We start from the raw sequence: 57,671 nt of genomic DNA, 5'->3' as shown, positions 1-57,671 counted from the left end.
ATAGTTCAGCATCAAGTGCTGCATCAAGTGCCGCAAGTTCTGCTAATAGTGGTTCTGCAAGTGCTGCTTCATTCAACTCCGCTGCTAATGCTGATGCTTCTACCGCTCAGAGTTATGCTTCTGAAGCATCTAGTGCTGATAATGCTGTAACTAGTTACTCCAACGATGTTGATGCTCAAAGTGCTAACATGAATAGCATCGTTGCTGATAATCCAACTAACTCAATCGTTGCTTCTATCGCTTCTGATTTGAAGAGTACTCAAGCTTCAATGACAAGTGTTAAGGCAGATGCTGATAGTCAAAACGTAATTGCCAGTGCTGCTGCAAGTGCTGCTAAGAATGATGCAAGTGTAACAGCAAGTGCTGCTCAAACTGCTAGTTCTGCTGCTAACATGGCTAACTTTGTTGCTAGTCAAGCTGCCAGTGCCGCTAGTGCAGGTAACACTGCTGCTGCTAGTTCATTAAATAGCCAAGCAATAAGTTATGCTAGTGCTGCTCATGCTGTAATTGATGCGGCTAGTGCTGCTGCTTCCGATGCTGCTGCACAAACTACTAAGGCATCCAATGCTGCAAGTCAAGCTATCATCGATCAAGCTAAAGCTTCTGCTCTTGATAGCCAAGCCAAGGTTGATGTTCAAAACGCTTCTAAGGCTGCTAGTGCCGCAAGTTCCGCTGCTAGTGGTGCCAGTGGTAATAGTAGTACAGCAAATTCTGCTAAGTCGATTGCTAATAGTGCAGTTAGTGCTGGTAGTACTAATGCTCAATCAGCAAGATCTTATGCTAATACTGCTGATAAAGATGCTAAGGCTGCTTCTTCCAATGCTGCAAGTGCTGCTAAAGCAAATGCTAGTGTTGCTAGTCTTGCTGCTGCTAATTCTGCTAACCAATCACTTGTAAGTTATGCTAACGTTGCTAATGCCGCTAATGCATCAGCTACTAGTTATGCTACCGATGCTGCTTCTCAAGCAAGCATTGCTAATAGTGCTGCTAGTGCTGCTGAAGCTACTAACAACTCAAATACTAGTTTGAACAATGTTGTTTCATCAGCTGCTAATGCAGTTGCTCAAAACGATAGTTTAGCTAACAAGGCATACTTAGCTGGAAACAATGTAATTGGTGACAGGTATGCTGCCTTAGCTACCAACGCCGTTGCTGCTGCTGAAAATGCTGCTCAAAGTATCTTAACGAATGCTTCTGCAATTAGTTCTGATACTTCTGTTGCCAGTGTTGCTGCAAGTCAAGCTGCTAATGATCTTGCTAACACAGTCATTGCTGCAAGCATCGTTAATAGTGCCAGTTCTGCAGCCAGTTCTGCTGCTTCTGGTGCTAAGAGTGGTGCTAGTTCTGCTAGTTCTGCATCCAGTGCCTTCAGCTCTGCTGCAAGTGCAATTATTGTTGATTACAGTGTTGCTAGTGCTAACCAAAATGCAGCATCCAGTGCTAACTCAATTGCTAGTTCTGCTGCTTCAGTTGTTAGTTCTAATGCTGTAAACAATGCTCAAACTGCAAGTGCTATCAATAGTTACTACAATGTTGATCGTTCGAATGCAGCTATCAAGTCTGCTAATGAAGTTGCATCTAGTGCAATGACAGTTATCAACAGTGCAAATAGTGATGCACAAATTCAAAAACTTGCTGCGGCTACTGCTTACAGTAACGTGGTATATCAAACGAGTGTTGTTGCTTCCCTCAGTGCTGCAATTGCTGCTCAAGCCGGTAATGTTAATAATAATTATGCATTAGCTCAATCAGCTATCAATGCTGGGAATGTTTCTGCTGGTGCTACCTTTACTAGTCTTGCAGAATCATTAGCAAGTGTGGCTGTATCGAATGAAGCAATTGCAAAGAATGCTGCTAATGAAACTACTAGTTTAACGAAGGTTGCTCAAAGTGCTGCTTCTCAAGCTCTTTCTGATGAAAAGACAGCAAATGTCGCTGCTGCTTCATTAGACAGTGCTTCAAGTGCTGCTAGTTCTGCTGCTTCTGGTGCTAATAGTGGAGCTTCCAGTTCTGCTAGTTCTGCAAGCTCTGCTGCTTCGAATGCTAGTTTCGTAACTTCTAGCTTTGCTTCCGCTGCTAATGCCGACGACAAGGCAGCAAGTATTGCTGCTAGTCAAGCATCGAGTGCCGCTACAATTGTAACTAGTTATGCTAATAACGTTGCTTCTCAATCAGCAACAATGAGTAGTTACGTTGCCGGTAATCCTTCTAACGCTACCATTTCAAGTGTTGCTAAGAACTTACAAAGTGCTTCAGCAGCCTTGAATAACGTTAAGAGCGATGCGGATATTCAAAATAGAATGGCTAGTTCGGCTTACGATGTAGCAAGTTCTGCTGCTAGTGTTGCTAACAGTGCCTCCAGTGCTGCTAGTTCAAATGCTAACATGGCTAGCGTATTCGTTAGTCAAGCCAATGCTGCAATTAGTGATGGAAACACTGGATCTGCCAATGCATTTGCCAAACAAGCTTCTAGCTACGCTAATGCTGCTAATCAAGTAATTAATGCTGCTAGTGATGCTAAGAATGCTGCTTCTGTTGCTACTTCAACTGCTCAAAGTGCTGCTAAAGCAGCAATCGATGATCAAGCTAAGGCAAAAGATCTAGACAGTCAAGCCAATGCTGATATTAATTCTGCTGCTGCTGCCAGTGCTGCTGCTAGTGACGCATCTAAGGCCTCAAGCGCTGCATCGAGTGCTGCATCTAACAATTCCAGTGCTGCTTCAAACAGTAGTAGTGCTTCAAGTGCTCATTCTGCAGCAAGTTCCGCTTCAAGTGCAGCAAGTTCCGCAGCATCAAGTGCTAAGTCTGATGCTTCTGGTGCTAGTTCTGCAGCAAGTCAAGCTTCAAGTACAGCTTCTAATGCTTCTGGAAACAGTGCAGCCAGTTCTGCAGCTAGTCAAGCATCCAGTGCTGCTTCTACTGCAAGTTCCGCAGCTAGTCAAGCTTCAAATGATTCATCTGCAGCTAGTTCCGCAGCTAGTCAAGCATCTAATGATTCATCTGCAGCTAGTTCTGCAAGTAAGGCTGCAAGTTCTGCAGCTAGTCAAGCTTCAAGTGATGCAAGTAAAGCTAGTTCCGCTGCTCAAAGTGGTGATAGTTCTGCTGCATCCAGTGCTGCTAGTGATGCAAGCAAGCATGCCAGTGAAGCCAGCTCTGCTGCCAGTCAAGCATCCAGTGCTGCTAGCGCTGCAAGTAAACATGCTAGTGAAGCAAGTTCTGCTGCTTCTGCTGCATCGAGTGCTGCATCAATTGCATCGAGTGCTAGTTCAACTGCTAGTTCTGCTAATAGTGCCGCTAGTGAAGCAAGTTCTGCTGCTAAGTCAGCCAGTTCAGCTTCCAGTGATGCTAGTTCTGCTGCTTCTAATAATTCTAGTGCTAGTTCTGCATCGAGTGCTGCTAGTTCCGCTGCTTCTGGTGCTTCTAGTAATTCGAGTGCCGCATCGAGTGCCGCCAGTCGAGCTAGTTCTGCTGCATCGAGTGCTGCAAGTGATGCAAGTAAAGCCAGTTCAGCTGCTTCAAAGGCATCTGGAAATAGTGCAGCATCGAGTGCTGCTAGCCAAGCCAGTTCCGCTGCCAGTCAAGCATCCAGTGCGGCAAGCAAAGCTGCCAGTGATAGTAGTGCTGCTAGTTCTGCTGCATCTGCCGCATCCAGTGACAGTAGTGCAGCATCGAGTGCTGCTAGTCAAGCAAGCTCAGCTGCATCTACTGCATCGAGTGCTGCTAGTGCGGCAAGCAAGGCTGCTCAAAGTGGTGACAGTTCAGCTGCTTCAAGTGAAGCTTCGATTGCATCAAGTGCTTCATCCGCAGCATCGAGTGCTGCTAGTGCCGCTAAATCTCATGCTTCAAAGGCATCTGATGAAAGCAAGGCTGCTAGTTCCGCTGCTAGTGCTGCTAGTGATGATAACAGTATTGCTAGTTCCGCTGCTAGTCAAGCATCGAGTGCGGCAAGCAATGCATCGAGTGCTGCTAATGTAACACCAAGTAGCTCAAGTGCAACACCATCGAGCAGCTCAGCAACGCCAAGCAGTTCAAGTGCAACACCATCGAACAGCTCAGCAACGCCAAGCAGTTCAAGTGCAACACCATCGAGCAGTTCGGCAACGCCAAGCAGCTCAAGTGCAACACCATCGAGTAGCTCGGTAACGCCAAGTAGCTCGAGTGCAAAGCCATCAAGCAGTTCTGTTGCACCAAGCAGTAATGCTAGTTCAGCTAATAATGGTAGTGTTACCCCTGCATCTAGTTCATCAAGTAGTAATGCTGGTTCTGGTGAATACACTCCTGGAATTCAACATCTTTACAGTACTAAGGATGTTCAAGTTTACACCGAACCAGATGTAAACAGTCCACGAGCTGAATACTATGATGCCGAAAAGGTTAAATATGCCAAGGTATTTAGAATTATTGGTCAAGTAACTAAGAATGGTAGAACATTCTACAAGTTGGCTAATGGTAAATACATTCTTAAGACAGCATATCTTCACAGTATTTACTATCAAAAGGCTGATAACGTAAGAAGAATTAAAGTTACTAAACGTGGTGGTATTCAAATTCACAGAAGTAAGGACTTTAGCGATAAGGGTAAATGGATTGCTAAAGGTCGGACACTTAATATTGTTAAGACGGTAACACAAGGATCAATTACTCGTTTCTACCTTAGCAATGGTGGTTACATCACAAGTAACAAGAAGTTTGTTAAATCTATTTAATGAATTTTAAAAATTAAAAAATCTTCATCTGTTGGACAGAAATGTTCAGTAGGTGAGGATTTTTTTTAGGTAATTTACAGAAATTATAATTTTTAATATTTCTTAAACAAATTTGCTATTATTGTCATTCCATAATAAAATAAGAATTATATGTAATGTAGTTATAAGGAATTAATCAATGAGGGCTAAATAGAAATGATATATAATAAATTTGAATTTAAAAAAGTAAATGATAAAAAAATAATGAAAAAGGTTAAGAAACAATGGGTTGTTGTTTCCGCTTCTTTATTTACGGTTATTGGTGGATACGGATTTACGCAGATAATGCACTCCAATGATACAACAGTTCATGCCGACACGAATGATGCTAATCATAGTAGTGACTATGGTAGTTCATCTGATAGCAACGGGGATATTGGTTCATCTACGAATGAGTCTGTGGTGAGCGCAGAATCCAGTAGTACAGAATCTGCTAGTGTGGAGAAATCTTCGAGTTATGAATCTGCTTCTGTATCTGATCATTCTGTAGAAACAGCTGATACTAATTCATCTAATGTGGTTGAAAGTAGTAGCAGCTCCATTAACGATACTTCTGTTGCTAATGTTGAATCTAGTAGCGCAATTGTACAATCAAGTAATTCTGTTGTATCGAGTAGTGTAACCAAAGATTATAGCAGTAACGCTACGACAAGTGGATCTTACTCTTTAAAGAGTAGTGCTAACACAAGTGTAAATACTTCAACTACAGCAAGTATTGAAATGCAGAACAACACACAATCTCAAGAATCACAATCCAGTAGTGAGCTTGCTTTGGATCAAAAAACAATGAATCAGGCTAATGCTAACGTTTCGACTACTCGAACTAGTCTTGGTGCAGTTAATTCATTCACAAGTGCGACATCTTCTTCATCACCTGTTGTTACTAACGGTTCTAGTTCCAATAATATTTTTGTTTCTTCGGCTACGAGCCTAATGGCTGAAAATCAAAATAATAGTGCTGTTGATATTGCTAATAGTGCTTTATCTAAAGCAGTTCAATCTTCTGGTGCGATTAGTAACGTGAATGTCAGTATTAGTGTGGTTGCTGATACAACAACCAATACCCTGAAAAACTTGAAATTAACAGATTCAAATATTCAATCATTAGCATCTAGTGCTGTTAATGCGTTAGGAAGTACTGTCCAAAATGCGCAAAAGCTTTCTTTAACAGCTTCATCGAATGCCAATCAAGTTCTTGAAGCAAACCTACAAACACATCAATATGTTAGTATGGATGCTAAACAACCAAATAGTAACGTTGAATATGCTAAATCAGCAATGTCAACTGCTAATATGGCTGTGAGTTATGCTAATCAAGTTGATATTAATTCTCAACAAATGAATTCTTTGAACGCTCGTGCTAATCAACTTCAATATATTATCGAAATCAATCCTGATATTAATGACGCATTGGTTAGTTCTATGGCTGCTAATAATAGTACCGTCAATGATAAAGAATTAACTTATCGTGATTTAGAAGATTCTCAAGCTGATTTTTCAACGATTACAGGAATTCAATCAGCATTAAATAGTTTCAATACAGCTGCGACATTAAGTAGTGCTGCAACAACTGTTAACAACGCTAAAGCATTAGTTAGTGGATTATCACAACCACTTAATGAGGCACGGATTTTAGCAATTCGTTATCCAAACGTAGATGCTAGTAACGCATATAAATCAGCTGTTTCAGAATATGCTGACCAGAAATCTAACTATAATCAAGCAATGGTTGATAGTGTTTATGTTAGTTATACTGCTTCAGCAGTTGGTTCATTGGCAACGGCTCTTAACACGTTGTCTAATGCTAATGATCAAAATCAAGATAGCATCTACAGTATTGGTGCTCAAGTAAGTGCTGCCATTTCGAATGCCAGTGCTTATTCAGCAAACGCTAGTAATATTTTAAACAGTTTAAACGTTGGTAGTACAGCTATTAGTAGTTATGCTCAAGCTGCATCTAACGCCACAAGTGCCATCGCATCAAATGCTGATGCTTTTGCTGGTAACATGTCTGCTGCTTCTGGAGTTGTAAATGTTTATAATGCTACTGATTTTGATGCCGCAATGCAAAATAGTTCAGTAACTCAAATTAATGTTGATTCAAATTTTGCTCTTACCAGTGCCTCAGCTAGCTATACTTCTTCTGACTCTTCAGTTTCATGTGGATCGAATGATATTGTTATTAATGGTCTTCAAGCAAATGGGGATAGTAATGCAATTGACTTTGCAGGAGCTTCATATCAGTTTGCTAATAACAATGTTACAATGGAAAATTTAATTACATTTGGGACTAATGAAAATGGACCAGTAACAACTACTAATGCAAACGCTAACTTCTACTTTGATAATTTTGCATATGAAGGGGCAGCACTAGTAAATGCACCTTCTGCTAATGTTTATTTTGGTAATAAAAATAATCCAGCAGATACTGCTAATCCAAATTACAGTACTGGTGATGATCCAACCCTAAGTAATATTCACATTCATACTGGACAAAACTTTACAGTTGGTGATTTGGATTTTGGAAAAAACACTACTAATACTGGAACGAACGGAATTCAATATAATGTGAATGGGTACCAAGCAAATTATAATAGTAGTACTACTTACAACAGTGGAAACGCTTCTTTATCTGGAAATGGTAATGGTAACGATACTGTTAATGCCAAAACTGTTGAATTCTTGCCTGGAGTTACTTTCAATGGATATACCTACAATGGTAATACTGTTAATGTTGCTGATAATGGTAAAGTTACTGTTGATCATGGCACCACTGTAAATATGAACATCACTGGTTTAGGAACTGGACAAAATAGTAATAAAGGAATTGGTTCAGCTATTATGTTGCAGGATGGGACTGTAAATGTTGACGCGGGAGCTACTCTTAACATTAATCCGCAAATGCTTACAGGATTACCAATTGTTCAAACTGGAAATAGTTGGAAACCTTCTTTTAATCCTGCCCAATTACCAGCAGCGATTATGTCAACCGGACAAGGAAATGTAAATATTACTGATGGGGCATCGGTTAATGTTATTGCACAAGGTAGCAATGGAGATACCAATCCTCATGGGAATATCTATGCTTATTACAACCAATCTGGTGGGGCAACATATGGTGATGTTAAACAAGGAACTGGTTTAATTGATTTAGCACCAAATTCTAATGTTAAATTAGATAATCAAGGAAAATTAAAAGTTAATTTATCAAATACAGGGACACAAACTCAAATTTCTTTGGTCCATTTACAACAAGGAAGTTTAGTTAATTTTGCTAAAACGTCAATTATGCAATTAGCAATGGATGGAGATTCAACTTGTAATTCAACTGTGTTTGATTGTGCGGCAACATTTAATGTTAATGATCCACAAGAAATTATTCTTGATTTAAGCAAAAATCAAGCATCTGGTAGTAAGTTAATGAGTGGGACTGTTCATTTCTATGCTCAATATGCTACTGCAACAAATAATCCTAATAATCCTACTGCATTTGGCCCATTTAAAGAAGCAGACTTTGGATTTGATAATGATAGCTTTAATGTAACTGCTAGTGCCCCTGATGGTACGATTACAGGTGGAACGGGGATGCCATCTGGTTCGACATTCAATCGTTATCTTCAATTTGATCATATTCCTGATACATTAACTGGTGGACTTAAATATGATTCCACTACTGGGGTCATGAGTGGGTATGCCACTCCTGGATCATATATTCGGGTTAATTATCAATACCAAGATGCACTTCACAATCAAACGCAAAATACAAACATTCAACTCCCAACGATGTTAAAGGATAATACTGATCCTGATCCATCTACAAATAATCAATACGTAGCTAAAACTGATAGTAATGGGAATTGGTCATTTATTGTGCCTGATGACTTACGTCAAAAGGTTAATTCATCCAATCAAAATTACACTACAATCGTATATTCACATAGAAATTCGGTTAAGGACACTACTTCCCAGACTAATTTACAAGCTTATTTAGATGGAGAAGCTAATACGCCGAATGCTAATGGAAAAGACAATAGTGGTGATGATGCAACTTCATTTAATGATGGCCAACAATATAATAGTGGTTATAATGCTGGGAAAGCTGCATTAGCTTTTGATAATGGAATCTATCAAAAGAGTATTCATTATCAATTAGGGTATGAAAACGGATATACTGATAAGCCTGACGTAACGGCTCCTGGTAGTAAAGCTGCTATTATAACAAATGCCACTAATGCTAATAATAACTATTCTTTAGCAAGTAGTGCTACTAGTTCAGCAGCTGAATCTGCTAATAGCCTTGCCATTGATTTCTATTCTAATAATTCTAGTGAAAACAATAACTTTGCTAGTGAAGAAGCTGGTCAATCAGGATATAGTAGTGCTGATTCAGTTTATGCTAGTAAAATGAATAGTTTAGCTGCTAAAGCTTCTGCAAGTGGACAATCAGCAGCTTATAATTCTTACTCAACAGCTGAAAGTCTTTATATCAAAGCTGGTTCAATTGCATCAGAAAATGCTTCTAATGCTAATTCGTACGCAATTGAAGAATCAGCTGCGGATAGCTTTGCTAAAGCTTATGGTAATTCTGTTGGATATGATTCGTTCCTTCAAAATGGTAGTTACTATGTAAGTACAGCAGCATCTTTTGCTTCTATTGCTATTAGAAATGTTAGTTCCGCTGCATCGATTGCTAACTTTGATAATAGCGATTCTAACGTAACCGATTTAAAGGTAAAATACATTGATAGCGCAATTAACAGTCTTAATATTTATGATCAGAAGTTAAATGATCAAGCTTCCCTTGTTAATAGCTATGCAACTACTTTAGCTCCAATGATTCAAGAAATGTTTGATAATAATAGTGCAGCTCAGTTAGCTGCTGATGATGCTTCTGCTGAAGCTAGTGCAGCTATTGCAAACATGAGTATTGCAACTTCATACGCGAAGGATTCGACCAAGCAACTGGAGGCCGGAGCCTTTCTTCAACTTGCTTTGAATAATTCTGCAACTTTGAGTTCCTATGCCCAAGCAACTGCGATAAATGATACAAAGGTTAATCAAGGTTCGGTTGCTATTGCTTCTATGTTTACTTCTTTGACTTCTGCATATAATGCAATGGTTTCTGATTCTAAAGTGGCAAGTGAAACAGCATATACAGAAAGACAGTTAGCTTCTCTTGCCCGTTCCGTGAGAGCTAATGGTGATGAAGATGAGGGAATTGCAAGTTTTGCATCTATGGTGGCTTCTTCAGCAACATCTAAGGCTAATAATGCTCAAACTAGTACTGAAAATGATTCAAGAAATGCTTCAAATGATGCTTCAGATGCTAGTGCAGCAAGTACTGTTGCTTCCTCCGCTGCAAATACAGCAAGTCAAGCAGCCAGTGCTGCAATTTCTAAGGCTAATTCCGAAGCAATCGTTAACCCAAATAGTGCAAGTGCAATCAACAGTGTTAAGTCAACGATTTCTTCTGCAGCTTCAATCGCTGCTTCTGCTAATAGTGTTGCTAGTAGTGCTAATTCATTAGCTAGTAAAGATGCTTCAATCGCTTCAGATGCGGTTAACTCAATTTCTAATGCTAAGAATAGTATTGCTGTTGCAAGTCAAGCAGCCAGTGCTGCTGTTGCTTCAGCTAAAGCAATTGTATCTAATGCAAGTTCAGGGAATGCATCTGCTGCTAAAACATCTGCGGAAAATCAATTAAGTTCAGCCCAGTCAGCAGCAAGTTCAGCTCAGAGTGCAGCCAACTCTGTTGAATCTGCAATTGCATCAGCATCATCTGCTGCTTCAGAAGCATCATCTGCAGCTAATGCTGCAAAAGATGCCGCAAATGCAGCTAAAAATGCGATTAATGTTATTAATAATAACAGCGGATCTTTAGATGGAATGGGATACAACAGTCAAGCGGATATCGATGCGGCAAATAAGATAATTCAATCTGCTTCTGTTGCTAGTTCTGTTTATACGGCACAGTCAGAAAGTGCTATGTCAGTTTATACATCTGCATCAGCAGCTTATCAACAAATTGAAAATTACTATACTTCTGCAGTTAATATTTATTCAAATGCAACAAATTTGTTATCTAGTGCTGATACATTGAAATCAGAATTTGCTAATGCATCTATTTTAAATATTCCTGGGTACTCATCAGCTGCTAGTCAACCTTTGAATATGGTGAACAGTACGGCTCATGATGCTATAAATGCGATGAGTTCAGCTTTATTAAATATGGGTTCGTTGAGTTCAACAGCATCTTCTTACTATGAATTAATTAGTGAAGCAAGTGCAAATCTAAGTGAATTGAGTGCCTTTAGTTCAACGAATAATTCCGCCATCACAGAAGCAAATTCAGTAATTTCATTTGCAAAAGTAGGTAATAGTGCAGCTGCTAAATCTCAATTGACTCTGGGATGGAGTAACGTTAACACATCTACATCAATGGCATCTCAAGCTTCAATAGATAATGGAACAATTTCGGCTAATTCTTTAGCTCTTAATGGTGTTTCTACTAGTATGAATAATGTTTTAAATGGAAGCATGAGTTATGAATCCTCAAAGATTAGTAGTGCATATGATGCTGAAAGTATTTATATTGATGCATATAATGACACTAGTTCTGCAATTTCAATATTTAAATCTATTAGTAATATTAATGCTTCAATTGCTTCGAGTTTATCATTAATTTCAGCTGATAGTAAAAAAACTAACTCTGCAAGTATTGCGGTAAATAGTTATTATTTAAGTGCTTCTAGTGCTCAAACCACTGTGAATGATATTAATAAAAAAGATAATAGTAATGCTATTATTTCAAATGCATCTACAGTAATTAAGAGTGCCTTTTCTACGTTAACTAGTTTATCAACAGATGCAGCACAACAAAGTGCTGTAGCAAGTGCTGCATATAGTAGTGGGAGTTTAGAAAATTCTAATGCATCTAGTCTTTTGTCAAAAGCAATTCTTTATACTCTCGGGAATCCATTAGATCCATCGGTTACTCCTATAGCTAAAGATTGGCAATTTATAGGTAATAATATTGCTAATGGTGCTATAGCGAGTCACTCTGAACAAAATAATTTAACTAGTGCCAAATCTGCGCTTTCCGCAGCTAATGATGCTTTAAATAATTATGTCAACCCGTCATTAGATTCTGCAAAAAATGCTTCTACTGCAATTTCAGATAATGCCGGTAAAGCTAGTACTGCTGCTAGTAAAGCTTCAATTGATGCATCAAAGGCTGCGATTTCTTATAGTACAGTTGCCACTGAATTAGATGTTGCTAAGACCGCAAGTACTGCTGATGATGCAGCTAGTTACTCTAAAAATACTAAAAATATTGCTGATCAAACATCCAGTTTTGCTGGACAAACTAGTTCGGCTGATGCTGATGTAATTAGTGATTCTAATTCAATTAATACGGCTTTTAGTACGATTAATTCCATTGCTAAAGACTCTGTGAATTCAGGTAATTCAGTAATTAAAGATGCATCAAGTGTTGCCAGTTCTGCTAGCTCGGTAGCTTCAAATATGTTAAGCGATGCCACGATTGCAAGTAGTGATGCTTCAAGTGCTTATAGTGTTGCTATCCAAGCCTCTGTAAATGCATCCAGTTATGCAAGTGCAGCCCAAAGCCAAGCTTTAGTTGCTAGTTCAGCCGCTTCAATTGCTAATAGCTATTATTCAACAGGTAATTCATCATCAGGAAATATTTTTAGTGATTCTGTGGTGGATGCCTCAAAAGCCGCTTCTCAAGATGCTATTAATGCACAAACACAAACAACCATTGCCAATTCAGCTGCAAGTTCAGCCTCTAGTGCTTCAGTTCGTGCAGCTAGTGATAAAGCAGTTGCTGATGCTGCTAAGGCTGATATTGATAAAGCTTTAGAGAGTGCTCAAGCTGCAAGTGCTGCTGATAGCAGTGCTTCTTTGGCAAGCTCTGAAGCCAGTGCCGCAAGTAATTCGGCTACAGGGTCGAACGGAGCCGGTAGTAGTTCATCGATTGCTAGTTCTGCCGCCAGTGTTGCTTCTAACGATGCTCAAGGGGCTGCTAAGAATGCCCAAAGTGCATCTGTTGATGCCGCTAGTGCTGCTGATAATGCCAGTGATGCTGCTAAGATTGCTTCTGCTAATCCAAAGAACTCGACAGTCAGTTCCGCAACGTCAGTTGCTAAGAGTGCTGCTGAACAAGCTAGTTCTGCAGCTTCCGATGCTCAATCCCAAAGTAGTATTGCTTCCAGTGCGGCTAGTCGGGCTGGTTCCGATGCCACTGTTGCAAGTAGTCAAGCGGCTTTAGCTAGCTCCGCTGCTACTGATGCTAGTTCAGCTGCCATCATTGCTAGTTCGGCTGCTTCAAAAGGTGATAGTTCGGCTGCTTCATCAGCTCAAGTAGTTGCAAGTACCGCTTCTGCTTCAGCCCAAAGTGCTTCGATCGCTGCAAGTAATGCGGCTTCCGATGCAATTGCACAAGAAACTTCTGCTGCAAATGCCTCCACTGCTGCATCTAATGATAGTAAGACAGCTCATGATGCGTCTTCGACTGCTAGTTCCGCTAATAGTGTGGCTTCTAGTGCAGCTGCTGCAGGTAGTGGAAGTGCTGCTAATACTTCGAATGCAGCTACTGATGCTAGTGCAGCTGCCAATGAAGCTTCCAACGCTGCTAATGATGCTGATAAGTACTCTAAAGAAGCATCATCATCTGCAATCGCCACTAGTTCCGCTGATGCCCAAGTAATCACTGATTCAACGGACGTGAGTTCTGCTTCCAGTGCCATCGCCTCAATCGCTTCTGCTGCCGTTAACTCCGGTAATCCAGTCATTCAATCCGCTTCTAGTGTTGCTAGTTCAGCTAGTTCAGTTGCATCCAGTGCCTCCAGCGATGCTGCAATTGCCTCTAGTGCTGCTGCTAGTGCTAATAGTGCAGCTAGCATTGCGGCCTCCAATGCGGATAGTTATGCTAAAGATGCCAGTAAAAAAGCTTCAATTGCTGGTAGTAATGCCGCTATCGCTAATAGTTATTATTCTGCTGGTAATCAAGAATCAGGAGATGCTTACAGTGCTTCTGTAAATGATGCTTCGAAGGCTGCAGCTACTGATGCTACAAGTGCGCAAAATGAAGCAGTCGTTGCTCAATCAGCAGCTAGTTCGGCATCCAGTGCTTCGGCTCGGGCTGCTAGTGATCAAGCTAAAGCTGATGCTGCTAAGGCTGATATTGATAACGCTTTAAGTAATGCTCAAGATGCTAGTGCTGCGGATAGTAGTGCTTCTTTAGCAAGCAGTGAAGCTAGTGCTGCTTCCAATTCAGCAACTGGATCAGATGGTGCAGGAAGTAGTTCTTCAATTGCCAGTTCTGCCGCAAGTGTTACAGCTAAGGATGCTCAAGAAACATCTCAAAATGCAGCTAGTGCATCTCAAAATGCAGCTAGTGCAGCTAGTTATGCAAGTCAAGCAGCAGCTATTAAATCTGCTAATGTAAAGAACTCAACCGTTAGTTCTGCCGCTTCATTAGCTAGTTCTGCTGCTTCATTGGCAAGCTCTGCCGCGTCAGATGCTGAAGCACAGAATAATATTGCTTCAATTGCGGCAAGTAAAGCTTCTGATGATAATGAAACAGCAAGTTCTGCAGCTTCATCAGCATATACTGCTGCTAGCAATGCAAAGAATGCTGCGTTGGAGGCAAGTGGACTTGCCCAACAAGGAAATAGGTCTGCTGCTCGCGATGCTGAGTTGATTGCTAGTGCCGCTTCAAGTGTCGCTGCTAGTGCTTCTGAAGTTGCCAGTCTGGCAGCTGCTGATGCTAAGCATCAAGAAATCACTGCTTCTAATGCATCAAGTGTAGCAGCTAGTGACAATACGATTGCAAGCAATGCTGTTATTATTGCTAGTTCAGCTTATATTGATGCTTCTACTGCTGCTAGTTCAGCTTCTGATAATTCTGGGAAGGGATCAAGTGCTAGTTCAGCTACTGGTAGTATTTCTGGTCAAATTAATTTAATTAGTTCCGTTGCTTCTGGTAATCTTAATAAAATTAAACAAGATAGCATTAGTGCTAGTTCTGCAAGTTCTGCAGTAAATAGTTACTATACTATTGGTTCACAAGATGCATCATCTATGATTAGTCTGGCTAATAACAGTTATAATAGTAATAACTCAATTATTTCTAGTGCATCAATTACAATTAGCAATGCTTTTGTGGCTTTAACTAATTACTCGAGTGATGTTAATATGCAAAGTTCAATTGTCAATTCAGCTTACGTTGAAGCTATTTTTCGGGATAAACAAATTTCGGGGGCTGTTTCATATGCGACTATAGATTCAAGTGCTGTTAATAGTTTAAGTACTTTAATTTCTTCATATGCTGCTGATGGTAATATTTCAAGTGCAACTGAATTGATCAATAAAGCAAATCAATATGTTGGCGATGCTAATACTATGCTAGGTAACGCAACTACAGCATCTAATACTATGTCTGATGATGCTATTTCAGCTGATGCAGCAGCTCAACAAGCTTCTTCTGACGCTACAAATGCTTCTAATGAATTATCAACAATTTCTGTTGCTTTAATGAGTGCCCAAGCAGCAGATGCCGCAGACAGCAGTGCTTCTTTAGCAAGCAGTGAAGCAAGAGCAGCAAGTGCTTCTGCAACTGGTTCTAATGGAGCCGGTAGTAGTTCATCTGTAGCTAGTTCTGCCGCTAGTGTTGCTTCTAACGATGCTGTATCGGCATCTCAAAATGATCAAAGTGCCTCCAATGAGGCTGCAAGTGCTTCTAGTTATGCTAGCGCAGCTTCCCAAGTTGCCTCTGCTAACCCAACTAATAGTACCGTTAGTTCTGCTGCTGCGACTGCTAAGAGTGCCGCAAGTACGGCTAGTTCTGCCGCTTCTGATGCCCAATCCCAAAGCAGTATTGCTTCGATAGCAGCAAGTAAAGCTCAAACAGATAATACAACTGCAAGTAGTGCGGCTTCATTAGCAAGTAGTGCGGCCGATAATGCTAGTTCAGCAGCAATTGTGGCTAGTTCTGCTGCTTCTAAGGGAGATAGTTCCACAGCAGCATCCGCTCAATTAATCGCGAGTGCTGATTCTTCAACGGCAGCTAGTGCTTCTGTTGTTGCAAGTAATGCAGCTGCTGATGCTAAAGATCAAGAAAATGTTGCCAGTGCTGCTAATGCTTCTGCTTCTGCTGATAATAATACTGCTAGTGCTGCTAACAGTACGGCTTCAAGTGCTAATAGTACTGCTAACAGTGCTGCTGCAAGTTCAGCCGGTTCATCCGCAAGTAGCCATGCCACTAGTATCAGTGGTGCAATAGCTTCACTCGCTGATTCTGGAAATGCATCAATGAATGCTGCTAAACAAGCATCAGAAGAAGCTAGTTCTGCATATGTGAAGGTCGATAGTTATTATAATGACGGTAGTAGTATTGCAAATACAATTCATAGTATTGCTAATGATGCCGTTAATAGTGGAAATCCAGTAATTAAGAATGCTTCAATTGCTGTTGGCAGTGACTTATCATCATTAATTGCATATAGTAGTTCTGCTAGTTCAGCTAATTTGGCTGCATCAAGCGAATACAACATAGCATCCAATGTTTATGCAAAATTTGCTAGTTACAAGAGCAGTGCTTCCGATTATGTTAATCAAATTAATGATGTTAATAGAAGCATTACTTCTGATGCAAGTGCTGGTAATGCAGTAGCCTTATCTTATGATGAGGCTAGAGCTTCTAATGTTGTTTCATCTGCACAAATCTTGTTCAATAGTGCTCAAAATGATTCAACAGTTATTTCTAGTGCCACTTCAGTTGCTCAAAGTGCCGCTTCTCAAGCTATTAAGGGGGAAAGTAGTGCTTCTTCAGCTGATGCTGATGCTAAAGCACAATTGAAGTTAGCTCAAGATGCGAGTGCTGCTGATAGCTATGCTTCTGCTGCTAAGAGTGACGCTAGTTCCGCTGCTAGTTCTGCCACTGGTTCAAATGGAGCCGGTAGTAGTTCTTCTGAAGCTAGTTCATATGCTTCTGATGCTTCGAATGCTGCTAACTCTGCTTCTGCTAATGCTCAAAGTGCATCTAGTAACTCCGCTAAGACATCTAGTTATGCTAGTTCTGCGGCATCCATTGCGGCTGCGAACGCAAGTAATGTCACGATAAGCTCTGCTAACTCTGTCGCTCAATCTGCATCTATTGTCGCTAGTTCGGCTGCTTCCGATGCATCTAGTCAAGCTGCGATCGCATCCAGTGCGGCTAGTCAAGCTGGTTCAGATGCCAAGGTTGCTAGTTCACAATCTGCTATCGCAAGTAATGCGGCTGCTGATGCTAGTTCTGCTGCAAGTGTAGCAAGTTCCGCTGCTTCTAAGGGTGATAGCTCCACGGCTTCCTCCGCTGCTGCTGTCGCAAGCAATGATTCTAATTCTGCCCAAAGTGCTTCGATCGCCGCAAGTAATGCGGCTGCTGACGCTAAGAATGAAGACAGTAAGGCGCAAGCTGCATCTACGGCCGCTGCTAATGATAGTTCCGCTGCTTCCAATGCTGCCGATAGTGCTAGTTCGGCTGCTTCCAAGGCCGCTAGTGCTGCGACCGCAGGTAGCAATAGTGCATCTAACACTTCTAACGCGGCTGCGAATGCCAGTGACGCTGCTAACCAAGCACGGACAGCTGCTAACTCGGCTGATAGTTATGCTAAGATCGCATCTGATTCCGCTAGTGCCACCAGTTCTGCTGATGCTGCAGTCATCAATGATTCTAATGCTATCAATACTACATCTAGTGCCATTGCTTCAATCGCTAACGATGCCGTTAACTCTGGTAACCCCGTGATTGCATCTGCATCTAGTGTTGCTACCTCTGCTAGTTCCGTGGCCTCCAGTGCTTCTAGTGACGCTGCGATCGCATCTAGTCAAGCTGCTAGTGCTAAGAGTGCCGCAAGTACTGCTGCCTCCAGTGCTGATAGTTATGCTTCCGATGCAAGTAACCAGGCATCGAACGCTTCTAGCTATGCTTCAATTGCCAATAGTTACTACAAGGCTGGTAACCAAGCTTCTGGAGATGCTTACAGTAATTCTGTAAATACTGCTTCACAAGCTGCTGCTCAAGATGCTACGAATGCACAAAGTGAAGCGGTTATTGCGCAATCGAACGCTAGTTCGGCTTCTAGTGCTTCGGTTCGTGCGGCTAGTGATCAATCAGCTGCTGATGCTGCGAAGGCCTCCGTTGATGCGGCCTTGACTAGTGCCCAAGCTGCTAGTGCCGCCGATAGTTATGCTTCCAAGGCTTCCAGTGAAGCCAGCGAAGCATCCAGTGCTGCCACTGGTTCCAATGGAGCCGGTAGTAGTTCATCGATCGCCAGTTCGGCTGCCAGTTCCGCTGCTTCTGATGCTGCTTCGGCTTCTAATAGTGCCCAAAGTGCTAGTTCTGAAGCTAGTGCAGCTTCTAGCAATGCTAGTGCCGCCGCAAGTGCGGCCTCTGCTAACCCAAGTAACAGTACGATCAGTTCCGCTGCTTCGACTGCTAAGAGTGCGGCAAGTACGGCCAGTTCCGCTGCTTCGAATGCCCAATCAGATGCATCTAAGGCTTCTAGTTATGCTAGTCAAGCTAGTTCAGATGCTAATACCGCATCCAGTGCGGCTTCTGATGCTAGTTCGGCTGCTTCACAAGCAAGTATTGCTCACAGTATCGCCAGTTCGGCTGCTTCACAAGGGGATAGTTCCGCTGCCTCATCCGCTGAACAATCCGCTAGTTCTGCTGATTCCAAGGCTAAGGCTGATTCTAGTGTAGCAAGTTCCGCTGCTAGTGCGGCTAAGAGTGCTGCAGATTCTGCTAGTGACGCATCTAATGCTGCCAGTGCCGATAATTCAACTGCCAGTTCCGCTGCCAGTCAAGCTTCGAGTGCCAACAGTGACGCCCAAAGTGGAGCCAACAGTGGGAACTCTAGTTCTGCTAATAGTATGTCAGATGCAACGAGTGCGGCTGCTTCCAGTGCCAATGCTGCTAACTCTGACGCTTCTAAGTACGCTAGTGAAGCGGTTTCTGCTGCGAACGCTACTAGTGGCTTCAACACCACAGTAAGTAACAATGCTTCGCTTGCTGCAAGTATTGCCAGTGCTAACACTAGTGATTCCGTGGTATCCAGTCAAAATAGTCTTGCTAAATCGGCATCTAATACTGCTAGTGCGGCCTTATCCGATGCGATCGTTCAATCATCCGCTGCATTAAGTTACTCCACAGAAGTATCCAGTGCGGCTAGTGTGGCAAATAGTAATAATACCACTGCTAGTTTTGCGGCTAGTCAAGTCAACTCCTTGGTATCGCAAGCAAATAGTGCCTTTGCGCAAGGTAACAATAGTTTGGGTAGTACCTTTGCTTCCCAAGCTAATACTGCCTTAGCTGGTATGAGTGGTTACCAAAGTGCTGCTACGAGTGCCGCTTCCGTTGCAAGTAGTGTGACTGCAAGTGCCTCAGTAGCTGCTTCGAAGGCCATCAGCGACCAAGCGGTCGCCAGTTCGATGGCTGATATTGCCATCAAGGCTGCTTCGAACGCAAGTAATGCCAGTGGTGGTAGTTCTGCTAGTTCCGCTATCAGTAGTATCAGTTCTAACATTGCTTCCTTAGCTAATTCCGCAAGTGGCGACATCACTGCAGCTTCGATCGCTAATTCCCAAGCAGCAAGTGCTTCTGCGGTTGTCAGTGCGGATTCAAGTCAAGGTGCTAGTTATGCTGAAACGGTCGCTAAGATGACCGATTTGAGTCCTACTAATTCTATGAACCGTTCGAACTCAGTGATCGCTAGTGCTTCAGCAGCGATCTCCAATGCTAATAGTGCACTCAATAGTTTAAGCGCTGATGCTACCAAACAAAGTTCCATTGCCAGTGGGGCTTATTCCGGTGCGCAAACTAATTACAATAGTTTGACGAGTGCCCAAAGTGTTGCTTCTAGTTATGTTGTATCTGCTAACTCGCTTGCTACGCAAATCTCTAATGACGCTGCCGCTGGAAATGCCATTGCAGTATCAAATGATGAAAAATTAGATTCGCAAACTGCTTCCAGTGCCAACACCTTGTTCAGTAGTGCCCAAGGTTACGCTAATGGGGTCGACAGTCAAACTAAGGTTGCTCAAAGTGCAGCTAGTCAAGCTATCAATGATGAAAGTTCCGCTAACAGTATCTTAGCTACGATCAGCAATGAAGTTGCTAGTGCCCAATCTGCTAGTGCCGCTGATAGTAGTGCTCAAAAGGCAGCTACTGAAGCTAGTGGAGCTAGTGCGTCTGCTTCTGGGGCTGCAATTAGTTCATCCGTAGCTAGTTCGGCTGCTACCATTGCTTCTAATGATGCTCAAGGTACTTCTAAGAACGCCCAAAGTGCTTCTACGAATGCCAGTGCTGCGGAAAGCGACGCTAACTCTGCGGCTGCGATCGCTTCTGCAAATCCAAAGAACTCCACGGTCAGTTCAGCAACGTCAGTTGCTAAGAGTGCCGCTAGTCAAGCAAGTTCCGCTGCTTCCGATGCGCAATCACAAAGTATCATTGCCTCATCTGCTGCCAGTCGGGCTGCTTCTGATAATACTGTCGCAAGTAGTGCGGCTTCCTTAGCCAGTTCTGCTGCTAAGGATGCTAGTTCGGCTGCTAGTGTGGCTAGTTCTGTTGCTAGTCAAGGAAATAGTTCCGCTGCTTCATCGGCTGAAGCGATTGCGAGTGCGGATTCGATCATTGCATCCAGTGCATCGAGTGCGGCCGCTAGTGCGGCTTCTGACGCCCAAAGTCAAGAGAACTCCGCTAGTGCGGCAAGTAATGCGGCTGCTAACGATAGTAGTACCGCTAGTTCCGCTGCTAATACGGCCAGTTCTGCAGCCAATACGGCTTCGAATGCTGCCAGTGCCGGAAGTGGGAGTGCATCTAATACTTCCCATGCCGCTGCGAATGCAAGTAATGCTGCGAACGAAGCTTCTGCTGCTGCTACTGATGCTGATAAGTATTCTGTAGAAGCATCCAATTCCGCTAGCGCAACTAGTTCCGCTGATGCACAAGTCATCGCTGATTCCACTAACGTTAGTTCCACTTCTAGTGAGATCGCAAGTATCGCAAGTGCAGCCGTTAACTCTGGTAACCCCGTTATCAGCAATGCGGTAAGTACGGCTAACTCTGCGAGTGCCGTTGTATCCAGTGCCTCCAGTGACGCTGCGATCGCATCTAGTGACGCTGCTAGTGCTAATAGTGCCGCAAGTACTGCTGCTAAGAGTGCTGATAGTTATGCTGCTGATGCAAGTAGCAAAGCTTCGATCGCATCTAGTGCTGCTTCGACTGCTAATAGTTACTACTCCGCTGGTAACCAATCCTCTGGAGACGCATTTAGTAATTCTGTTACTGATGCAAGTAATGCTGCTGCTCAAGATGCTACGAACGCTCAATCACAAGCTTCGATTGCCCAATCTGCTGCCAGTTCCGCATCCAGTGCTTCGGTCCGGGCTGCTAGTGATCAAGCTGCTGCCGATGCTGCCAAGGCTTCCGTTGACGCTGCTTTGACTAGTGCTCAAGCTGCTAGTGCCGCTGATAGTTCTGCTTCTAAGGCTGCTAGTGAAGCCAGTGAAGCTTCCAGTGCCGCTACTGGTTCCAATGGTGCCGGTAGTAGTTCTTCTGAAGCTAGTTCCGCTGCTAGTCAAGCTAGTTCAGATGCTTCCGCTGCTTCTAACAGTGCCCAAAGTGCAAACTCTGCATCTAGTATCGCATCCAGTGCCGCTAGTGCGGCTGCCAGTGCTGCCTCTGCTAACCCAAGTAACAGTGCCATCAGTTCCGCTGCTTCGACTGCTAAGAGTGCTTCCAGTATTGCTAGTTCCGCTGCTTCTGATGCTCAATCTGATGCTTCGAAGGCCTCCAGTGCCGCTAGTCGGGCTGCTTCCGATAACAGTATTGCATCCAGTGCGGCTTCTGATGCTAGTTCTGCTGCTAGTCAAGCCAGCATCGCTCACAGTATTGCTAGTTCTGCGGCCTCAAATGGTGATAGCTCCGCAGCTTCATCGGCTGAACAATCTGCTTCATCTGCCGATTCCAAGGCTAAGGCTGATTCCAGTGCGGCTTCATCAGCTGCTACAGATGGATCCAAGGCGGCTAACGATGCTAGTTCTGCTAGTGCCGCTGCATCCAGTGCGGCAAGTACCGCCAGTTCCGCTGCTTCCACGGCATCCAGTGCCAACAGTAACGCCCAAAGTGGGGCTAATAGTGGAGCATCCAGTTCCGCTAATAGTATGTCTGATGCTACGAGTGCTCAAGCATCATCTGCCAATGCTGCTAACTCTGACGCATCCAAGTACGCTAGTGAAGCGGTTTCCGCTGCGAACGCAACTAGTGGCTTCAACACCACAGTAAGCAACAATGCTTCGCTTGCTGCAAGTATTGCGAATGCTAACCCAACTAACTCCGTGGTCAGTGGTCAGAACAGTGTGGCTAGATCCGCATCTAATACCGCTAGTGCAGCCTTATCCGATGCCATCGTTGAATCTTCCGCTGCTTTGAGTTACTCCGCTACGGTATCTAGTGCTGCTAGTGTTGCTAATAGTAACAATGCCAATGCTAGTTACACTGCTAGTCAAGCTAACTCTTTGATCTCGCAAGCTAATAGTGCCTTCAGCAAGGGTGACAATAGTACTGGTAGTACCTTTGCTTCTCAAGCTAGTGCATTGATCGCTGGTATGAGTGCTTATGAAACTAGTGCTACGAGTGCGGCTTCCGTTGCCGTTAGTGTCACTACGAGTGCTTCTGTTGCTGCTTCGAAGGCCATCAGTGATCGAAACGTCGCTAGTTCCATGGCTGATATCGCCATCAAAGCTGCTTCCAATGCAAGTAATGCCAGTGGTGGTAGTTCCGCCAGTTCGGCTATCAACAGTATCAGTTCCAGCATTGCTTCCTTAGCAACTTCTGCTAGTGGCGATGTAGATGCTGCCAAAGCTGCAAGTATCGCAGCAAGTTCTGCTGCAACTGTTGTTAATGCTGATTCCGCAAAGGGATCCAGTTACGCTACGACTGTTAATAGCATCATGAACGATAACACGAACTCATCAAATGCTACTAACCCCGTTATTACGAGTGCATCTGCTGCGATCTCAAGTGCTAACGTCGTTCTTAACAGCTTGAACAACGATGCTTCTAACCAAAACCAAGCTGCCAGTGCTGCATACAGTAATGCCGTTGTTGATTACAATGGTTTAACTAGTGCTGACGCCACTGCAAAGAGTTACGTCGCTTCTGCTAACTCGCTTGCTACGCAAATTTCAAATGACGCTGCTGCTGGTGACGCCAGTGCCGTTGCGAAGGACGAAAGTTCCAATGCTGCGGTTGCTGCCAGTGCCAACACCTTGTTCAGTAGTGCCCAAAATTCTGCTAATGATATCGACAAGCAAACTAAGGCTGCTCAAAGTGCAGCTACCCAAGCCATCACCGATGAAAGTGCTGCTAACAGCGTCTTAGCTGTCATCAGTGCTCAAGCTAGTTCCGCTGCAGATGCTAGTGCTGCTGATAGTAGTGCTAAGAAAGCATCGAGTGAAGCAAGCAATGCATCGAGTGCCGCTGGTTCTAACGGTACTTCCAGTGCTTCCGCTGCAACTAGTTCAGCTTCCGCTGATACTAGTGGTGATTCTAGTGCAACTAGCTCTGCTGCTAGTCAAGCTGGTTCCCATGCTTCCGATGCCAGTTCCGCAGCTAGTGCTGCTAAGAGTGCCGCTTCTGCTAACCCAACTAACAGTTCGATCGCCTCTGATGCTTCTACGGCATCGAGTGCGGCTTCAATTGCTAGTTCCGCTGCTTCCGATGCTTCTAAGCAATCAAGTATCGCTAGTTCCGCTAACTCCATTGCCAGTTCTGCGAACTCCGATGCTAGTTCCGCTAACTCCGATGCCAGTTCTCAAGCTTCGATCGCATCTAGTGCCGCTTCTGCTGCCAGTTCGGCTGCGCAAAGTGGTAACAGTTCGGCTGCTTCCTCTGCTGAATCTGCTGCTAGTTCCGCTGCTAGTGCTGCATCCAGTGATAGCAACAAGGCTAGTTCCGCTGCCAGTGCTGCTAAGAGTGCCGCTTCTGATGCTGACAGTGCTAAGAGTGCTGCTTCAAATGATAACAGTACTGCTAGTTCCGCTGCCTCCACTGCATCATCTGCTAATAGTGCGGCTCAAAGTAGTGCCACTAGTGGTGGTTCCAGTTCTGCTAGTTCCGCCAGTTCTGCTGCATCATCCGGAAGTGCTGCCACCATTAGCTTAGCTAGTGGGGCCGATGCTAATGCTAAGGTCGCTAGCCAAGCTGCTAGTGTTGCTAGTTCTGCAACCAGTGTCGTTCACAGTTACTCCAACACTGCTGATCAAGACAGTGCCATCATGAGTGGCTATGTTGCCAATAACTCTAGTAACTCCGCTGTAAGTACTGCTAACTCCAACTTCCAAAGTGCCAGTGCTGCTTTGAGCTCGGTTGCCAAGAACGCCGATGCTGCTAACAGTTCTGCTGCTTCCGATTACAGTGTGGCAAGTACTGCTGCTAGTCTTGCTGATAGTGTTAATGCGAGTGCCGTTTCCAATGCGAACATGGCCAGTGTTTATGCTGCGCAAGCTAGTGAAGCCGTTCAAGCTGGTAATCTTTCCGATATCACCAAGTTCAATAGCTTAGCTACGAGCTACGCTGATCAAGTCGTTAGCTCCGTGGCGACGGTAAGTAGTTACGCTTCCAATGCCGCTACTGCTACGAAGGCTGCTGAAGATGCTTCTTCCGTTGCTTTGAGTGACGAAGCTCAAGCTAGTGCTTTGAACGATTCGATCGCTGCTGCGATGAGTGCTGCTTCGACTGCTAGTGGTGCTGATAGTTATGCTTCTAATGCATCTAGTGATGCAAGCATTGCTTCTAGTGCTGATGCCGGTACTAAGAAGGATTCCGCAACGGTAAGTTCCATTACTTCCGATGCTAAGAAGGCTTCTGATGCTGCTGGTTCCGATGCTAGTTCTGCCCATGCTCAAGCAAGTTCTGCTTCTAACGCTGCTAGTGAAGCTGCAAGTATCGCATCTGGGAACAGTGCTTACAGTTCCGCTGCTTCGACTGCCAAGAGTGCCGCTTCCGTTGCCAGTTCAGCTGCTTCTGATGCTGACTCCGCAAGCAAGGATGCTAGTTCCGCTGCTAGTGCCGCCGAAAGTGACAATGCAATTGCCAGTTCTGCTGCTAGTGCTACTAGTTCCGATAATTCCTTAGCATCCAGTGCTGCTTCTGATGCTAGTTCTGCTGCTCAAAAGGGTGACAGTGCGAAAGCTTCGACCGATGCAAGTATCGCATCTAGTGCCGCATCCAATGCCATCATCAACTCTAATGCTGCTTCCAGTGCTGCTAATGACGCTAAGAACCAATCCAGTGCGGCCAGTTCGGCTGCTAGTCGGGCTTCTAGCGATAACAGTACCGCTAGTTCCGCTAATAGTACGGCTTCCAGTGCGGCCAGTTCCGCATCCAGTGCTAGTTCGGCTGCTAGTTCCGGTACTTCTGGTAACTCCAGTGCTTCTGCCAGTGCTAAGAGTATTGCTGATAAGACCGCTACTTATGCTTCTGGTGCTGATAGTGATGCTGCCAAAGCAAGTACTGATGCCAGTGAAGCTAACTCTGCTGCGGCCGTAACTTCTGGTTACAACAGTGCTGCTACGAGTGAAGCTGCCGTTGCTTCTAGTTTTGCTAGTGCCAATGCTAAGAACAGTGTGGTCGCTAGTGCTAATAGTGCGGCTAGTTCTGCTGCGGCTCAAGTATCAGCCTTTAATTCAGATGCGATCGTTCAAGCAAGCATCGCAACTAGTGCTTACCAAGTTGCTAGTTCCGCTGCTAGAAGTGCCGACCAAGCTAACACGAATGCTTCGACGGCTGATTCAAACGTTAACAACTTGATCAGTCAAGCTAATAGTGCTTATGCTGCCGGTGATGTTGCTGGTGGAAGTATCTACGCTAACCAAGCTAATACGTCTGCTGCCAGCATGGCGCAATACGAAACTGATGCCTCGAACGCTTCGATCGCCGCTAGTTCGGCTCGGGTAATTGCTGATAGTGCTGCTGCAAAGGCCATCGCTGATGAAAGTTCTGCTTCTGCCTTTGCTAGTTCCGCTGCTAGTGATGCCTCGAATGCTTCGAGTGCTGCTAGTCAAGCTAGTTCCGCTAATAGTGGTTCCAGTGCCAATAGTAGTTCTGCTAACTCTGCTAAGAGTGCTGCTAACTCTGCATCAACTGGGGCTCAAACGAATGCTAACTTAGCTAGTCAATATGCTAGTGAAGCTGTTTCATACGCTAAGACTGCTAATACAGATACTGCCGATGCTCAAAAGGCATACAACAGCGTTAGTGCTTTAGCTAGTCAAAACGCATCTAACACTTCCTTAGCTAGTTATGCTACGCTTGCCAGTTCTGCTATGGCTGCCGTTAGTGCTGCTGATAGTGATGCTAACGTTCAATCTAGTATCGCGGTTAGTGCTAACAGTTCCGCTCAAACGATCAATTCCGCTAACTCCGCATTGAACGCTAGTGTAGTTGCCGCATCCAGTGCTGTAGATAATTACGACAGCTTAGCTAATTCCGCTTACTTAGCTGGTAGTACCGCTCAAGGTGATAGCTACGCTAAGGATGCTACTTCTCAAGTTGCTTCTGCTAGTTCATACGTTCAACAAATTGAAGCTAACTCCACTGCCATCCAAAGCTACACTAACATTGCAAGTAAGGCTGCTGCACAAGCATCTGCTGATGTTCAAACCGTATCCTTCAATGCTAGCGTAACTTCCAGTGCTTCGAGTGCGGCTAGTTCTGCTTCTGATAATGGTTCTAAGGGATCTAAGGCTGCTAGTTCTGCATCTAGTGCGGCTAGTTCCGCTGCTAGCGCAACTTCTAATGATGTAACTTCAGTTAGTGCTGATAAGTCAGCTGCTGATAGTTATGCTGCAGTTGCTAGTTCTGCTGCTTCAGTAGTAAGTTCTAATGCCGTCCTTAACAGTCAAACTGCTAATGAGATCAACAGCTTCTACAGTGCTAATACTACTAATTCCACGATCAAGAGTGCTTCTGCTGTTGCATCTAGTGCCATGATCGTCATCAACAGTGCTAATACTGATGCGCAAGTTCAAAAGCAAACCGCTTCTGATGCTGACTCCGCTGTAAATAGTGAAGTTGCCGTTGTAAGTTCCGCTAACACTGTTGCTCAAAGTGCTAATACCCAAGCTAATGTTTATGCTATCCAAGCTGCGAGTGCTTACAATACTGGAAGTATTTCCCTAGCTGACAACTTTACTTCATTGACCGAAAGTTATGCTTCGATCGCTGTTTCCAACGCTAACATTGCTTCTGATGCTGTAGTTGCTGCTGCTAGTTACACCAACACGGCAAGTACTGCTGCAAGCAAGGCGGTCGATGATGAAAACCACGCAAGTATTGCTGCTGCTTCCATGAACAGTGCGGCTAGTGATGCATCCAGTGCTAATAGTTCTGCTAATAGTGGGGCTAATAGTTCTGCTAGTTCCGCTAGTTCTGCTGCATCTAGCGCTAACTCCATCGTTAATAGTTACGCTAGTGCTGCCAATGCTGATGCAGCTAATGCTGAACAATACTCTATCAATGCATCCAGTGCCGATAGTGCCGTAACTAGTTATGCTAGTGATGCTACTGCTAAGAGTGCTTCTGTTGCAGCGATCATTAGTGCTAACTCCAGTAATGCAAGCAATGCGACGATCAAGTCCGCTGCTTCAACAGTCGCTAGTGCTAGTTCCGCAATCAGTGGTTTGAAGAGTGATGCTGATAATCAAAACGCAATTGCTAGTTCCGCTGCTAAGACTGCTGAATCAGCTGCAAGTCAAGCTGACAAAGATAGTCAAGCTGCTAGTTCCAATGCTAATATGGCCAGCGTCTTTGCTAGTCAAGCATCATCTGCTAATGCTGCTCACAACAATACTGATGCTGCTAAGTTCAACTCTACAGCTGCTAGTTACGCTAGTGATGCTGAAGGGGTCATCAGTGATGCTAGTTCTGCTGCTGCCGCTGCTAAGACTGCTACGGACACTGCATCAACTGCTGCTAGTTCCGCTGAAGCTGACCAAAGTAAGGCTGCTGACTTAGATAAGACGATCAGTGCTGCTGTTACATCTGCCCAAAATGCTAGTGCCGCTGATAGTTATGCATCCGGTGCTTCTAATGATGCAAGTATCGCATCTAGTGCTACTTCTGGTGCTGATGATTCATCTAAGGCTGCTGGTTCTGCTGCTACTAGTGCTGCTAGTGAAGCTAGTTCCGCTGCTAGTGATGCATCCAGTGCTGATAACTCTGCTAACAGTGCATCTGCTGATGCATCTAAGGCTGCCAGTGCTGCTTCTGCAAATCCTAAGAACAGTGCGATGAATTCTGCTGCTAGTGCTGCTAAGTCTGCTGCTAATGCTGCTAGTTCCGCTGCTAGTGATGCATCCAGTGCTGCTACCAGTGCTGCATCCGCTGCTTCCAGAGCTGCTAGTGAAAGTGGAATTGCATCTAGTGCAACTTCTGATGCTAACTCCGATAACTCTGCTGCATCCAATGCTGCATCCGCAGCCAGTGCTGCTGCTCAAAGTGGTGACAGTTCAACTGCATCTGCTCAATCGATCATTGCTAGTTCTGCAGCCAGTGCTGCTAAGAGCGCTAGTGCCATTGCTTCTAACGCTGCTAGTGCGGCTCAAAGTGATAACAGTGATGCTTCATCTGCTGCATCTAGAGCTTCGAATGATAGTTCTGCTGCAAGTTCAGCATCCAACGCTGCAAGTTCTGCTAACTCAGCTGCTTCTAGTGCTGCATCTGGTGCTAACTCCGGCTCAAGTTCCGCTAGTTCTGCCAGTTCCGCTGCTTCCAATGGTAGTGCCATCATCATTAGCTTAGCAAGTACTGCTGATGCCGATGCTAACTCCGCTAGCGTTGATGCAAGTATTGCATCCAGTGCTGCTAGTGTCGTTGCTGCTGATAGTTCAACTGCAACTTCCGATAGTGCGGTCATCAATAGTATTGCTACGCAAAACAGTGGTAACTCTGCAATGAGTAGTGCATTGAACTCCTTCAACTCCGCAAGTACTGCCGTATCCGGTTACAATACTGATGCCCAAGCTCAAAAGAGTGCTGCTAGTTCCGCTTACGTGGTTGCTAGTTCCAATGCTGCCATCGTTGATAGTATCAACACGGTTGCTAAGTCCAATGCTACAATGGCAAGCATCTATGCTAACCAAGCAAGTACTGCTGCTGTTAATGGTCAATCAGATGATCAAATCAATGCCTTGAACAGTAGTGCTGCTAGTTATGCTGCTGCTGTTGTAAATGCTGAAAGTACTGCTAGTGCTTATACATCATCCGTTGCAACTGCTACTGCTAGTGCTAAGAGTGCTGCTGATAAGGCCGTTGCTGATGAGAACAGTGCCAATGCTGAAATGGGTGTTATCAGTAATGCCATGAATTCAGCTAACGCTGCCAGTGCTGCTGATAGTTCCGCATCGAAGGCTGCTAGTGAAGCCAGTTCTGCTGCTAGTGATGCTTCTGGTAAATCTGGTGCTGGTTCTAATTCTGCTAGTGCTAGTTCTGATGCATCTGCTGCATCCAGTGCTTCTAATGATGCTAGTTCTGCTGCTTCTAAGGCAGGTAGCAATGCTAGTGATGCATCCAAGGCTGCTAGTGAAGCTTCCTCAACTGCTTCTGCTGCTTCCAATAACCCAGCTGCTAAGAGTGCTGCTAGTGATGCAAGTAAGGCCGCTTCAACTGCCAGTTCTGCTGCTAGTGACGCAAGTATTGCATCGAGTGCCGCCAGTTCTGCTAATAGTACTGCTAGTTCCGCTGCTAGTGATGCATCTAATGCATCCAGTGCTGCTAGTTCTGCTGCTTCTGCTGCATCTAGTGCTGCTAGTGATGCAAGTAAAGCTGCACAAAGTGGGGACAGTTCCGCTGCTAGTTCCGCTGAAAGTAAAGCATCCAGTGCTGCTGCTAGTGCTTCTGCTGACAGTTCGGCTGCAAGCAAGGCTGCAAGTATTGCCAGTTCTGCTGCTTCCGATGCTAAGAGTGCTGCTTCCCGTGCTGACAACGATAGCTCGATCGCTAGTTCCGCTAATAGTGCTGCTAGTTCCGCTAACTCCGCTGCTTCTAGTGCTTCCAATGCTGCTAGTTCCGGTGCTTCTGGTAACTCCAGTGCTTCTGCTTCTGCTAATAGTATTGCCAGTGCAACAGGAAGTTATGCTTCTGGTGCTGATGCCGATGCTTCTAAAGCCAGCGTCGATGCCAGTGAAGCTAACTCCGCTGCTGTCGTAACTTCTGGTTACAACAGTACTGCTACGAGTGAAGCTGCTGTTGCTTCAAGCATTGCTTCTGCTAATGCTAAGAACAGTATCGTTAATAGTGCTAACCAAGCTGCCAGTTCTGCCGCTTCATTAGTTGCTAGTTACAATGCTGATGCTTCTAACCAAGCAAGTATCGCTACAAGTGCTTACCAAGTTGCTAGTGCTGCTGCTAAGAGTGCCGACCAAGCTAATACCAATACCACAACCGGGGTATCTAACGTTAATAACTTGATCAGTCAAGCTAATAGTGCCTTTGCTGCCGGAGATACTGCTGGTGGAACTCAATTTGCTAGTCAAGCAACTTCTGCTGCTGCATCCATGGCTCATTACCAAACTGATGCATCGAATGCTTCGATCGCTGCTAGTTCTGCTCGAGTAATTGCTGATAGTGCTGCTGCTAAGGCTAAGGCTGATGAACAATCTGCTTCTGATTACGCTAAGAGTGCTACCTCCGATGCTTCAAATGCTTCAAGTGCTGCTAGTCAAGCCAGTTCGGCCGCTAGTGGTTCAAGTTCTAATAGTAGTAATGCTTCCAGTGCTAAGAGTATTGCTAACAGTGCATCTACTGGTGCTTCAACTAATGCTAAGTTAGCAAGTCAATATGCTAGTGCTGCTGTTTCCTACGCTAAGATCGCTAATAGTGATACTGCTAGTGCTCAAACTGCTTACAACAGTGTTAGTGCTTTAGCTAGTCAAAATGCTGTTAATACTTCATTAGCTAGCTACGCTAAGATTGCAAGTGCAGCAATGAGTTCTGTTAATGCTGCTGATAGTGATGCTAATGTTCAATCTGGTATTGCTACTAGCGCTAATAGCTCAGCTCAAAGTATCAATTCTACTGATGCTGCTTTAGTTGCTGCTAATAGTAGTTATGTTGATGCCGTAAGTGTTGCTGATAGTAATGCTAACTCCGCTTACTTAGCTGGAAGTACTGCTGATGGTGATAGCTATGCTAAAGCCGCTAGTGATGCTGTTTCAGCTGCTCAATCAACTGCTAACCAATTGGTTGCTAACTCCAGTGCAATTCAAAGTTACACTAACATCGCAAGTACTGCTGCTAGTCAAGCTTCCAATGATGTTCAAACCATCAGCTTGAACGCAAGTATTACTTCTAGTGCATCCAGTGCTGCTAGTTCTGCTGCTTCAGGTGGTTCTAGTGCTGCTAGTGGTAACAGCTCAGCTTCTAGTGCTGCTAGTTCTGCTGCTAGTGCGATCGTTATCGATGGTAACGTTGCTAGTGCTAATGCATCTAATGCTGCTAAGTACTCTGCAGAAGCCAGTTCTGCTGCTACAGTTGTAAGTAACACGACTTCAAGTGCTTCGAACGTTGCTAACGAGATCAATAGTTACTACAACAACAACACGACTGATTCTGTTCTTAAGAGTGCTCACGAAACTGCAACTAGTGCCATGAGTGCTATCAATAGTGCTAATAGTGATGCTCAAATTCAAAACAACACAGCATCCAGTGCTTACAGTGCGGTCGTTAGTCAAGTTAGTGTGATTGCTGCACAAAGTTCTGCAGTTGCAAGTGCTATCAGTGTTATTGCTTCTAACTCTATGAATGCTTCTGTTGCCCTTGCTGGTGGTAGTTACACTGCTGCATCTAGCTACACTGCAATTGCTGAATCCGCTGCTGCGGTTGCCAGTGATGATGCTGTAGTTGCATCTAGTGCTGCTGCTAATACGACTAGCTTAACTGGTGTTGCCAGTGTTGCTGCAAGCAAGGCAATCGATGATGAAAATACTGCTAGTTTAGCATTTAGTAAGATGAACAGTGCTGCTAGTGATGCTTCAAGTGCTAATAGTTCAGCTAATAGTAGTGCAGCTAGTTCCGCAAGTTCTGCTAGTTCTGCTGCTGCTTCTGGTAGCAAGCAAATCTTCAGTTTCGCAAGTACTGCTGATGCTGATGTAAATGCTGCAAGTATTGCTAATAGTACTGCTGCTAGTGCCGCTAGTGTTGTTGCTAGTGACAAAGCCGTTGCTGATCAAGATAGTGCGGTTATGAGTGGTTACATTGCTGCTAACTCCGGTAACTCCGCTATTGCCAGTGATGCGAAGGTATTCAGTTCTGCTAGTGCTGCTGTTTCAAATTACAATTCTGATGCTCAAGCACAAAAGAGTGCTGCCAGTTCTGCTTACAGTGTTGCTAGTTCTGCTGGTGTAATTGTTGATAGCATCAACGTTGCCGCTAAGTCCAACGAAGCCATGGCTAGTCTCTATGCTAGTCAAGCTGCTTCCGCTGTAACTGCTGGTTCATCTGCTCAAGCTACTACTTGGAACAGTATGGCTGCTAGTTACGCTAGTGATGTTACGAATGCTATCGGTTCTGCTAGTCAATACACTGCTTCTGTTGCTACTGCTACTTCAACTGCTCAAAGTGCTGCTAAACAAGCCGTTTCTGATGAAAGTGCTGCTTCTGATGAAATGAATACGATCAATGGGGCCATGAGTGCTGCTAGTGCTGCCAGTGCTGCTGATAGTTCCGCATCGAAGGCTGCTAGTGAAGCTAGTTCTGCTGCTAGTGATGCTTCTGGTGAATCCGGTGCTACTTCAAATGCATCCAGTGCTAATGATGATAGCTCTGCTGCTAATAGTGCATCTAGTGATGCCAGTTCTGCTGCTGCTGGTGCTGGTAGTGATGCCAGTGATGCTGGTTCCGCTGCAAGTGCTGCTGCCTCAACTGCTTCTAATGCTGGTGATAACCCAGCTGCTAAGAGTGCTGCAAGTGCTGCAAGCAAGGCTGCCTCAACTGCTAGTTCCGCTGCTAGTGATGCTTCGATCGCATCTAGTGCTGCTAATAGTGCATCTAGTGCGGCTAACAGTGCTAACAGTGCTGCTAATAGTGCCAACAGTGCTGCAAGCAAGGCTGCATCTACGGCTAGTTCCGCTGCTAACGCTGCATCTAAGGCTGCCCAAAGTGGTGACAGTTCCGCTGCTAGTGCTGCTGAAAGTACGGCTTCTAATGCTGCCAACAGTGCTTCTGCTGCCAGTTCTGCTGCTAAGAGTGCTGCTAACGATGCCAGTTCTGCTGCTTCTGCTGCTAAGAGTGCTGCTAGTCGGGCTGACAATGATAACTCCATTGCTAGTTCTGCTGATAATGACGCTAAGTCTGCTAATAGTGCTGCATCCAGTGCATCCAGTGCAGCAAGTTCCGCTGCTTCTGGTAACTCTAGTGCTTCTGGTTCTGCTTCCAGTATTGCCAACGCAACTAGCGTAATTGCTAGTGGTGCCGATGCTAATGCTAATGCTGCTAGTCAATATGCTAGTGAAGCTAATAGTGCGGCTGCTAAGACTTCTGGTTACCTTAGTGATGCCAATAGTCAAGCTGCGGTTGCTTCTGGTTTTGCCTCTGCTAACGCTACGAACAGCTTAGTTCAAAGTGCTAATAAGGCTGCTAGCGATGCTGCTTCTGCGGTTGCTAGTTTGAATACTGATGCTACTAGCCAAGCATCAATCGCAACTAGTGCTTACAAGGTAGCTAGTGCCGCTGCAAATAGTGCAGATCGTGATAATGCTAATGCAAGTGCCAGTGCATCAACTGTTAATAGTTATGTAGCTGCTGCAAATAGTGCATTTAGTGCCGGTAGTATTACTAATGGTAGTATCTTTGCTAGTCAAGCCAGTGCTACTGCCAAGGATATGATCAAGTATCAAAATGATGCAGTTGCTCAATCTGATGCTGCTTCATCTGCTACGATCGTTGCCTCTAACGCTGCTGCTAAGGCAATTGCCGATGAAAGTTCAGCTTCTGCTTATGCTCAAAGTGCTGCTTCTGATGCTAGTTCTGCATCCAGTGCTGCTAGTGGAGCAAGTTCCGCTGCTAGTGGTTCCAGTTCCAACAGTAGTGCTGCTAATTCCGCAAGTGCTATTGCTTATAGTATTGCTGCTGCTGCTAATACGAATGCTAGTTTAGCTGTTTCTTATGCTGGTGATGCTGCTAAGTATGCAAGTATTGCTAATAGTGATACTAATAGTGCTCAAACTCAATTTACTAGTTTGACTAACTTAGTTAACCAAAACGAAAACAAGAATAACGCTGTCTTGAACAGTTACTACAATGTTGCTAGTTCCGCAATGGCTAGTTTAACTGCTGCTAATAGTGATGCTCAAGATCAAAAGAGTATCGCAAGTAATGCTGCCAGTGCTGCTCAATCAGTTAATGTTACTGATTCCGCATTAGTATCTGCTGTTAATAGTGCATCAAATGCCGTTAATGTAGCTGATAGTAATGCTAACTCCGCTTACTTAGCTGGAAACTTAAGTGCTGCTAGTCAATACTCAACGGCTGCTGTCTCTGATGTCGATGCTGCTAAGAGTGCGGTTGCTTCCTTAACTGCTAACTCTAGTGCAATTCAAAGTTACACTAATATTGCTAGTGATGCTGCTGCCAAGGCATCTGCTGATGTTAACACGATTAACATCAGTGCCAGTGCTGCATCGAGTGCTGCCAGTGGTGCCAGCTCTGCTGCATCGAGTGCTTCCGGTGGTTCTAAGTCCGCTAGTTCTGCATCCAGTGCTGCTAATTCTGCATCCAGTGCAATTGCATCTGTTGTAACTAAGGTTAATGCTGATGATGCTGATGCTACTAAGTATGCATCAATTGCATCCAGTGCTGCTGCTGTTGTTAGTGGTGATGTTACTACTAATAGTAGTGTTGCTGCTCAAATCAACAGTGAATTCAATGCTAACCCAAGTGATACTGTCATCAGAAGTGCCGCTTCGGTTGCATCGAGTGCAATGAGTGTCATCAACAGTGCTAACACCGATGCACAACTTCAAAATGCTACCGCATCCAGTGCTAAGGCAGGGGTTGATAGTGATGTTGCAGTTGTAAGTTCTGCTAACCAAGCTGCTTCATTTGCTAATTCATTAGCTAACCAATTCGCTAGTCAAGCTGCTTCCTACTACAATGCTGGTCAAAACAGTGTTGCTGATGGATTTACTTCTCAAGCTGTCAGTGCTGCATCAGTTGCTGTATCCAATGCTGATCTTGCTAAGAGTACTGCTTCTAATGCTGATAGCTTAACTAGTGATGGTAGTATTGCTGCAAGCAAGGCGGTTTCTGATGAAAGTGCTGCTAATGCTGCTGCACTTTCCATGAACGCTGCATCTAGTGCCGCATCTAGTGCTAATAGTTCTGCTAATAGTGGTGGTTCTAAGTCCGCTAGTTCCGCCAGTTCTGCTGCATCTAGTGCTTCTGCTACTATTTCTGGATTTGCTAGTGCTGCTAATGCTGATGCTCAAAACGCTGAAAGTTATGCTAGTGTTGCATCCAGTGCTGATAGTGATGTTAATAGTTACTCTGCTAATGCAAATTCAGCAACTTCAACTATTAACTCCATTCAAAGTGCTAACTCCAGTAACGCAAGTAATGCCGTAATCAATAGTGCTTCTAAAGCAATTGCTAGTGACAGTGCTTCAATTGCTAGTCTTACTAGCGACGCTGACAGTCAAAAGACAATTGCCAGTTCTGCTGCTAGTGTAGCTTCAACTGCTGCCAGTCAAGCTACTAAGGACAGCTTTGCTGCTAGTTCAAATGCCGCTATGGCAAGTATCTTTGCTAGTCAAGCTGTTTCAGCTATCAATAATGATCACAACAACAACGCTGCTGCTACATTCAATTCACAAGCTGCCAGTGCTGCTAGTGCTACTGAAGCTATCATTAGTGATGCTGCTAGCCAAGCTGATAGTGCTTCATCTGCTACGATTGTAGCATCAAAGGCTGCTGCTCAAGCTCAAAGTGATGACAGTGCTGCTAAGGCATTGAATGGTTCGATCAATGATGCTATTAAGTCCGCTAACGCTGCTAGTGCTGCTGATAGTGATGCTTCTAACGCATCCAGTGCTGCTAGTGAAGCATCTAGTGCTAACTCTGGTACTGATAGTGATTCTGCTGATACTAGTTCAGCTGCTAGCCAAGCTTCATCAACTGCTAGTTCCGCTGCTAGTGATGCATCCAGTGCTTCTAGCGATGCTAAGAGTGCTGCAAGTGATGCAAGCAAGGCTGCTTCTGCTGCTTCTGCTCATCCTGGTAACAGTACGATGAGTTCTGCTGCTAGTGCTGCCAGTTCTGCTGCTTCAACTGCCAGTTCTGCTGCTTCTGATGCATCCAGTGCTGCTAGTCAAGCAAGTTCAGCTGCATCTAAGGCTGCTAGTGATAACAGTAAGGCTGCTTCTGATGCAAGCAAGGCTGCTTCTGCTAATAGCATCGCATCTAGTGCGGCATCTAATGCTAGTTCTGCTGCTCAAAGTGGTGATAGTTCAACTGCTTCTAAGGACGCTTCGATCGCAAGTTCCGCTGCTAGTGACGCTAAGTCCGCTAGTGCTGATGCTTCATCTGCTGCTAGTGATGCTAAGAGTGCCAACAGTGATGCTTCATCTGCTGCTTCGAAGGCATCCAGTGCTAACTCAACTGCTAGTTCTGCATCTAGTGATGCTAGTTCCGCTAACTCTGCTGCATCTAGTGCATCTAGTGCGGCAAGTTCCGGTGCTTCTGGTAACTCCAGTGCTTCTAGTTCTGCTAATAGTATTTCTGCTGCAACTAGCATCGCTGCTTCTGGTGCCGATGCCAGTGCTAAGGACGCAAGCAAGTACGCTAGTCAAGCATCCAGTGCTGCTGTTAAGGTGGCTAGTTACAATGCTGATGCTACTAGTCAAGCTGCAGTTACTTCCGCAATTGCTTCTGCATATCCACAAAACAGTGTCATCAATAGTGATAATGCTGCTGCCAGTTCCGCTGCTGCTGCAATCAGTAGTTTGAATGCTGATGCTGCTAACCAAGCAAGCATTGCTGCTAGTGCTTACCAAGTTGCTAGTGCTGCTGCTTCAAGTGCTGATCAAGATAACGCCAATGCCGCTTCCGGTGCTAGTGTTGTTAATGGCTTTATCAGTCAAGCCAACACGGCATTCTCCAATGGTGATAACAATGGTGGAAGTACCTTTACTAGCTTAGCTAGTTCTGCGGTTACTTCAATGGCTAAGTACGAAACTGATGCAACTGTTCAATCTAGTGCTGCTAGTGCTGCAACTGTAGTTGCTTCTAAGGCTGCTGCTCAAGCAATTGCTGATGAAAGTTCTGCTGCTGCTTATGAATCCGCTGCTTCATCTGCTGCTAGTGGAGCAAGTAAGGCATCCAGTGCTGCTAGTTCCGCTTCTAACAACTCCGGTAACAACAGTTCTGCTGCAACTTCTGCTTCATCAATTGCTAATAGTATTGCTGCTGCTGATGCTAACAATGCTGCCTTAGCATCTGGTTATGCTTCTGAAGCTGTATCATACGCTGTGATCGCTAATAGCAATACTGCAATTGCCAATGGTCAATACAGTAGTTTGACGAGCTTAGTAAGTCAAAACCCTGCTAATAGTTCCTTAGCAAGCTATGCTGCAATTGCTAGTTCTGCGATGGCTTCATTAACTGCTGCTGATAGTGATGCTAATGTTCAATCTGGTATTGCTACTAAGGCTGCTAGTGCTGCTGAAAGTCTTGCTTCTGGTGATACTTCCTTAGTTGCTGCCATTTCAGCTGCTTCAGTTGCTGTAGCTACTGCTGATAGTCAAGCTAACTCCGCATACAACGCTGGTAATTCTGCTAATGGTGATGTTTACTCATCAGTTGCTGTTAGCCAAGTTGCTGCTGCTGAATCCATTGCTACAGTAATGAAGAACAACTCCAGTGCAATTCAAAGTTACACTACGGTTGCTTCCAATGCTGCTACTAAGGCTTCTGAAGATGCTCAAACTGTATCCATCAATGCTAGCGTAACTTCAAGTGCTTCAAGTGCTGCTAGTTCTGCTGCATCGAATGGCTCTAAGGGCTCCAAGTCCGCAAGTTCCGCATCTAGTGCTGCTGGTTCCGCTGCTAGTGCAACTACTTCTGATGTAAGTCTTGCTAGTGGTAACCAAATTGCTGCTTCAAGTTATGCTGCCGTTGCAAGTTCCGCTGCTTCCGTTGTAAGTTCCAATGCAATTATTAATAGTAGTGAAGCTGCTATCATCAACAGTTACATGAGCGACAACCCAAGCAATGCCGATATTAGTTCCGCTGCTGTAGTTGCATCCAGTGCAATGATCGTTATCAATAGTGCTAATAGTGATGCGCAAACTCAAAAGAGTATTGCTGCTAGTGCTGATAGCGCCGTTGATTCTCAAGTTGCCATCGTAAGTTCTGCTAATAGTGTTGCTCAAAATGCTAATACCTTTGCTAACCAATATGCTAGTGAAGCTGCTAGTGCTTACAATGCTGGTCAAACCACAACTGGTGATAACTTTACTTCACAAGCTTCTAGTGCTGCATCTGTTGCGGTTGCTAATGCTTCCGCTGCCAAGATTGCTGCTGATGCTACAACAAGCTTAACTTCTGTTGGTAGTATCGCTGCAAGCAAGGCTAAGGATGATGAAAATACTGCGAATGTTGCTTCTGCTGCTATGAGTAGTGCTGCAAGTTCCGCATCATCTGCTAACAGTTCTGCTGCTAAGGGTGGTTCCAGTGCTGCAAGTTCTGCTAGTGCGGCTGGTCAAAGTGCTTCTGCACAAGTTAACAGCTACGCAAGTGCTGCTAATGCTGATGCTGCTAACGCTGTTAAATATGCTAGCGAAGCATCTAGTGCTGATAGTGCTGTAAACAGTTACTCTGCTGATGCTGATCAACAAAGTAAGGCTATGGACGCCATTGTTTCTAACAACCCAAGTAACGCTGCTATTTCCAGTGCCGCTGCTAGATTGAATAGTGATACTTCTGCAATGACCAGTGTTAAGAATGATGCTGATGTTCAAAACAGTACTGCTAGTGCCAACGCTTTAGTTGCTCAATCTGCTGCTAGTCAAGCTAATGTGGACAGTCAAGTTGCAAGTTCTGCTGCTAATATGGCTAACACTTATGCAAGTCAAGCTGCTGCTGCTATCAATGCACATCACAATTCCGATGCTGCTGCATTAACTTCACAAGCTGAAAGTGCTGCTAGTCAAGCTATCAATGTTATCAGTGATGCTAGTTCTGCTGCTGCAACTGCTAAGAGTGCAACTGACAATGCTTCAGTTGCTGCAAGTAAGGCAATTGCTGATCAAGCTGCTGCTAAGTCATTAGATACTGATATCAGTGTTGCTGTTAACTCCGCTAATGCTGCTAGTGGTGCCGATAGTGATGCATCTAAGGCATCCAGTGCTGCCAGTCAAGCTTCGAACTCCGCTAATGGTAGTTCCGCTGCTGGTTCTAACTCTTCTAATGCCGGTTCTGATAGTTCTGATGCTAGTTCTGCTGCAAGCAAGGCTGGTAGTGATGCCAGTGGTGCTTCTAGCAATGCTTCAAATGCATCCAGTGCTGCCAGTGCTGCAAGCAAGGCTGCTTCTGATGCTTCTGGTAACAGTTCCGCTGCCAGTGATGCATCTAAGGCATCCAGTGCTGCTAGTCAAGCTAGTTCCGCTGCTAGCGATGCTAGCTCAGCTGCTAGTGATGCTAGTTCCGCATCCAGTGCCGCTAGTTCCGCAAGCAAGGCTGCTAGTTCCGCTGCTAGTGATGCTAGTTCCGCTGCCAGTGATGCTTCGAAGGCTGCTAGCGATGCTAGTTCTGCTGCTCAAAGTGGTAACAGTTCTGCCGCTAGTTCCGCTGCAAGCAAGGCTGCTAGTGATGCATCCAAGGCTGCTTCTGCTAGTTCCGCTGCATCTAGTGCTGCTAGTGATGCTTCAAGTGCTGCAAGCAAGGCTAAGAGCGCTGCATCCAAGGCTTCCGCTGATAGCTCAACTGCTTCCAGTGCCGCAAGTGCTGCCAGTTCTGCTGCTAGTGATGCTTCAAGTGCTGCTAGCTCTGGTAAGTCTGGTGCTAATTCTGCAAGCAATATTCCAGGATCTGCTGCTTCAACTGCCAGTGCAACTTCAGTAACTGCCGGTAAGGTCGATGCTGATGCTACTGCCGCCCAAAGCTATGCTGTGATCGCTAGTTCCGCTGCTAGTGTAACTTCTGGTTATAACAGTGCTGCGGTTAGTGAAGCTGCGATTGCTTCTAGCTTCGCCGCTGCTAATACGCAAAACAGCCTAGTAAACAGTGCCAACTCTGCTGCTAGTTCTGCTGCTTCAGCCGTTGCCAGTTACAATGCTGATGCACAAAGTCAATCATCAATTGCTGCTAGTGCTGCTAGTGTTGCTTCCGCTGCTGCTAACAAGGCTGATAATGATAATGCCAATACTTCTAATGCCGTTATCAATATCAATAGCTTAGCTAGCGTTGCCGTAAGCTACTACAATGCTGGTAACACCGCTAATGGTGATATCTATGCTGGTCAAGCTACTGCTTCAGCTAATGCATTGAAGGGCTACGAAAGTGATGCCACTGTTCAATTGAGTGTCGCTGACGCTGCAACTTCAACTGCTAAGTCGGCTGCATCTCAAGCCGTTGCCGATGAAAAGGCTGCTGGTAGTTTGTCTATCGATGTTAAATCCGATGCTTCCAACGCTTCTAGTGCTGCTAGTCAAGCTAGTGGTAACAGTTCCGCTGCTTCTAGCAATGCTTCATCTGCTAACTCCGCTGAAACAGTTACTAACAGTGCTGCATCTGGTGCTAATGCTAATGCATCTGCTGCTAATAGTTACGCTAGTGAAGCTAGATCTTACGCCGTAGTTGCAAATAGTGATACTGCTTCTGCTGAAAAGGCTAACGACAGTGTTGCTTCACTTGCATCTGCAAACTCCGCTAATGCTTCATTAGCTAGTTACGCTGCTGCTGCTAGTTCTGCTATTGCTGCTATCACATCTGCTGATAGTGATGCTAATAGTCAATCTGCTATCGCAACTAACGCTGCTAGTCTTGCTAACAGCATCAACGCTTCAACTGCTGCCTTAAGTGCTGCCGTTTCAAGTGCTTCTGATGCCGTTAGTGCTAATGATGCATCTGCAAACTCTGCTTACTTAGCAGGGGATGTCACATCTGCTTCTAGTTACGCTGCTGCAGCTAAGTCAGCTGTGATCGTTGCTAGTGTTAACGCTGCCTCCATGGTTGCTAACTCCACTGCAATTCAATCACAAACTGATATTGCTAGTTCCGCTGCTGCTCAAGCTGCTAAGGATGTTCAAACCATCGCACTTCAAGCTAGTGTAACTGCTAGTGCTTCAAGTGCTGCCAGTTCCGCTGCTAACGGTGGTAAGAGTGGTGCTAGTTCTGCTAATTCAGCATCCAGTGCTGCTAGTTCCGCTGCTAGTGCAACCTCTAACGATGTTAACCTTGCTAGTGCTAATAAGAGTGTCGCTGATAGTGCAACTTCAGTTGCCATCTCTGCTGCTTCCGTTGTTAGTGCTGACACGAGTGCTGGTAGTAATACTGCTGCTAAGATCAATAGCTTAGTTACGGTTGATCCTTCCAATGCTAGTCTTGCAAGTACCGCTTCTGATGCTAACAGTCAAATGGCCATCATCAATAGTGCTAATAGTGATGCTCAAGATCAAAAGAGTATCGCCATCAGTGCTGATAGTGCCGTTAACTCACAAGTTGCTGTGATCAGTGCTGCTAACTCCGCTGCTCAAAGTGCCAACAACATGGCTAACTTTATAGCTAGTCAAGCTGCTGCTAACTACAACAACGGTAACCTTGCTAGTGCTACTGCTCAAACTGCCCAAATCGAATCTTACGCATCTATCGCTAGTCAAAATGCTACGGTTGCTGCTAGTGCAACTACCGCAACATCTAGCTTAACTAAGATCGCTGTTTCCGCTGCTAGTCAAGCGGTTGCTGATGAAAACACTGCCAAGGTTGCTTCTGCTTCCTTGAACTCTGCTTCCAATGCTGCTTCTAAGGCTGCTTCTGGTGCTAATAGTAGTGCTGCTAGTTCCGCTAATAGTGCTGCCAGTTCTGCTGCCAGTGATTCTGCTAGTGCTTCTGCATTCAACTCCGCTGCTCAAGCTGATGCTTCTGCTGCTCAAAGTTATGCTTCCGAAGCATCTAGTGCTGACAATGCCGTAACTAGTTACTCCAACGATGTTAATGCTCAAAGTGCTAACATGGCCAGCTTCGTTTCTGGTAACCCAAGCAACTCCGCAATTGCTAGTGCTGCTGCTGACTTGAACAGTGCTCAAAGTGCTATGAACAGCGTTAAGAGTGATGCTGATAGTCAAAACGCAATTGCTAGTTCCGCCGCTGCTGCTGCTAAGAACGATGCTAGTGCAACTGCTAGTGCTGCAACAGTTGCTAGTTCCGCTGCCAACATGGCCAGCTTCGTTGCTAGTCAAGCTGACTCCGCTGCTAGTGCTGGTAACACTTCCGCTGCTACCTCATTTGCTAATGCCGCTACTAGTTATGCTAATGCTGCTCACGCAGTCATCAGTGCTGCTGCATCTGCTAAGTCCGATGCTGACAGTATGACTGCCAGTGCTAAGGCTGCTGCTAGTGCTGCGATCGCTGATCAAGCTAAGGCTTCCGCTCTTGATAGCCAAGCTAAGGCTGATGTAACGAAGGCATCCATTGCTAGTGGTGCTGCTAGTCATGCATCTGATGCATCAAGCGCTGCTTCATCCGCAAGCTCCGCTAACTCTGGTGCTTCATCTGCTGCTTCTGGTGCAAGTTCTGCTAGTTCTGATGCTAGTTCCGCAAGTTCCGCTGCTAGTTCTGATTCCAGTGCTGCATCCAGTGCTGCAAGCAAGGCCAGCTCTGCTGCTAGTCAAGCTTCATCAACTGCTTCTGGTGCTTCTGGTAACTCCGCTGCTAGTTCTGCTGCTTCTAAGGCATCCAGTGCTGCAAGCAAGGCCAGTTCTGCTGCTAGTGATGCAAGTTCCGCTTCTAGCGAAGCAAGTTCCGCATCTAGTGAAGCCAGTTCCGCTGCAAGCAAGGCTAGTTCCGCTGCTAGTGATGCAAGTTCTGCTGCTAGTGAAGCATCCAGTGCTTCCAGTGCTGCTAGTTCCGCTGCTCAAAGTGGTAACAGTTCCGCTGCTAGTTCTGATGCATCTAAGGCATCTAGTGCTGCAAGTAAGGCATCTGCTGATAGCTCCGCTGCATCTAGTGCTTCATCTGCTGCATCCAGTGCTGCAAGTAAGGCATCCAGTGCTGCATCCAGAGCTTCATCTGATAACTCAACTGCCAGTTCTGCTGCTAGTGATGCTAGTTCCGCTAACTCCGCTGCATCCAGTGCTGCTAGTGCCGGAAGTCCGGTGCAAGCAATACTAGTTCCGCTGCTAGTGATGCTAACTCCACTGCATCTGCAACTTCCGCAATTGCAGGCTCAGTTGATGCTAATGCTTCCTTAGCTGAAAGCTACGCTGCTGAAGCTAGTTCCGCTGCTAGTGTAACTGCTGGTTACAATAGTTTAGCAACTAGTCAAGCTGCCATTGCTTCAAGTTACGCTGCTGCTAATACTCAAAACAGTGCCGTAAACAGTGCTAACTCTGCTGCTAGTTCTGCTGCTTCAGCCGTTGCTAGTTACAACGCTGATGCACAAAGTCAAGCTGCTAAAGCATCTAATGCCGCAACTGCTGCCAGTGCCGCAGCTGTTAAGGCTGATAGTGATAATGCTGCTGCTTCTGCCGGAGCAGTCAATGTTACTAGCTTAGCTAGTCAAGCCGCTAGCGCTTACAATGCTGGTAACGAAACATTAGGTAGTGCTCTTAATGATCAAGCGGTTGCTTCCGCTGCTTCATTGAAGAGTTACGAAGCTAATGCGAATGCTCAATCAGTAATCGCTGCTTCTGCTACTACAGTTGCTTCGATCGCTGCTTCTAAGGCCATCGCTGATGAAAGTGCTGCTGCTAGTTATGAAGCTAGTGCATCTGCTGCTGCATCCAGTGCCGCTAATGGTGGTAACAGTGCTGCTTCAAGTGCTGCTAGTGCTGCTAGTTCCGAAGCATCAAATGCTTCTGCTCAAACATCTAAGTTTGCATCCGCTGCAAATGACGATGCTACGAAGGCAAGTATTGCTGCTAGCCAAGCATCCAGTGCTGACACGGCAGTAACTAGTTACTCTGCCGATGTTACTTCACAAAGTACTACGATGAGCAGTATCGTTGCTGGTAATCCAAGCAATGCTACGATCTCAAGTGCTGCTAGTGATTTGAACAGTGCTTCATCTGCTATGAACTCTGTTAAGAACGATGCCGATGCTCAAAACGCTGCTGCCAGTTCCGCTTACATCGTTGCTAGTTCTGCTGCTAGTGTTGCTGATAGTGCTTCCGTCGTTGCTAGTTCCAATGCTAACAATGCTTCGATCTTTATCAGTCAAGCTAACTCCGCAATGAGTGCTGGTAACATGGGCTCTGCTGCTAACTTCATCAGTCAAGCAACTAGTTACGCTAATGCTGCTAACGCCGTTATCAATGCTGCTAGTGATGCTAAGACGACTGCTGATAGTGCAACTTCAACTGCTCAAAGTGCTGCTAAGGCTGCAATCGCTGATCAAGCCAAGGCTAAGAGCTTAGATAGTCAAGTTAGTGCTGACGTAAGTTCTGCTGCTCAAGCTAGTTCCGCTGCAAGCAATGCTTCAAAGGCATCTAGCGATGCTTCATCCGCAAGTTCTGCTGCATCCAGTGCTGCTTCTAATAACAGTGGTGCTTCTAAGGCTGCATCGAGTGCTAACTCAGCATCGAGTGCAACTTCAAGTGCATCGAGTGCTGCCAGTTCTGCTGCTTCTGGAGCAAGTTCCGCTGCTAGATGCTTCCAAGGCTGCTTCTGGTGCTTCTGGTAACAGTGCTGCCAGTTCTGCTGCTTCGAAGGCATCCAGCGCTGCTTCAACTGCTTCATCTGCTGCTAGTCAAGCATCTAGTGATTCTAGTGCTGCTAGTTCAGATGCTAGTCAAGCATCTAGTGAATCCAGTGCTGCCAGCTCTGCTGCTAGTCAAGCTAGTTCCGCCGCAAGTCAAGCATCCAGTGATTCTAGTGCCGCAAGTTCTGCTGCTCAAAGTGGTAACAGTTCTGCTGCATCTAGTGCCGCTAGTGATGCAAGCAAGCACGCTAGTGAAGCTAGTTCCGCTGCTAGTGCTGCATCCAGTGCTGCCAGTGCTGCTAGTTCACATGCTAGCGATGCTAGTTCTGCTGCTAGTGATGCTTCTAAGGCTGCTTCAATTGCATCTAGTGCAAGTTCAACTGCTTCAAGTGCTGCTAGTGATGCTAGTCAAGCCAGTTCCGCTGCTAAGTCAGCAAGTTCTGCTGCTAGTGATGCTAGTTCCGCAAGTTCCAACAGTTCCGCTGCTAGTTCTGCAAATAGTGGTGCCAGCTCCGCTGCTTCTGGTGCTTCAAGCAACTCCAGTGCTGCATCCAGTGCCGCAAGCAATGCCAGTTCTGCTGCTTCTGGAGCAAGTTCTGCTGCTAGTCAAGCCAGTTCTGCTGCCTCTGCTGCTTCTGGTAACAGTGCCGCCAGTTCTGCTGCTAGTCAAGCCAGTTCCGCTGCTTCGAAGGCATCCAGTGCTGCAAGCAAGGCTGCTAGTGATAACAGCGATGCTTCAAGTGCTGCCTCCGCTGCTTCAAGCGCTGCTAGTGATGCCAGTTCCGCATCCAGTGCTGCCAGCTCCGCTGCTAGTCAAGCATCGAGTGCTGCTTCTGCCGCTAGTTCTGCTGCCCAAAGTGGTGACAGTTCCGCTGCATCCAGTGCCGCTTCGATCGCATCGAGTGCAAGTTCCGCTGCATCGAGTGCTGCTTCTGCTGCATCGAGTGCTGCTTCTAAGGCATCGAGTGAAAGCTCTGCTGCCTCTAAGGCTGCTAGTGATGCAAGTTCTGCTGCTAGTGAAGCATCCAGTGCTTCTAACGCTGCTAGTTCCGCCGCTTCTAAGGCCGCTAGCGATGCTAGTTCCGCTACAAGTGGTGCAAGCAATGCTGCTAACTCCGCTGCTAGTGATGCTTCTAAGGCTGCTAGTGATGCTTCTGGTGCTAAATCAGATGCTTCCGCTGCATCCAGAGCTGCTAGTTCTGCTGGTTCCGCATCATCTGCAACGAACTCCATTGCTTCTAAGACCGATTCAATGAGTTCCAGTGCTGCAAGCATGGCTTCTAACAACCCTGCTAACAGCGTCATCAGTAGTGCTGCTGATGTAATCAGTTCCGCTGCTTCTGATGCCGATAGTGCTAACTCAGATGCTAGTTCTGCTGCTTCAACTGCTAGTTCTGCTGCTAGTGATGCTAACTCTGCTGCTAGTGATGCTTCTAATGCTGCAAGCATTGCCAGTTCCGCTGCTAAGGCTGCTAGTTCTGCTGCTGCTCATGGAGATGCTTCTGGTGCTTCATCCGCTGCTGCAATTGCTAGTTCCGCTGATAGTAAGGCTAGTGCCGATAGTAGTACTGCTAGTGCTGATCGTTCTGCTGCTGAATCTGCTAATAGTGCTGCTCAAAGTGATAAGAGCATTGCTAGTTCCGCTGCTTCCGCTGCTAACAGCGCAAGCAAGGCAATTAGCCAAGCTGCTAAGGCTCAAACCAGTGGTGCTTCATCCGCTGCTAGTGCTTCATCTGCCGCATCCAGTGCTAATAGTGCTGATAGTGCTATCATCGATAGTGTCAACAGCATGTCTAATGATCTTAACAGTTACTCCATTGCTACTAGCGAAGCTGCTAGTGCTTCTAGAAGTTACGTCAGCTTAGCAATGAGTGCTGCTAGTCAAGCTGCTAAGGCTGCTGCAGTCAACGAAAGTGATAATGCTGTTATCGCTGGACTTGCTAGTGATGCTGAACAACAAGTCAGCTTAGCTAGTGCTGCTGATCAATTAGCTGAACAAGAATCTGCTCGGGCTAACGGTGCTTCCTTAGTTGGTAGTGTTGCTGCTAGTGCGGCTGTTCAAAATTACTTGATCGGTAGTTCTGCTGCTGATGATGCTTCCAAGTATGCTAGTGCTGAACAATCAGCTCGTGCTGAAGGTAACGTTTCATTAACTGAAACTTACGATTCATTGTTGAACAGTGCTGCTAGTGTTGTAACTAGTGCTTACAAGCTCAACTCACGCAGCGCAATGTCTACTATGACTTCCGCTGTTAAGACTGCTAGTCTTGCTGCTGCCTCTGCAAACAGTGATGAAGCCAATGCTTCAATTGCTGCTTCCAAGGCTGTGGCTGACCTCGTTAGTGCTGATAGCTTAACTTCTGCTTCTGCTAATGCCGGTAGTAGTGCTGCCAATACTCCAATTGCTAGTGCTGCTGCAATGAACGCATCTGCTAGTGCAAATGCTTCTGGTGCTCGCATGAACGCCGATGCTGCTGATAGCTACGCTAAGATGGCCAGTGTCGTTGCTAGTCAAATGGCTAGTGAAGCTGCTCAAGCACAACAAAGTGCTGCCGCAGTTCAAAGCGATGCCAACTTGTTCCCTGGTAATGCTTCCTTAGCTAGTCTTGCTTCTAATGCTTCTAACGCTGCTAATAGCGCTTCCGCATTAGCTAACCAAGCTAGTCAAGAAGCTCAAAAGACTAGTTCCAATGCTAGTCGGGCTGATCAAGCTGCTAATGATGCTGCTATCAATGCTGCTTTGGCAAGTCAAGCTGCTTCCTTAGTTGATAAGAATGCTGCTCAAGCTTCCATGGCTTACGCATTTGGTAACAACGTCTTAGGGGATGCTTACTTGAAGCAAGCTAGTTACGCTATGAATGCTTTAAGTGCTGCTGAATCACAAACAGCTGTTAACTCCGCTGTTGCTAGTGTTGCTACTGATGGTAGTCATTCTGGTGGTTCTAACGTCAACTCATTAGCTACAAGTGCTGTTAAGTTGAATACCAGAACTGCTACTGACAAGGTCAAGGCTGATCAAATCGTTAACGAGATCAACTCTGAAGTTGCTGCTGTTAACAACGTTAAGAGCGCTGCTGACAGTAAGGCTGCTGCTGGTTCATTAAGTGTTAGTGCTGCTAGTGCTTCTGCTAGTCTTGCTGGTAGTTACGCTAACCAAGCTAGTGCTGGTTATCAAAGTATGATCACCACTGCTGGTCAAGCTCAAGCTAACATCAACTTGTTGAGTGGTTTTGCTGCTAATAGTCAACAAAACGTTGTGGTTGCTAGTGCTAAAGCTGCTGCTGATAGTGCTAACGCTCGGATCAACAACTTGACGACTGCTGCTAGTTCCGCTACGGTCGTTGCTAGCCAAGCTTATGCTAGCGCATTGAACTTGGTTGCAAGTACTGTTGCTAATAACAACAGTGCTCAATCAGCTGTTACAGCTGCTAATGATGCTGCCAAAGATGCTGTTAATGCTTATCAAAGCGGTGATAACAATGCTGCTAGATTAGCTGCCAGTGTTGAAGGTGACTCTGCAAATGTTAACATGTTCACTTCCATGGCTGCTAGTGCTGCTAGTGCTACGAATGGTGAAACAGTTAAGGCTTCTGATGCTGCTAAGGCAGTTTCCGATGCTGCTGCTGGTATCGATGTTCCAATGAGCATTGTTGCTAGTGCCGCTTCCGTTGCTTCAAACAACGTTAGTGTTGCTAACTCCATCATGGCCAATACTAATTCAATCGTTAGTTCTGGAAATGACCACGCTGCTCAAGTTAGTGCCGATGCAAATAGTATCATTGCTTCATTATTTGCTGGTATTAACAATGTTACTGTTACTGATGGGGATGATTTCGACAGAATGGGTGATGACAACGATGCTCAAACAGTTTCCGCAACTCAAGGCTTCGGTGCTGTTCGGACATTCGGTGCAACTTCATCCAGTGCATCCGCTGCTAGTTCCGCTACTAACTATGATTCGATCATTGCTAGTGCTAGTGCTGCTGCTAGTTCAGAAGCTGCTAAGTTTAGTGCTGCTTCAATTGCAGCATCTAAGTACGCATCTGCTGCTGATAGAGAAGGTAATTCTGTAAAGGCACAAGCAGTTTCTAATGCAAGTGCTCAAAGTGCTATGCAATCTGCTCAATCACTTGCTAAGTCATATCAAGCTAAGGGTGAAATAGCTCAACTAGAATCTGAAAATAATGTTGCTGCTTCATACGCTGCTCAAATCAAGGATGTTTCAGCTGCTAATATTGCTATTTCAGTAGCATCATCTGCTGCTAAATCTGAAGCTTCAATTGCATCTAGTGCAGCTACTGCAGAATCAACTGCTAAATCAATTGCATCTTCTGCTTCAAGTGCATCCGCAAAGAGCTCCGCATCATCCAGTAGTTCTAGCTCTGCATCATCCAGCAGTTCCAGTTCTAGCTCCGCTTCATCTAACAGTAGTCATGCTAGTTCCGCATCATCCAGTAGCTCCAGTTCTAGTTCTGCATCATCCAACAGTAGTCACGCTAGTTCCGCATCATCCAGCAGTTCTAATTCCAGTTCTGCTTCATCGAACGGAAGCTCAGCTACTCCATCCAGTTCTAGTTCCAATGGTTCCGGTTCTGCCTCCAATGGTGGTAACTCAGGATCCAATGGTTCCGGTTCTGCTTCCAATGGTGGTAACTCAGGATCCAATGGTTCTGGCTCTACTTCAAATGGTGGTAACTCTGGTTCTAATAACGGTTCAAGTTCTGCTTCTAACGGTAGTAACTCTAGTTCCAATGGCTCCAGTGCTGCATCATCCAACAGTAGTCATGCTAGTTCAAGTGCTTCTAGCGCTTCGAATGGTGGTAACAGTAGTGCTTCTAACGGTAGTAATGCTAGTTCTGCTTCATCGAACGCAAGCTCTGCTGCAGACAAGTTAGTTCCTGTAACTAAACATCTTTACAGTACTCGTGGGGTTCAACTTTACAGTCAACCTGATCTTAAGAGTGCTAAGGGTGCTTATTACAAGGCTGAAAAACTTGCTGATGCCAAGGTATTCAGAGTTGTTGGCAAGATCACAAAGAATGGTAAGACGTTCTACAAATTAGCAAATGGTAAGTACATTCTCGCTAATGTACATCTTCACGATGTTTACTACGAAAAGGCTGATAAAGTTAGATTAGTCAAAGTTACTAAACGTGGTGGAATCCAAATCCATTCAACCAAAGACTTTAGCGATAAAGGTAAATGGGTTGCTAAGGGACGTAAGTTCAAGATCGTTAAGACGGTAAGACAAGGTACCATTACTCGTTTCTATCTTAGCGATGGACGTTACATTACCAGTAATAAGAAGTGCGTTAAATCATTACTTTAATCACTTCTGATTAATTAAAAAAGACATCTCCAAAAGGGGATGTCTTTTTTTGTGTTCTATATAGATAGTATTATAAAATGAATATAATACTTATTTACTTTAACTTATATAAAAATAAAACTAATTAAAATGTTAATAAAATTCCCTCAACAAGGAATAATTATCTTAATAGTATTATTTACTTTAATATGAATTTAGAGATGAATAGAGCGATTTTTAGCAGAAAATTAGACTATTTTTCATATTATTAGTCAATATAAAATAATTTTATCATTATTAATGAGCATGATAATTTGACCTTTAGTATATTCATAGATTTGACGGGACTCTTAAAATAAGCTACAATAATATCTTGTTAATAATGATATGGCGGTATTGGTGAAGGGGTTAACACACTGGTTTGTGGATCCAGCACGCGTGGGTTCGATTCCCACATACCGCCTAAGTAGGCATTCCTGAAAAGGGATGCTTTTTTTGTGTCATTTTACATGTATATTTATAATATTTTACTTTAACTTAAAAATAAAAAAATAAATAATAAAAAAACATTTCACATCAACTTATGTTCTTTTCTACGTATTTAATCCTATGTGCTATTAAAAGAGGTGGAGCAGGATGGATTTAAAATACATTATGGAACATGGGGATATTCGAGCGGCTTATGTGTTGGGGTGTTTGGAGGAACGGATGCGCTTAGCTTATCGATATATGCATCCGGAAGAAGCTTTCATTACATACCCAATGGAAGAACTTAGTCATCAGTTGGAAGTATCTGTAGTTCAGTGTGTCCAGATCATGGATCGTTTAGAAGCGCAGGGGTACTTAAAACGAAAACATGATCTAGCAGGACCTGACAAATTATATTTACCACGGCTCAAATTAACTAGTTCCTAATCAAAACTAAATAATTTAAGTTAGCACTAGCTTTATGGAAAATAAAGCATCTTTTTAGACTAAATGATTGCTTTTAAATGGGAAAAGAATATATTAAGGGTAGTTCGAGAAACTAAGTTTTGATAGTCTCCCGATGATCGTGAAAAGGAGTGGAATAGAATGAAGAAAGAAATTACCGCAGCCGTCGTTGATGAACGTAACGCCGCCTTTAAGTTAGAAAAAGTGATTTAGATGATGAATTAGATAGCAATGAAGTGCTCGTTCACATGGTCGCTTCTGGGATCTGTCATACTGATGAAACTGTCCGGAACGGAGATGTTGATGGACAAACTGGGACCTTCCCTTATCCTGCAATTGCTGGACATGAAGGGGCTGGGATCGTTGAAAAAGTTGGTAACGATGTCAAGGGTATCGAAGCCGGTGATCATGTTGTTCTAAGTTATGCTTATGATGGAACTTGTAAGAACTGTCTTGCTGGTTTTCCAGCTAGTTGTGTGAACTGGGGTAAATTGAATGCTTGTGGAGTTCGTGCAAACGGTAAACATGCTTTCTTTGCCAAAGATGGTTCACCTATTTCGAATTTCTTTGATCAATCTAGTTTTACGACTGAAACGATCGTTAACGACCGTAATATTATCAAGGTTCCTAAGGATATCGATCTTCGTAAGGTAGGACCTTTAGGTTGTGGTTTTGTTACCGGTGCTGGAACTATCTTCAACGCTTTGAAACCAGCTCCTGGTTCTTCGATCGTTATCATGGGAACTGGAGCTGTTGGTCTCGGTGCTTTAATGGCTGCTAAGATCATGGGTTGTTCTAAGATAATTGGTGTTAACCACCATGATGCCCGGTTGGAAGTTGCTAAGAAGTTAGGAGCAACCGATGTGATCAATAATGCGAAGACCGATTGGATCAAAGCGGTTCAAGATCTTACTGATGGCTTAGGTGCAGATTATGTTGTTGATACGACTGGTTTGACTAAGTTACAAGAAGAATGTGTGACAGCCTTAGCTCCTGGTGGTCATTTTGCGCCATTAGCAGTTACTCAACATAGTATGACCGTTAACCCATGGACTGATCTTGAAGCTAGTCAAAAACATATTGATGGGGTCTTAATGGGTAATGCAGTTCCTCAAATTACGATCAAGAAATTGATCGAATTCTGGCAAGCAGGGAACTTCCCATTTGATACGTTGGAAAAGACTTTTGATTTTAAAGACATTAATGAAGCCGATAAAGCTTCTAACGATGGCTCTGTTATTAAACCAATTTTGATCATCGACAAGGACTATGTTCCTGGAAAATAATTAAAAATTAAAATCGTTCAAGAGTAAAAATTTCATTTCGTAATTGGACGAAAGCAAAAAGCTTATTGGTGAATTCCAGTAAGCTTTTTTATTGTTAAAAGTTATGATTTGCAACTAAAAAAGTATCGGGATGCATACGGATAAAAAGTGTTGCTATTACGAATGGGATAAAAAGAATGGTTTGTCACTTTTTTTAAAAGTTATTTGATGAAAAAAGCTGTTCGCTCAAAAATTGTTCATAGCCATGAATAATAGGTCTAGTAACTAATTCGAACATCAAAAAATGAGATTAAAATTTGTAAATCGATGTTATTGATGGGTGACACTTTTAAAACGTTTGTACCTTAGAAGTAAAAATTGTTATTATAAAGCATGTTACTAACTGGTAGGAAAAATATTTTGAGTCCCATGATCAGTTCTGACTATGTGGGTAGGTCAGATGAAAGGATATACGATAAGTCCAATAAAGCTATTTTTATATATGGATGGAGTCTTAATTATGGGAAAGAAAATTACTAAAATATGTCTATTGGTAAGTGTCTTATTATTTTTTATAGTAGGGGGAGTATTACCTGCTAGTGCTAATACTAAAATTACTATTACGACTAGTAAGAAAACTAACAGTTCTAATAGTGGTGCCAATAATATTGTTCGATCTAATAACAATTTAAAGATCGTAGCTCAACATAAACTTGCTCATCAAACCTATAACAAGAGTTTGACTGGGATGCGATGGATCTTTGACCGGCCTAGTGGGTTAGCGAATGCCAAATTGATTTCCAATGGAGCTGATGTGAATAAGTTGATCAATCAAGGAGCTCGTTTCATGACTTATCAAGTGGCACGAACTAATGATGGGACCTTCTATTATAAGGTGGTTTCTCAACATCACAGTGTTTGGGGATGGATTCGTGCTGATGGGATCAAAGCTGCTCCAATCGTTACGAATGCTTTTATTAAAGTTAAGATCACTAATATAAAGATGATCAATGATCATAACTATAACCACGTTTTGAATGGTAAAGCACGCGTGTTTAATAAACCTAGTGCATTGAACGGTGCCAAGATCATTTCAAATCAAGTTGATGTGAATCAATTAGCTAAACAAGGCGCACGATTTAGAGTGCAAAGAATTGCTAAGACAAATGATGGCAATACCTATTATCAGATTGACTCGTTACATCATACACTTAAGGGATGGGTCGTAAGTGGCGGTCTAGTTCCATCTAATTATTAATCAAATTAGATTCAATAAAAAAACGATCAATGTAAAAATATTGGTCGTTTTTTATTTGGAAGAACTAGATTGGAATGGTAAGGAATAATAAAGGCGATAATTTTTGATTTATAATTATATAATTGTAATTAATTATATTTTACTTTAACTTTAAATAAACAAAAATAACAAAACAAATTAACTAAAAACTTGCAACAAAGTTAAAAATGATTTATTATGAAGATGCTTAAGGAATTATGAATCAGTTAAATAATTGGCTAAGATGTTTAGATAAGTCTCACGGGCTCAGTTGCCCAGGACTTATCTTTTTTTATTTTAAAAAGCAACGACTGACAAGTAATTTTACTTGTCAGCTATCAAAATTTACAATATTAATAATTAAGAACGCTCCAAATTTAATTAAAGGCTTTTTATTAAAATAATTGACTTTATTTTCTTTTGGCCTAGAATATATATTAATTAATTTCGTAATTAAACAAAATGAGCAGCAGAGTAATTCGTTCTGTGGGTCCAGAAAATCGTCACTGGCTGTGAGACGATCGAAGCGGACGAATGAAGATGGGTTGTGATTTGGCATTGTCAATGAGGCAATGATGGCTTGGCACTTCATTACTAGTGCACGCGTTGTTAGACGTTAGTGAGGGATGCAGCTTGAACTGTATCTGAATTAGAATGGTACCACGGTTACCCCGTTTCTATTAATTTAGAAGCGGGGTTTTTTGTTTTTTACGAAATTAAGGTAATCAGGAATATATTCAGTGTGTTATCAATACTTATACGATCAACTTAGTTGTGATCATATTTTTAAATAACGTTGACCAAGAAAGGATGTTGAACGATGAAATACGCAATTTTAGGTGCTGGGGGCATGGGCCTTCATTTTGGAACATTATTACAAGAAGTAGGGTATCAAGTTGACTTTATCGATACTTGGGAACCTCAAGTTGAAACGATCAGGAAACAACATGGTGTTTACGTTTCTCGCCGAGGCCAAGGACGTCATTTAGTTCCGATCGACAATATTTATTATCCTGAAGAATATCATGGGCATCCTGATGTTGTGATCCCATTTACCAAACAGATCGGTCTGTCAGAAATGCTTAAACGTTGTGCTCATTTCTTCAATGATGACCAATATGCGGTCACTTTAATGAATGGGATGGGTCATATTGAAAAGATCGATCAATATTTCCCTAAACAACATGTGATCGGGGGAACTGCTTTGATCGGTAGTATCTTAACTAAACCTGGGGATGTTGATTATGTAGCGAAAAAAGGGACTGGTTCCTGTAATCTAGCTAATCAAACCGAAAAAGTTGATGCTACGACTAAAGAAATTGCTAAAGAATTTACTGAAGCAGGATTGAACGCTAGTATCCATACTAATTTCATGGGAACGTTATTGTCTAAAGTCATCTTCAATTCCGTCTTGAACAGTCTTTCCACTAGTTTCCAATGTGCCTATGGTGAATTCATCGAAGCGCCTTCAGCTAAATCGATGAGTATCGACCTGATTAATGAAGCGTTCGATGTTTGTGAACGAGCTGGGATCGAACTATTGAATACGCGTGAAGAAGAATGGCAAGTAATCTATCATACTGCCCATGACGTTAATCCAGAACATTATCCTTCAATGTACCAAGATCTGGTAACTGACCGACCAACCGAAGTTGAATACATTAATGGCTATATTTATCGCTTAGGCCTTAAGCATGGCTATATTGCACATAATCATAAGTTCGCAATTGGATTAGTTCACTTGGCAGAAAAATTGCATCAAATTCGCGGAGACCAAGCTAAATAAGTTCAAGCTAATTATGCATTTATTGAAATGTTTAGTGAGGCTTTCTCTAGGCGGCATCCTTTTGAGATGATGGTTCTAACGAATAGTTTAGCTGTTAGATTGAATTTAACGATGGGGATGCCTAATTGTGGAAACATTTAAAAAGGGCCTTGCAGAAGGAGGGAATCATTGATGGATCTAAAACAACAATTACAACATTTGAATCAAAAAGTGCAAACGATGCAATCAAATCAAATCGTTGATTTTAATATGCGAATCGCTAATATTCCAGGACTGATCTCACTTACTTATGGGGAACCAGATTTTCCGACGCCAGAACACATTAAATCAGCTGCCATCCAAGCAATCAATGATGACCAAAGTCATTATACTGATTCGCTGGGTATCGAACCATTACGGGTCAACGCTGCTAAATTTCTTCACGATAAATATGACCTTGATTATGATCCAGATGATCAGATCATTACAACGGTAGGGGTAGCAGAAGGAATCCATGATGTTTTTACGACTCTATTGAACCCCGGAGATGAAGTCATCGTTCCTACCCCAACATATCCACTCTATGCGGCTAATATCAATTTTTGCGGTGGTGAACCGATCTTTATCAATACCGCAAAAGATGACTTCATTTTGACCCCAGAGCGATTAAATACGGCCTTAAAAGACCATCCTAAAGCCAAAGCAGTGATCATTAATTATCCTAACAATCCAGTCGGCAATACCTATACTAAAGACCAGTTAACAGCGCTAGCCAATGTGATTAAAAAACATAATATCTTCTTGATCAGTGATGAGATCTATAGTGAAATGACTTACGATGAACCTCATTTTTCAATCGCTAAGATCCTGCCAGAACAAACGATTCTTTTAAATGGAGCTTCAAAAACGTTCGCAATGACTGGCTGGAGAATCGGTTTGATCTGTGGTCCGGCTCCATTGATCAAAAAAATTAATGCGGTTCATACTTTAATCACGACTCATGCAACTAATAATGCAGAATATGCGGCTAGTGAGGCATTCTTACATGGTGAAGATGATGCTGAACCAATGAAGCGAGCTTATCTTAAACGAAGAGCTTTGTTACGGGATGGTTTAACGAAAGCCGGTTTTTTAAGTCCTGAACCAACAGGGGCTTTTTACATCTTCGCAAAGATCCCTGCTAAATATGGCCATGATAGTGTCGCATTTGCATTACGGCTAGCTAAAGAAGCTAAAGTTGGTGTCATGCCGGGGGTAATCTTTGGACCTGGTGGAGAAGGTTATCTTCGTTTTAGTTATGCCGCTAGTAGTGATGATCTTAAAAAAGTAGTTGCACAGATTCAACAGTTCGTTGATAATAATTAGTTGAGATGAAAAAATAAATTAATTTACGAATGTCCTTGCATTATCTTAGTAAAAGAACTATTATAAAGATGCTTAAGGAATTATGAATCAGTTGAATAACTGGCTAAGATGTTTAGATAGATTTCACGGGATTAAGTTCCCAGAATCTATCTTTTTTATGCTCTAATTAAAAATATATAATGATTCATTTTTGGAGGGTATGCTTGATATATCTAATTTAAATAATTAATTTAAATTAGACTTAGATTTACTTGCATTTTATAAATAAATGGACTACTATAAAGATACTTAAGGAATTATGAATCAGTTGAATAACTGGCTAAGGTATTTAGATAAGTCTCACGGGCTCAGTTGCCCAGGACTTATCTTTTTTTATTTCAAAAAGTAATTAGCTGACAAGTAAAAATACTTGTCAGCTAACGAATTAATGGTATTGTATTTTCAACAGATGAATCTATTTATTTATTTTATATTTTATTAGGGATGTCACTTGCGTTTTCTAAATAAAAGAACTATTATGAAGATGCTTAAGGAATTATGAATCAGTTGAATAACTGGCTAAGAGTTAAAGATAAATCTCACGGGATTAGATTCCCAGGATTTATCTTTTTTATTTAACATTTATAAAAAAATGTAAGTTGATATATTTTACTTTAACTTAATAAAACAAAAAACAAATAAACTATACAACAAAACAATGAATGAGGACTCTATTTGTATCCTGAATAGTCTAAATAATGTCTTAAATGTTGTTATCACAGTAATATTAACAATAGTAAAACATCTTAATTAATCAATAATAATAGATCTATTTAAAAAATTTTGTTAATAAGTTTGTACATTATATATATAAAAACATAACCAAACGTCATTATTATTAATCATTTAACGTTATTTTTATCCTATGTCACTGTTAGTATGTAATCGTGAGATAGGAATGCCGTTGAAACAGGGATGAATGATCGTAGTTTTAAGGGATGGCACTTTCAAGATACATGACATCTCATCGAAGTCGTCTCCCTGGGCCTTTTGACGGT

General features: G+C 43.9%; 8 protein-coding genes, 1 tRNA gene and 1 pseudogene (1 of these 10 running past the window's edge). All 10 read left to right on the top strand.

Features of this window, described 5'->3' with window-relative positions; translation table 11 throughout:
• On the top strand, positions 1-4,706 hold the 3' portion of the coding sequence (locus AC3B6G_RS06450; protein WP_489849590.1) for a DUF5776 domain-containing protein. It extends 29,605 nt beyond the left edge of the window; only the last 4,706 of its 34,311 coding nucleotides appear in the window; its start codon lies off the left edge, out of view; the stop codon is at positions 4,704-4,706.
• Positions 4,707-4,901: 195 nt separating this feature from the next.
• The gene (locus tag AC3B6G_RS06445; protein ID WP_489849589.1) at positions 4,902-43,274 is read left to right on the top strand and encodes a hypothetical protein; all 38,373 of its coding nucleotides are present in this window, start codon (positions 4,902-4,904) and stop codon (positions 43,272-43,274) included.
• 389 nt (positions 43,275-43,663) lie between these two features.
• Positions 43,664-44,704, top strand: a complete 1,041-nt coding sequence (locus AC3B6G_RS06440) for a hypothetical protein (RefSeq protein ID WP_489849588.1) — start codon at positions 43,664-43,666, stop codon at positions 44,702-44,704.
• Between the two features lie 1,270 nt (positions 44,705-45,974).
• The gene (locus tag AC3B6G_RS06435) at positions 45,975-50,051 is read left to right on the top strand and encodes a DUF5776 domain-containing protein (protein ID WP_489848454.1); all 4,077 of its coding nucleotides are present in this window, start codon (positions 45,975-45,977) and stop codon (positions 50,049-50,051) included.
• Positions 50,052-50,420: 369 nt separating this feature from the next.
• Positions 50,421-50,493: transfer RNA gene (locus AC3B6G_RS06430), tRNA-His, on the top strand.
• Between the two features lie 173 nt (positions 50,494-50,666).
• Positions 50,667-50,945 (top strand): hypothetical protein, encoded by a 279-nt coding sequence (locus AC3B6G_RS06425; RefSeq protein ID WP_489849543.1) that lies wholly within the window; start codon positions 50,667-50,669, stop codon positions 50,943-50,945.
• Between the two features lie 159 nt (positions 50,946-51,104).
• Positions 51,105-52,249: pseudogene (locus AC3B6G_RS06420) on the top strand (NAD(P)-dependent alcohol dehydrogenase).
• A gap of 499 nt (positions 52,250-52,748) precedes the next feature.
• The gene (locus AC3B6G_RS06415; RefSeq protein ID WP_489849545.1) at positions 52,749-53,486 is read left to right on the top strand and encodes a hypothetical protein; all 738 of its coding nucleotides are present in this window, start codon (positions 52,749-52,751) and stop codon (positions 53,484-53,486) included.
• An 838-nt stretch (positions 53,487-54,324) separates the two neighbouring features.
• On the top strand, positions 54,325-55,290 hold the full coding sequence (locus tag AC3B6G_RS06410) for a ketopantoate reductase family protein (RefSeq protein WP_489848449.1): 966 nt from the start codon (positions 54,325-54,327) through the stop codon (positions 55,288-55,290).
• Between the two features lie 171 nt (positions 55,291-55,461).
• Positions 55,462-56,634 carry an aminotransferase class I/II-fold pyridoxal phosphate-dependent enzyme gene (locus AC3B6G_RS06405; protein WP_489848448.1) on the top strand — a complete coding sequence of 391 codons (1,173 nt, stop codon included), beginning with the start codon at positions 55,462-55,464 and terminating at the stop codon, positions 56,632-56,634.
• The last annotated feature ends 1,037 nt before the right edge of the window (positions 56,635-57,671 follow it).

It is taken from the genome of Nicoliella sp. ESL1149 (genome assembly GCF_058107265.1).
Note: the sequence above shows the minus strand (reverse complement) of the source record. Positions and strands in the feature narration are given on the sequence as shown.

Bases quoted from the DNA above. Each gene is read 5' to 3' on its own strand.
- AC3B6G_RS06445 (WP_489849589.1), top strand. From the start codon at position 4,902: ATGATATATAATAAATTTGAATTTAAAAAAGTAAATGATAAAAAAATA.
- AC3B6G_RS06435 (WP_489848454.1), top strand. From the start codon at position 45,975: ATGAGTTCCAGTGCTGCAAGCATGGCTTCTAACAACCCTGCTAACAGC.
- AC3B6G_RS06425 (WP_489849543.1), top strand. From the start codon at position 50,667: ATGGATTTAAAATACATTATGGAACATGGGGATATTCGAGCGGCTTAT.
- AC3B6G_RS06415 (WP_489849545.1), top strand. From the start codon at position 52,749: ATGGGAAAGAAAATTACTAAAATATGTCTATTGGTAAGTGTCTTATTA.
- AC3B6G_RS06410 (WP_489848449.1), top strand. From the start codon at position 54,325: ATGAAATACGCAATTTTAGGTGCTGGGGGCATGGGCCTTCATTTTGGA.
- AC3B6G_RS06405 (WP_489848448.1), top strand. From the start codon at position 55,462: ATGGATCTAAAACAACAATTACAACATTTGAATCAAAAAGTGCAAACG.